Origin of the sequence: Psychrobacter cibarius (assembly GCF_016107535.1) — a bacterium.
Taxonomy (GTDB): domain Bacteria; phylum Pseudomonadota; class Gammaproteobacteria; order Pseudomonadales; family Moraxellaceae; genus Psychrobacter; species Psychrobacter cibarius.
This window is the reverse complement of the sequence record NZ_JABASQ010000001.1, coordinates 403700-448331: the sequence shown is the minus strand read 5'-3', so window position 1 is coordinate 448331 and position 44632 is coordinate 403700. Positions and strand designations below refer to the sequence as shown.

Sequence of the window (44632 nt, the reverse complement as noted above, 5' to 3'; positions counted from 1 at the left end):
GATTAATACGCTTAGTTTACCAAGTTTACCTCTACGGTTTCTTCAGCATAGCTCATACGTCAGTAGAGTGCCTATCAGTGATCGTACTATTCGAATGCCTACTGGGTTATCAGACATCGTTAGCGTTTCTCGTAAGCACAATCCAAAATCGCAAATTACGGGTATCATCTCTTACCGTGACGGTCAGTATCTGCAAGTGCTAGAAGGCCCTCATCTGGAAGTAGACAAGTTAATGAGTAAGATAGCTTCTGATCCTAGACATGAAGATCTTTGGGTGTTTTTGGATGTGCGCGTGATCAAACGCAGCTTTAATAATTGGGCTGTGAGCGTGTTTGATTTTGTGGATCAAGACAACTTTTTTAATGCGTTCATTGAGAATAATAGCGCTGTGTTAAACAGCTTTAATGAGTCTCAACAAAGACGTATTCAACCGTTTATTGATATAAAAAAATCTGATACGGTGCCTGAAAAGTATTATGAAGGTAAGGATTTAAGATTACTGGCATGGCCTGATCTCAACAATGAAAGCCAGCCGCAGATGATGATGAACCTGTGTATCAAATTGACTAAAAAGCCTTATTCGTTTAATGCACTAGCGGATAGTGGTGATTTTGGCAGCCATCATCAAGTCACACAGATTATCAGAGAGTTTGATCGTTTAGGTTTATTGAGTGTCACAGAGGCAGCACCGATACATAAGCAAACCGTAAATGAGAAAAAACCTAATAAATTTTATGGTGCGATCAAAAAATTCTTAGGAATGAGGTAAAAAATTGAATTATCAGAAGCTAGCAATCATTGGTGAAGTAGGTGCTGGAAAAACTCGGTTGGTCAAAACCCTAAGCGAGATAAGCCCCATCGAAACAGAAGCAAAATCTAGTATTGATATCGGTAAAGAGTACACGACAGTCGGCATCGATTATGGGCGTATCACTCTGTCTGACGATATGGCACTAGGTATTTACGGTGTGCCAGGTCAAGAGCGTTTTTCTTTTTTATGGGAGTTCGTCAATCAGTCGCTATGGGGATTGCTCATTTTGATTAGATATGGCGAGACACCCGATTATGCCAATTTAGATAAGCTGTTACACTTTTTTGCGCCAGAAAAAAATCAGACCACGTGTATCATTGGTATCACTCATTGCGAGGATGCTGACAAAGATAGCCTTTCAGCACTGGGACAAGAAATAAGAGTGATGTTGATGCAGCATAACGTGGTGGCACCTGTGCTCCATACAGATCCTAGAAACAGAGAGTCCGCCGTGTCTCTGTTGTCATTATTTAATACCCTTAATAATCAAGACTAATGCCAGATATGACTATGTTAAAAGAAAAATTAGACGAAAAATCACCAGCAAAAATAGCGTTATTAAGCCACATGAAAGCATTGTGTGACGCCAATAGAGAAGTCATATTGGTTAGCTTATGCACCACAGATGGCTTTCCCATTAGTTGTTTTTCGATCAGTGAATTGAGCAATCAAACGGACAAGTTTGCAGCGATGAGTAGCACACTATCAGCACTGAGTGATTCATCCGCGAGTCAAATGAAGCAGGGCAAGTGCGACATCACTATCGTCGAAGCCACTGCTGGAAATATGCTATTTGTCAAAACTGACTATATTGGTAAACCTTGTGTATTGACTGTGGTAGCGCAGAATAAGATGGCACTAGCAGAAGCAAGATATAAAACCAAAAAACTGATTGGTGTCATTTCTGCTATCACTGAGTAAGGCGCACAAGTAACCAAGATTGCTGGATTCGGTAGGGCTATAAGCGATAATTCGACTGTGATAGACATGTGATATTATTTGCGTGAGCAAATATCGACACTGTATTCAGATATCGACCTTGTATAAAGGTAATGCCCTGACCTTTGACGGCCATATCTACCAAAACTCAGCATTAGTGGCATTAATTTTGCCATGAATCCTGTGCTTAAGCTTTCTGCCTTCTTCGTCCGTCAGCTCTAGATTGCTTCTTTTGCCCAGACCATATTGTAAAAATTCATGATTTCTCAAATCTGCTAGCGTCTCAAGTAATCCCATTCTGCTCAGATAATCGGGACTGGTACAGAGCGAATAACGAGTCAGCGCCATCCGTTTTGCTTAGTCGCTGGAATCTTGCAGCTCTTAATACTCGACCAGCTCATACCCTTCTTCGATCAAGTCAATGTGTCGATCAGAAAAATCCAACTCAACGTTTAGGACGGGACAGCAGTGCTGTATCTATCGGTGATGGCGCGTAATGAAGAATTTCTATAGTACATTGCGTAGAGGCTAGAGGCTTGTCACGTATTAACTATCGGGTGAATAGGCTGAATTTATGCTGTTGGTTCTATTCTAAAATGAATGGTTCTATTTTGAAGTAAACGGTTCTGCTGTGGTTATTTGACGCTATATTTACAGTGTTATTGTTCTGAAATTTAGAGGAGTTAATTACAGTCAATAAATTTTTTTGATAGCTTATTTTTTATAACTTGTTCTTTGATAGCGTAATATACAAAGCACCACTTAACGGATTGTTGAGCGGTGCTTTTTTGAGTCAAAATATCAGTTTTTAGGTACTAATTCTAACGGTACTGAGCTTAAATATACTATCAAGGATAAATAGTTAGGCTTGGCTTTTTTTACGACCCATCAAGCTATTAGCTACCCATGCTGGACCAATTAATAAAAATTGTAAGTCTTCAAAAAATGAGGGTTTTTTGCCTTCAATTTTATGACCAATGAACTGTCCAATCCAAGCAACCACAAAAACAGCTGCCCAAACCTTAAAGCCCCATGGTAATAATGCCATTACTGACAAACAAATAAGAATAAACATTCCCATCGCCAAGAATAACGGCGTGGATAGACGCATATAAAATAACAATACCAACGCGCTAAGTACCAAGGTAAACCAAACTGATAGCGACATGCCCATGCCTAACAGGCTGACAAATATAGTAGGAACGCATAGCCAATGGATTTTTTTATTGACTAGGTTTTGATGACTGACAGAATATTCACTAAGCCATTGCTCAAGTGTGCGTTTAGACAGGCGCTTTTGCTGAGTACGAGACATACTAACCTCCATGTTAGTAGATGAATTGAAAAATCTCTCCTATCAGTTGTAGCACTAATTGAGCCAGTCCACCACATTATCTGATAGACGCCACAGTCAAAACCTATAACGTTATCAACATGTTTGCCAATATCTGCGAGCTCTTTGGTTTTATTCTTTTAAGATATCACCACTTATGACCATACAAGATAACCGTTAACCTTGTTCACTGCGCTGCCATTCATACAAACCAATAAAGGCGTTTATTTGATATATCATGGTTTGAATGGCAAAAATGTAATTGCCCGACATTAGATTGACAATAAGCCAGACAAAGTTAACGATAATCCATAACCACCAGTTAAATGAATAGCGCAAAATCATCGCGGCTTGTGCAGTAATGGAGAGGATAAAAGCAATGACGTTGATCCAAAAGAAGGAAATAAATCCTAGGAATTTACTATTATCATCTTCAACCACTGCATAGCCATAGCTGGCGAGTAAATTATTTACCGTGGGGAAAAGTGCGAGACCAATAATAATAAAGGCGGCGGTAATTAACCAAACTGCTTTGCTCGCCGCCTTTGGTATCATGTCGCCATCAGGATCGGTATGTTTTGACCAATAAAAAATACCGTAGACATGGGTGAAAAAGTTGAAAAGTGGCGCGAGCATCAAACCGACTGCACCAGACGTCGCCTGCACGACGACTTCTCCCGCAGTCGCTGCCATTCCCAGCCCGTTGCCCATGACATTTTTGCGAAATGATAGCGAAACCACGCAGACCAAACCAACGAAAGACACGCCCAAATAAAACATATCAAGTGTGGTGTGTTCTGTCGTGAGCCAAAAACCTGCGGATAATGCTATCACCCCGCAAATGAACCAAGTGACAATCCATTGCATCGCCCATTTTCCAGTAATATTATCTAATAGCTGAATACGCATAAAGCCTTTTTCCTTAAAGTATTAAAACTACAATGGGTGCTTATTTTATTTTTTAGTATCATATTATTTTTGTATTATCGCCATCGCTATTTTTACCCTGTCGTCTATTTGCCATAAACATACTGATCGATAAGCAGCAGCGCTTGCTGATAGCGCGCATCATAATCTGGCTGATCCACCATGTGCGGTTTGATATCATGACGAGCAAAAATATCGACAAGACGTCGCTCAAATCGTCCACGCGCCTCAGGCGTGCCCAATGAGCGCATGCCATCATCAATCCACGGCGTATTGTTATCCAGCATAATGGTATGATCTAAGCGAAACTCATCGATACAAGCCGCCACAAAAGGATGGCTGCGACCTTCATATTCTTTACAAAATGCTTGAGTGGTCACAAAATCGGTATCAACGATGGTGACAGGAGCGGTCGCATTAGCCGCCGCATCTCTTATAGCTTGAGCATGCTGAAGGGCAATCGGACCATAGTCATTGTATTGTAGACCGACTTCACTACCGCCCAAATCTGTACCGACATATAAGCGTCCCATCTCTAAAGCAAAGCTGGCGCCATAATAATTGGCCAGTTTATGCACCAATGTGGTCTTACCCGAACTTTCGCCGCCAACAATCGCCACCGTTTTGGTATAGTCGCCGCGCGCTTGCGGGTGAATAGCTGACCAATGCGCGACTGGATTACGAGCGATGGCATAAGAATCAAACTCAGGCTGTAACGGGGTCGTGACGACTGGTATCGATAATCGCTCATAGACATCACTCTGCGCCAATGGGTGGTTTTCTGCGACAAACAAGACTGTATCTGCTGGTAAGTCGAGCGCTGTCGTCAAACGTTGTAGTTTGGCATTGCTGGCGGGAATGTCGATTGTCACATCGACGAAGCTATCATGTAGCGGCAGCTCAATCTCATGAGTGGTATGAATCTGGATAAATGGCAAATCAGCACACGCCATCTGTAGCCAACGTGCTTTATCTTGCAAAGTAATGTCAAAGTCTGGATGAGGTGCTGGATGCGCCATAATGATAATATGCAAGGTTTTCGCTTGTCCTGCCGCAGCCAATATACTGCGCATTTGACCTAAGTGTAGTGGTTCAAAATGTCCAATCATCAATCCTGACTCGTACATAGCTTTCCTTAATTTTTATTCATGCTTCATCGCACTAATTTTATCGATAGACTGCTGGAATATCTGTTATTTACCAGCATGTTATAAAGGTTTAAGGCGATTTACAGGTAGGTTATTGTAAAGGGGTGTTTTTTTATATGACTTTTTTCTGATAAAAATATGACCAAGTTATTAATTTAACTGTGATCGTTTGACTATCTCACCATTTCTGAAGTTCCATCTACACAATATCTATGTGCTGAAAATGGCGAAATATTGGATTTGTAACAACATGTGTAATATGGCAGCAATAAAGCCAATCATGAAACATTTTGAAATAACTATTTAAAATCAGCAGTTTATGAGGTTTTATGACAGATTAGGGCAAGCTTGGTTAGCATAAACTCACAAAGTACGTCTATACGTTCAACAGATAAATATTAAATAGTTGCTATACTTATTCATAAGTTAAGAGGGCTAAGCAGCTTCCTTAATAGAATCAGAAAAAAGCATAACAACAGAAGAAAAAAAGCGAAATTTTAAATAACAATAGAAATGATAGAGAGGTATTTGATTTGGCTAAACTAGCAAAACTACATCGCTCACAGAACAATCGCATGATAGCAGGTGTAATGGGCGGCATTGCCGAATATGTTGGCTGGTCACCGACTTGGGTGAGAGTATTATTCGTGATTATCTCATCTTTGAGTGCAGCAGTACCTGGCATCTTAATTTATATAATTTTATGGATAATTATGCCAAAAGCGACTAATGCATCTTACCAATAAAGTTATTTCGTATTTGCTCGTATCTTTTTAATAGCTTAATAGTAGTACCATTTTAATAGTATCGTTTTGATAGCATTACTATCGAGATTAGTTCAGATAGATTTTTACCAAAAAAAGAGAACAGCAGTTCGACTAAAAAACAAAAAGCCTGACTCATCAGGATACCAAAGACATACCTTTCCTCCTGCCCAGATGCTCGCGCATTTGGGTATTTTTTTATCTGCTACTTTTGTGTCTCCTATATTGCAGCAGTTTGATTATAAATGAGCCTTATAACGACTCATTTAGGTTTGCAGCATAAATTTAATTGATGTAAATATAGATAAAATGGTCAATTTTTAGTAAGGTGAGCAGGCAAATAGAGTCGTTGCCGAATAGGCTATACGAGTGCTATCAAAACTTTATTTATAAATATCCATTCCACAGTGGCTTTACTATGAAAACCCAAACTATGACATCCCAAGCGACAACTCCGATGATAGAAAATACAGACCCTCAACCGATGACGTTTCAGGATTTAATTCTAACCCTACAGAATTATTGGGCAGATAAGGGCTGCGTTATTTTGCAGCCTTATGATATGGAAGTCGGCGCGGGTACTTTTCACACCGCGACATTTTTACGCTCGTTAGGTCCTGAGCGTTGGAATGCTGCTTATGTGCAGCCATCACGTCGTCCAACTGATGGTCGCTACGGTGACAACCCCAACCGTTTGCAGCATTACTATCAGTTTCAAGTGGTGCTAAAGCCAAATCCACCCAATATCCAAGAGCTATATTTGGACTCGCTAAGAGCCATTGGTATTGATCCATTGGTGCACGATGTGCGTTTTGTTGAAGACAACTGGGAGTCGCCAACGCTGGGTGCGTGGGGACTAGGCTGGGAGATTTGGCTCAACGGTATGGAAGTGACGCAATTTACGTACTTCCAGCAAGTAGGCGGTCTTGAGTGCTTCCCGGTGACTGGTGAAATCACTTATGGACTTGAGCGCTTAGCCATGTACGTGCAGGGTGTTGACAGCGTTTACGATTTGGTCTGGGCAGATGGTGAGTTTGGTCGCGTCACTTATGGCGATGTCTTTCATCAAAATGAAGTGGAGCAGTCTACCTATAACTTTGAGCACGCTGATGTGCCAATGATGGGCGAGATGTTTGACTTTTATGAGCAGCAAGCAGATAAGTTGGTTGCCGAAGGTTTGCCACTACCAGCCTACGAGATGGTACTAAAAGCCTCACATGCTTTTAATTTACTCGATGCTCGTGGTGCGATTTCAGTGACTGAACGTCAGCGTTTTATCCTACGTGTGCGTACGCTTGCCCGTAAGGTTGCCATTGGTTACGTTGAAGCACGCGCAAAATTGGGTTTTCCATTGACAGATGAGGCGCATCGTAAAGCGGCGCTTGATAAGTATTTGCCAAAAGAACAAGGTGAAGATAAGTAGTTTTCGTTCTAAATATTAATTTTAGGCACTCGATCATGTTCAGATACCATTGCATTGAGTGCTTTAAGTTTAGTAATAGAGATTTGGAACTGACCGTTACTAGGTCGTTTTTTATTTTTAAATTGCTCCCATACAAGCGAACCTGAGCCATTATATATTTCTTCAAATGTACCATTTGGCATTATTTTAATAATAATTGCATGTTCAGGTTCACTTCGAAAGGCAACAGATTTAGATTGAGTGGCTTTTATCTCAACTTTCAAACCGTCTTTCGTTATAGCGTCGTAGCCTTTGTTACTTGCAGCTAATAGTTCTAGCTCGTAAGCATCTGCTACCAAGCATTCACCTAAGCTACCTACTAAATGACCGTCTGGAGTAAAGTGTCGACCGGGAAACATGTTTTCCAATTCGTTGACGGTGTTGTAAAGCTGTTTGACTAGAGTTTGCAGCTTTTCATGATCTATCATAAATGGTTCCGAAACATAAAAAATAGTGTTCCACAATAATATGATCAACTGTTGATTACCATGATTTTGTTATAATCTACTCAATTTTTAAATATATAAAAAATTCTTAATAAACCGAGATTCCCATGAGTACTATTCTATTTGAACTGGGGTGTGAAGAGCTACCTCCAAAAAGCCTAAAACCGCTACGTGATGCGCTACAAGCGAGTGTCACTGAACAATTAAATGAAGCAGAAATCAGCTTCGATAGTATTAAAGCCTTTGCCGCACCGCGTCGTTTGGCGCTTCAGATTCAGGGCATTAGCGATAAGCAGCCGGATCGCAGTGAGCAAAAACGCGGCCCTGCGATTAAAGCCGCGTTTGATGCGGAAGGTAATCCAACACGTGCAGCGATGGGTTTTGCGAAAGGCTTAGGTATTGAAGCCAGTGAGCTGATAACGATTAACACCGATAAAGGTGATTATGTCGGTTATGAGCAAGTCATTCATGGTCAAGCAACTACTGAACTGTTAGCTGCCATTTTCCAGACAGCACTAGACAATTTACCGATTGCTAAGCGTATGCGTTCAGGTGCCAGCCGCAATGAATTTGTGCGTCCAGTACAATGGGTGGTATTGATGCAAGATAGTACTGTCATTGACGCTACTATCCAAGGCCATCAGACGGGAACACAAACTCGTGGTCATCGCTTCCATAGTCCTAATTATCATGAGATTGCGCACGCCAATGACTACGAAGAATTACTAGGCGGTCTAAAAGTCGTGGCTGATTTTGATAAGCGTCAAATGCTGATCAAAAACCAAGTCAAAGCATTGGCTGATGAAGTTAATTCAGATGCTATCGTGCCACAAGATTTGTTGGATGAAGTCACCGCATTGGTTGATTTTCCCATTGCGCTACGAGCAAGCTTTGAGCCGCGTTTTTTACAGGTGCCGCAAGAAGCGCTTATCTCGACCATGCAAGCGGATCAGAAGTATTTTTGCTTAACTGATAAAGCAGGCAAGTTGCAGCCTTACTTTATTTTTATTACCAATATTGAGTCAAAAGATCCCAATCAAATTATCGAAGGTAATGAGAAAGTCGTGCGTCCGCGTTTGGCCGATGCCGAGTTTTTCTTCTTACAAGACCAGAAGCAGCCATTATTTGCGTTGACAGAAAGCCTCAAAACTCGTGTCTTCCAAGACAAGCTGGGTACGATTTGGGAAAAATCTGAGCGTATTGCCAAGCTTGCCGCCTTTATTGCCGCCTTGATGCAACAGCAGGGTCAGCAGATTGATATCGATGAAACGGTGCGTGCGGGTATTTTGTCAAAAGCAGATTTGGCAAGCTCATTGGTCGGTGAATATCCTGAATTACAAGGTATTGCAGGCACTTATTATGCGCGTTTGAATAATGAGCCTGAAGCAGTGGCTGCCAGTTTAGAAGAGCAGTATTTGCCAAAGTTCAGCGGTGACGTATTACCACAAACACCAATTGGCATTTGCTTAGCATTAGCCGACCGTTTAGATACGCTTGTTGGTATTTTTGCCATTGACCAAGCACCGACGGGTTCAAAAGATCCGTTCAGTCTACGTCGTTCAGCCATCGGTATCTTGCGTATTTTGATCGAAAAGCAATTGCCAATTAATTTGGTAGCGCTCGTTGAGCAAGCGATTAAAGGCTATAGTGACGCTGAAGGCAGCAAGATTGAAAAAATGGGTGATACGTTTACTCAGGTCATGGCATTCTTAAACTCGCGCTATCGTGCGATGTATACCGAACAGGGCGTGAGCGTCGATACCATTCAGGCAGTGCAAGCGATTAACCCGCATATGCCGCTTGATTTTGATCAGCGTATTCGCGCGGTACAAGCCTTTAGCGAATTGTCACAAGCTTCAATGCTTGCTGATTCAAACAAGCGTGTTGCCAATATATTGGCCAAGTCAGAAGTGAGTGTCGCTGATACTGTCGATGAAGCGCTATTGTCTGAATCTGCCGAGCAAAGTTTATATGCAAGTGTGCTGCAAGCGCAGACGGCGGTTAAACCGCTGCTAGAACAAGCTGATTACACACAAGTGTTGCAAACGCTTGCCAGCTTAGATAAGCCGCTGACGCAATTCTTTGATAATGTGATGGTCAACAGTGAAGACGCCGCCCTTAAAAACAACCGCTTAGCGCTGCTTAAGCAAGTACGCGCATTGTTTTTAACCGTCGCTGATATCAGTGAGTTGCAGCTATAGTTTCACTAATATAGATCGCTCACTTTATTTTCTGTTTAATACAAAAACTGGCCCGCTATGGCCAGTTTTTTACACAGTATCATGGCATTTATTGATAAATTACCATGATAAATGGATGGACAATTAACTCGCTAAAGCATAGCACTATAGTCAAGGAATTTTAGAATCGCTACAAGGCGACCGACCGCAGATAGTACACTAAGTACATCTAGGGCGGGTAACACCGTAGCGGTTTAAAAATGCTCTGACTATATCGTCAGTATTGCTGGTTAAGTTATACTGTTCAGACGTATTGAATAATCCGCCAAGCGGCTTTTATCATTCATAGCGCTTACTCATATTCAAAGGAGCACTGCCGTGTTTGCTGTTATCATTATCATCATTGTTATTTGGATAGTAATGTGGGGGTTTTATAAATTTATGTACCCGCGTGCGCCCAAAAGCATGATGCCAAAAAAAGGCGATGTGATCACACCGCGTCAGTGCAATTTTTGTGGCAACAGCTTGGCTGAATACCGCGGCGTCCTTGAAACCAAGCCCAACTTGGCTGCAAATAGTGAGAGTGCTATTGGCGAAAACCAAGCATTGTTTTTTTGTAATTATGAGCATCAAGCAGACTTTCATGCAGGTAAGGTTTATAACCCTGAGGTATAAATAATTGGGTTATGACTTAAGCATAAAAAAGCGCTTGGCTCATCAGAGCGAAGCGCTTATTGTTTCGTCGCTTAATACAGGCTTATAAAACAGACTGTGCGTCTTTCATAATTTTATTTAATAGCGCTTCAGATTGTTTGTCTTGCTGTAGTCGATCTTCATCGCTTCTTTGATTGGTGTGTATTTTTTCATACAAATTCAAGCAGCACAGTACTAAGATACTTTCTTGACTGAGGCTTGGCGCATCTCGTTTGAGATCTAGTGCATGGTTATTGATATACGAGACAGCTGAGAGCAGCTCTTCTTGTTCGTGTACTGGGCAATAAATAGGATAAGTGACACCCGCAATTGCAATATCAACCTTTTTGATTTGTGGTTCAGGGATAGTGGTTTTCACAGTAGCACTCGACGTATTTGAACCAGTTGCAGCGACTGGTTGTGGTTTAGAAGAAATATTCTGCTGTTGGCCATTTTGTGGCTGTTTCTCTATAGAGTTTTTGTGGTCATCGGTCATGATAAATCCTACAATGTTTGGTCAGTAAAATGAGTAATATAAGATATTACCGTTTTGATTTTGTCGGTTTCATTAGCAAGCAGTGATGATCGGTCATCGCTCATTGCCATCACTGATCAGCCTTCTACTTGATCGATGTGGGTTAAGCGTTTTAATACAACTTGTGTACGCTCCGCTGCCAATTGATTCTTTTTCTGCAGCTTACTGTTTTGCTGTTTAATATCGCTATATTGCTGCTTTAATTCATTATTTTGTTGCTGTAACTGGCTGTTTTGTTGTTGCAATTGACTGACCTGTTTTTGCAGTTTGTCTTGCTCTTCGCCTATCATATGATGCGCTTCAGCCAAGCTTTGGTAGCGCTTGTCGAGATCGTTCAATTGTTTTTTGGCACCGTCGCGTTCGCTATGACTAGTGTTGAGCTTGGTCGTTAATGCTGCAAGCTCTTGAGGGTCGCTAACAGGATGCTGTTTGAGGCTGCTAAGTTCAGCACTGACAAGCTGATACTGTTTTTTTATGTCGAGTATCATTTTTTCTAATATTCTAAGTTGATCATACATAGTCAGTTTTTATCCTTAACAAGTAAGCGTGAATGAATTTAGTTCTCTGCGTTTAATAATGCCATAGGTGACCGCATAATATCTATATCAACAAAGTAATTACCTATATTAGGTGTTGTTTGTTTATTTTTATTAGCCATGGTTTGATTGATAATATCAAGCGATGTCTCACACCTATTTTATTCGTCTATTTTTATTTTTTAAGCAATATTTTTTAAGCAATAATCAATCACTAGGATCTTTATTATGAATGACAATATATCTGGCTGGAATACATGGCTGACTGCTTTTGATGACTGGACTGACGTGTCTATCAGCGAAGTGCACGGCTTGATGACAGGGCTTATGACTGCCTGTAATGCGCCTGATGAGCAAGTATGGGCTAAGGTATTTGAGGAGCTCAGTTTTGCGCCTTTACCTGATGAGGCATTGACACTGTTAACAGAAGAAGCGGAAGACACGGTTTTTCAGCTTAAAGACAAAGACGATGCTTATTCTTACACGCCATTAATACCAGATGATGAACATGATTTGTACGAGCGCGTGATGGCATTGAAACAGTGGGCAAATGGTTTTATGACGGGTTTTGGGATTACCGACTGTGGTCTAAGTGGTGACGAAAATGAGATGTTGTCTGATTTGGCTAAAATCGGTGGTATTCGCTTAGAAGATGACGAAAACTTTGAAGGTGGCGAAGAGTCTTATCTGCATATTTATGAGTTTGCGCGCATGGTGCCAGTGAGCTTTGCCACCCGCACGCGTAAACCTGTCAAAGATATTGCCCTGATTGCTGGACTGGCTATCGATGCAAAAACCACCAAAGAGCTGCAGGCAGAAGGCAAGTTACCAAAGCCAATGCCACCAGTCGTTGATGCGATGAATCAAAACCGTCCTTCATAATAAAGACGCTATCGTAAATGCTTTGATATGAGTTGATATTCAACACGTCCTAGTATGAAGTGATAAAAGGAGATGGAGATGATAACTGACAATGATATGATTCATTTACGCCGCTCTATTGAGCTTGCTACTGAAGCTTTCGAGGCGGGCGATGAGCCATTTGGTAGCGTATTAGTCGACGGCGACGGTCATGTGCTGCATGAAGATCGCAATCGTGCCAATTCTGTCGATGCTACTTATCATCCTGAGATTGCCGTTGCTAAATGGGCCGCAGAGAATATGACTACTGACGCGCGTACAAAAGCGGTGGTTTATACCTCAGGCGAACATTGTGCCATGTGCTCCGCTGCTCATGCGTGGGCAGGGCTTGGTCGTATCGTTTATGTCAGCTCATCAAAACAGTTGGATGAATGGATGGAGGAGATGGGCGTAAAATCCTCATCACCAATTAACTCATTAAGTATTCAAGAAGTAGCACCAAATGTACCAGTACAAGGTCCGATTGCAGGCTTGGATGAAGAGGTAAAAGATTTACAAAGGCGTTCATTGCAAAAAAGCTAACGCTTTCTATTTTTACCATTCCAGAAATTACAGTAGCGAAAAATGAGTGCGAGTACTACATCTAATAGGCTTGGAAAATTTAACATCGCTAACCGTATTTCTAAAATCGGTATTATATCGTGATAAGGATATTTCATGACTTCGAACAATAATAATCAGCTCAAAAATACGTCTTACCCTGCGCATAGTATCGATTGGCTAACGCGTTTGATTGGCTTTGATACGGTCAGTCGCCATTCAAATTTAGCCTTGATTAAAGATGTGCAAGCCTACTGTGAACAATTGGGTTTGATAGTAGACTTGACTTTTAATGAAGCCAAAAACAAAGCCAATCTATTCGTTACTGTGCCAGCAGGGGCAAACGCTGACGAAGTCAATCATGGTCTCGTGCTGTCTGGTCATACTGACGTCGTGCCAGTCGACGGGCAAGCATGGACATCAGAGCCTTTTACCGCGACGATACGTGGCAATAAGCTATACGGACGCGGTGCGTGTGATATGAAAGGCTTTATCGCTTGTGCATTGACGTTATTACCACGCGCTGTGCAGTTATCAAATAGCGGTCAGTTACGTCGTCCACTGCATTTAGCATTGTCATTCGATGAAGAAGTGGGCTGTTTGGGTGCGCCATTGATACTGGCAGATTTGAAAGCGCGTGGTATCACACCTGATTATTGTATCGTCGGTGAGCCAACCAATATGACGATGGTTGTGGCACATAAAGGCATTGCCGTTTATCGTTGCCGCGTCCATGGTAAGTCTGCGCATTCGTCATTGACCGCCCAAGGTGTCAATGCTATCAGCTATGCCAGTCGTTTGATTGGTTATGTCGATGAGTTGGCAGAAGAGATTAGTCATCGCAGTGATAATGATGCACTGTTCGATGTGCCTTATTCCACATTGTCTGTAGGCACGATTCGAGGTGGGACGGCAACCAATATTGTCCCCAATCTGTGCGAGTTTACCTTTGACTATCGTAATCTGCCGCATATGACGCAAGAGGATATTCTTGCACCGATTCAAGCGAAAGTGGCAGAATTAAATGCCCAGATGCAGGCACGTGCTGCCGATACTGGCATTGAGCTGATGCAAGAAGAAAGCGTACCGGCAATGACTGATAACGACAGTGCTGAATTGCAATCGTTAATAGCCGCACTGACTGGAGATAACGAGCGTCATAAAGTGGCTTATGCAACTGAGGGCGGGCAATTTACCAATGCTGGTATCCCAACGATTATCTGCGGTCCCGGTAGTATTGAGCAAGCACATAAAGCCGATGAATATGTCGAGCTGAGTGAAATTGAGCGCTGTGATAGTTTTTTACAGAAGTTATTAGACAGCTGTACGATCAATTGATGGATTGAATCAGCAAGTGTTCCTTTCTGTTATCAGCAAGTGACGAGTTAGCAGAAGAGACACCGTCGTTATGGCGGTGTTTATTTTTTAGCAGTTTGGCATTATTACGATAAATTTTTATAAATAACAAAGTAGGGGTTGGTCGATGTCTTGGCATCTGTTTGCAGTATTCTTTGCAAGTACGTTTTTTATTTCAGCGACCCCAGGTCCCAATATGCTGCTCGCGTTTCAGTATGGCATGAACTATGGCGTAAAGCGCACATTGTGGACGCTGGCAGGACTGAGCCTTGGGCTATTTATATTACTGCTTTCGACCCTACTTGGACTCGATGTGATTAGTCGCCAGTCGCCTTGGTTGTTGACAATCATTAAAGCAGTGGGTGCGGCTTATTTAATCTATCTGGGTATTAGCTCTTGGCGCGATGTAGGCGATGGCAGCTTGATGAGTGATGCTCGTGAAATGAGCGAAGAAGTCGCGGCTGAATATTCTATTTCTGACAGTGAAGATACAGCTGGTACACCGCAGCCACGTTCGCTCTCAAGCGAAGCGGTGAGAATCTTGCCAAGCAATGTGACCTTGTTTCGTACAGGTGTATGGGTATCGCTATCCAACCCCAAAGCCATCTTATTTTTTGCCGCTTTCTTCCCCAAATTTATCAATTTTAGTGCGCCGTTATGGCCGCAATATTTTTTATTAACGATAGGGTTGTTCTTAAGTGAAACAATTTGGCAAATCGTTTATACCTTGGGTGGTACAAAGCTGGCAAGTTGGCTCGATGTTGGCAATCGTTTAGCGTGGCTCAATCGTGGTTGCGGCGTCATATTTATCATCATTGCAGCCGCTTTATTGGCTGAAGTCATAAATAGCTTTATGGTTTAAAGGTTTTTTAGTTCTATATTTAAAATAACACTCTCAAAGTAACACTTTTTAAATAACATGATTAATGAAATGTATTTTTTTATTTAATTAAAATTAATTATTGACTTTATTTTTTAAATCGTTATTATTACAACATTGATTTGTTAGCTTGTATCTAGGCGATAAGTCATTCCAATAATTCTGCTACTATTGTTTACAATAATTAGCCACAACCTACGGAGGAATCATCGTGTCCTATTTAACTATCAAGACGTTTTTAAAGATTGAATGTGTAAACTACCTGACAGCAATGACGACTTCGAACAGGTTTGGCTGAATTTATATATAAGCTACTGAGTGATATCCTATTGAATGATATCAACGCATAGTCTTCTGTATCTACTTGCGCTATTCCTCTTCTAAGTCTACCGTGCCAAAATCGCTCTGCGATCGTGCTAAGCCATATTGCGCTTACTGCTGTCTGTTTATCTAACATTTTACTTTACCGCTATTACCAATTAGGTTACTTACGCCATCGTTTAACGTATGCCCTTCTGTATGCATAATTTTTATGCTTTCAATTTTGGTACGGTAAAATCTTCCTTTAAAACGTCCATAATAAACTAACCATGCATTTCTATTAATTTTTCATTTAATAGAAATACGGTATTTTATTGCCTAAATTTTATAGATTATTAAATAACATTATTATTAAACGTTTTGTTTAATTGAGATGGATAAGTAATGTCTAAAAATTGTAAAAATAGATAAATGAAAAATACGTTACATGGTTCCAAAATAATAAAATAGAAAATATAAATTATGAGCATTCAATTAGTATTAAACGAAAATCGTAAACACGGCGTACCAGTCAAAATTTATACCTCGGATGTTGAGCAAGGAGCGATACAGCAACTACGCAATTTAGCCCAGTTGGAGTTTGTACACTCACACATTGCAGTTATGCCTGACGTGCATGTTGGTAAAGGTGCTACAGTCGGTAGTGTGATTCCGACTAAATCAGCCATCATTCCTGCCGCCGTTGGTGTGGATATCGGCTGCGGTATGAATGCGGTGCGTTTGTCACTGACAGCGAGTCATCTGCCTGACAGTTTAAAGTCATTGCGGTCGATCATTGAGCAGCAAGTACCTGTTGGCTTCAACATGCACAAACAAATCCAAGCCAAGAACTCAACGCTTGATCCACTAGGCAAGCGCTTAAAGCCGATTACTGATAAGCATCCAGGTTTGCTCAAAATGCTCAAAGGTTTTGAGCGCACTTGGGCAAAGCAGCTCGGTACACTGGGTGGTGGCAATCATTTCATTGAGCTTTGCTTGGATGAAAACAAAGACGTCTGGGTAATGCTGCACTCTGGAAGTCGCGGTATTGGTAATTGTATTGGCCAGTACTTTATTAACCTTGCCAAAAAAGAGCGTCAATCGCGCTTTGGTCATGTGCCAGATCATGATTTGTCGTACTTTGCTGAAGGGTCTGATAGCTTTGCTGATTATGTTGAAGCGGTGGGCTGGGCGCAGGATTACGCGCTAGAAAATCGCCGTGAGATGATGCGCTTGGTCATCAAGTCATTGCAGTCGCCACAAGCGGGGTTACCGCGATTTCAGTTGACCAAAGAAGCCATCAATTGCCATCATAATTATGTCAATGAAGAGGTGCATTTCGGTGAGCAAGTCTATGTCACTCGTAAAGGTGCGATCAGTGCTTATGCAGGTGAGCTCGGCATTATCCCAGGCTCTATGGGCGCAAAGTCTTTTATTGTGCGCGGTCTAGGCGCAGAGGAATCGTTTTGCTCTTGCTCGCACGGGGCAGGACGACAGATGAGCCGTGGTAAAGCCATGCGAGCGTTCACTATTGATGAGTTAAAAGCGCAGACAGATGGTGTCGAATGTCGCAAAGATAAAGGCGTCATCGATGAAATACCTGGCGCTTATAAAGACATTAATGAAGTAATGGCGAATCAATCTGACTTAGTAGAAGTGGTGCATACGCTGAAGCAGGTGATGTGTATTAAAGGCTAACGAGTTAAACCATAGCGAGCCACGACGATGTCAACCGAGCTAAATGTACTAAGTGTACTATTTGCGCTCGATTTCCTAGTCGTGGCCTCACTATGCCGTCACTCGAACAGACAAAACAGATTGATATATATTAAAAGTATAGGTAACAATATGAGCTTAAAACAAACCTTAAAAAAGGCCAAACAGATTGAGCGGCAGTTAGAACAGCAAGCTGAAACAGGTGCTCAACACTCGCTAGGTACAGTCAAGCCGCGCAACTATTTGGCATTGGATCCACTGTTAAGAAAAGGTGGTATTCACGAAAAGAAAGATATCGATATCGTCCGAAAAAAACGTCGCCGTGAGACCAAGCAGCAATTGCGTCAAACGGACTGGTTTTCGGAGTAGCAGTCGTTCATCTTAATTTTAAATTTAAACAAAAAAAGCCGTTCGCTATGATAGGGAACGGCTTTTTTATTTTTGCTCAAACTTATAATTTAACAGTTACGCCAATACTTCGATTAGCTCACCTTTTACCATATGTGGACTGACGAAATCAGTAATACGTACGCTCACGAGTTTACCTAACATCTCATCCATTCTCTCAACATCATGAGGGAACATAACCGTACGGGTGTTATCTGCCGTACCGATTAAGCAATCAGGATGACGGTTGGCAACTTGCTCCACCAAAACGCGAGTGGTGGTTCCAACCATCTCATGCGTTTTCGCTAGTGTTGAATCAATGATAACTTTTTGGAATTCTGCCAAGCGCTCTTTTTTAGTTTTGAAGCTCACATCATCTGGCAACTCAGCGGCTGGCGTGCCTGGGCGCTTCGAGTAGATAAAGCTGTAAGAATGATCGAAGTTCAATTCTTTGGCTAGATTTAAAGTATCTTGGAAATCTTGATCCGTCTCGCCAGGGAAGCCAATGATAAAGTCACTCGACAAGTGAATATCAGGGCGAATGGCTTTTAGCTTATTAATTTGATTGATATAGACATCAATCGTGTGATTGCGCTTCATCGCTGCCAAGATAGCGTTTGAGCCGCTTTGAACAGGCAAGTGCAAGTGTGATACCAGCTCTGGCAATTGTGCATAGGCATCAATGATGTCATCAGTGAACTCTAGCGGATGGCTGGTCGTATAGCGAATACGCTCAACGCCATCGACATGCGAGACATAGTGCAACAGCTCAGCGAAACGGCAAATGCTGCCATCGTCTTTTTCACCGCGATAGCCGTTGACGTTTTGACCCAATAGGTTGATTTCACGAATACCTTGAGCGGCAAGACTGTCAATTTCAGCCAATACGTCATCAAGTGGGCGTGACAATTCTTCACCGCGGGTATAAGGCACCACGCAAAATGAGCAATACTTCGAGCAGCCTTCCATAATAGAAACAAAAGCTTTAAATCCCTCTACTTTTGGCTCAGGCAAAAAGTCGAATTTTTCAATACTCGGGAAGGATACATCAATCGTACCAATACGATTTTTTGGTGCAATCTCACGCTGTTCATGTGATTGGTCATACAGCTCTGGCAGGCGATGCAAGGTTTGCGGGCCAAACACCATGTCGACATAAGGCGCACGTTTTTGAATGTTGTCGCCTTCTTGCGAAGCTACGCAACCACCGACGCCAATGACGAGGTCAGGACGTTTTTCTTTTAGTTTGCGCCAGCGACCCAATTCTGAAAATACTTTCTCTTGCGCTTTTTCGCGGATAGAGCAGGTATTCATCAGTAGTACGTCGGCCTCATCGATATCATGAGTGACTTCCATACCATGTGAGTCGCCTAGTACGTCAAGCATTTTGCCAGAGTCATAGACATTCATCTGACAGCCCTGCGTGGTGACAAAGACTTTTTTGGTTGCTGATTTTTCGACTGGCGCTTGGGCTGAACTTGATTCTTTGAGTGCAGTGACAGCAGGCGCAGTAGCGGTTGTTTCAGCGACAGCAGTGTCATCGATGCGGGGATTAAATACAGTAACACTCATAAGGATAAGTCCATGATTGACTAAAAATATAGCGTGATAGGTGATTAACAGGTGGCGTATTTTATCACAACCCTATGACAATGTGAAAAATTAGCAGGGTCAATTGTTGGTCGTCATGATAAATTATTTATAACAGTATCAATTGTTTACTGCTACTAATAACGCGTTTGGAAAAATTATGGCTTGCTATCACTTCTATGTTACACCGTGCTATCGTATTTATTAACAAAAGGTAAAGGTGATGGTTGAAAGTGCAACGAGTATAGTATGATGAATGCGACCATATTAGCGCGATTGATTAAATCGCGATTTACGCCGTTTTGGCATTGTTATGCTAAATATATTATTTAGCCAAATCATTTGGACACATTACAAAGAGAGTCAGTATGACAAAGCCGCAGGTTGCTCATAGCATCAAGGATAGAGAATCTATTAAGCAAAATGAAGATGCAAAACGAATGAAAGCAAGGACGCTACGAGTCAGTGCGTTAAGTTTGGCGACAGCAATGAGTGCGCTAGGATTGTCACAGGTGGCTTGTGCTGAGCTGACGTGGGGCGAAGAGGACAGTTATCAGCAAGAAGGCAGCTATCAACAAAACAGTGGCTATCAGTCAGACAATGGTGTGAGCTCATTTACAGCAGCGGCAATTGCGGCAGAACGCGGTGATGTCAGTGCCTTATACAATTATGAGCAAGCCATGAGCGGCGGTTTGTTTGCCATGTATCCCACTTATTGGCGGATGAATTTAGATCTTAATTCGCAAAGTTCGGCGGCAGTGTCACAGTTTGTGCGTCAATATCCAAATACGGTGATGGCAGAAAAGCTGGTGGCGGATTTTGCTGAGACCAAAGCAGGCTCCAATGATTATGCCTCAGTACGCCAAGTTGCGAATTTGATTACCAATGCGGATGCCAGTGAGCGCTGTGCGGTTGCGCTTGGGTTCAATAATGGTGGCGATACTATGCGGGCTATGGCAGCCAAGTCTGAAGTTTGGTTGACGACCAAAAAGCAGCCAGCCTTGTGTGACCAGCTCGCGATGGAGATGAATAATAACGCGCTGATTAGCAATCAGGATCGCGCGGCGCGGCTCAAGCGTATGCTACGCAAAGGCAAAACGGGTGACATTATGGCATTGTCATCACGTTTAGGAACGCCTATTGCTTATTCAGCATTGAGTGAGATTCAACTGAATCCGTCTGCTTTTTTTAGCCGTTTTAGTCGAGAGCCTGCCAGTCAAAACAATCAATACCTATACCTATATGCCATAGGACGCGTTGCTGACAAGTCTTACCGTGAAGCTGCATTACAGTTAGATTTTGATGTTAAGCAAGACAATCAGCGTTCAGTTAAATTGTTGAATGCGGAGACTCGTCGCTATGCGTATCGTATCCTTGGGGTGCAACGTATGAATCATAATACGGATGATGGTTTTAATGCTGAGGCGGTTGACTGGTTCCGCAATAGCCTAGACGAAGATTTTAATTTTGAAGAAGCCGAAGATTATGCCATGGCAGCGATTCGTTTTAGCCGTTGGGATGATGTGGTCGAAGCCATCTCAAAAATGGAGGCTGAAACCCAAAAAAGTGACCAGTGGCAATATTGGCTGGCTCGCGCTTACGAGCAATCGAGCGATGCTAACAAGCGTAATACTGCTAAAAAAATGTATCAAAACTTGGCAAAAAATAATGACTATTATGGCTTAATGGCAAAGGATAAAGTGGGTCAGCGTTTTGATGCCAGTCGTTTGGGTGGTAATAACTTACCAAATGTCAGTACCGCTGATCGCGCACGTGTCATGCAAGATGCCAACTTTGCGCGGGCTTTTGCTCTATATAATGCTGACGCCAGCCGTGCCTATGCCAATCGTGAATGGAACTGGGCGGTAAAGCAGGCGCGCGACAAGCGTGATGATAACTTGATTATTGCCGCTGCTCGTCAAGCCTATGATATGGGCTGGCTCGACCGAGCAATTTATGCCGTTGATAATACTGATAGAGTAGACAGCTTAGCGTTATCACATCCGATGCCGCATCAAGATGCAGTCGTACGTTATAGTCAGTCTGCTGGTATCGATCCTGCTTGGGCTTATGGCATCATGCGTCAAGAAAGTCGCTTTGTTGCATCAGCACGCTCAAATGTTGGTGCCAGTGGTTTGATGCAGGTGATGCCTGACACGGCAAAATACATTGCTCGTAACTTAGGTGAGACCTATAGCGCCAGCCGTGCCAATAGTGGCGATACCAATATTCGTTACGGCACATGGTATATGGGTGATATTTTCGGTAAGCTAAACCGTCAACCTGTGTTGGCAACGGCTGGCTATAATGCGGGTCCGAACAATGCCAAGCGTTGGCAACCAGTATATGGTTCGCTCGCAGCCGACCAGTACGTCGAGTCGATTGCCTTTCCTGAAACCCGTAATTACGTTAAGCACGTGATGGAAAATGCCACCATTTATAGCAGTCTATTAGGTCGTAGTCAGCCTATTAGCCAGCGCATGGGCACGATACCTGCCGCGCTCTAAAGTACTAATGTATAAACCAAAAAAACCATTCGTGAGCAATCATTAATGGTTTTTTCATGTCACTTTATGTCACTTTTGATCGTGCAATCAAAGCTAGCTTTGTCTTGACGCGATGCCGAATTCGACGCCCAACCTCGCTGATGATGACATGCTAACATTGCAATATTTTTGTACTATTGATGCTATCATTAGCTTATGTTTACGTTTCTGCTATAGATTAAAAAAAACGTTTTGCTACCATTGCATCAATTAGTGTCTTTTATACGTGCTTATAATAAGTGCTTATTAATCAACGCACACATTTTTGTTAGCTCTATTCTTAGTTTTATCAGTGTTTATACGTCGAACACTATGAGCTAAACGATAGCCCATGTTTTTATCATTGCTAGATGCCTTCAGCCCCTATGATCAAAAAATATTTTAATCTGCCCCTGTTATTAAAAGTTAGGCATCAGTCATCTATTCAGCAGATGCTCTCGCTATCTACTCTGACGCCAGATTTAAACCAATCAAGCTCGATAACTAATACATCTATGGATAAACTAAATACGACGCTAAGTATCGGTGCATTAGTGATATTGCAAGGCATTATGATGATGCCGGTACATGCCGCGAGCGCTGTTAAGAGTGGACAGCGTGTGTTGATGATTGAGATGACGCCAGCATTGTGTAGCATACAGCCGACGCGTGCCCGTATGCGTCAATGCTTGGAGGGTTATTCGTTGACAGTATCAGGTCTAGATATGGGATATGGTGAGCGCTGCGGACGTGGTAGTGAGCCACGTCTGACACCGTTACAGTTAAAAGTCGTCAACCGTATCATGCCTGATACGACAGTACGTAGCCAAGCTTGGCAGCGTTATGGGGCGTGTAGTCCACTCAGTGCCAGTAGTTATTTTCGCCAGATTACCAATTACGCTGGCGCATTAAAGCTGCCTAATGAGCTTAATACAGGTAATAGCTATACGGTTTCTAAATCTCGATTTATCAGTCAAATGACCCAGCTTAACAGCGGTATGTCCTCAAACAGTATTGATCTGATTTGCCAAGCGGGCAGTCGTCGTCAATCAACATTGACAGATATCCATATTTGTTATGAAGGGAGCGAATTTGGCACATGTCATAATGTTGTGAATAATTGTGGCAGTAAGTTCGTCATTTCGGGTGGGAAATAGTTTTTTTAGCCCATTTAAATGCTTATTGTTTGAATTGAGGACACGCCCTAATAATACTCGCTTATTTTAAGTGTTGTATCCACTGTATACAACGCTTCTCAATGCTGTTATCAGCTGCCTTTTATTGCTTTCTAGCACTTTATCCGTATAGGTTTACAGTAGGTATAAAAATCCTCCCGTATAAAATGTAACAATATAATCGGTGGTCGGCGTCTTATTGTCTCTAGACGATTTGCTGAACGAAGTGCTACACTAGCTCTCGGTTTATGACTGCTATATTCAGTAGGCAAGTCGCTATTTACAACGATAGTCATCCATTAGAACCATCAATCAGAATCATGAATTATCTAATCTATAATTAGGGAGTATTCAATGTCAATGAAACAGCCTTTACGTGTTGCCGTCACTGGTGCCGCTGGTAATATCAGCTATGCTATGTTATTTCGTATTGCATCTGGCGAGATGCTAGGTAAAGATCAGCCAGTTATTTTGCAATTGCTTGAAATCGCTCCAGCACTTGACGCCCTAAAGGGTGTGGTCATGGAATTGGAAGATTGTGCATTCCCTTTATTAGCAGGTATTGTGCAGACTGATGATGCGACCGTTGCATTCAAAGATGTTGACTATGCTCTGCTTGTAGGTTCACGTCCGCGTGGTCCAGGTATGGAACGTAAAGATTTGCTAGAAGCCAACGCTGCGATTTTCTCAGCACAAGGTAAAGCATTGAATGACGTTGCAAGCCGTGACGTAAAAGTATTGGTTGTCGGTAACCCTGCCAACACCAACGCCCTTATCGCTCAGCGCAATGCACCAGATCTTGATCCACGTAACTTCACTGCGATGACTCGTTTAGACCACAACCGTGCCATGGCACAGTTGGCTGGCAAAACTGACAGTACAGTAAATGACGTGAAAAAAATGATCATCTGGGGCAACCATTCATCAACGCAGTATCCTGATCTGACTGCTGCTACTGTCAACGGTAAGCCTGCATTAGATTTGGTTGATCGCGAATGGTACGAAGCGACTTATATCCCAGAAGTACAACAACGCGGTGCTGCAATCATTAAAGCACGCGGTGCATCATCTGCCGCTTCTGCTGCCAACGCGGCCATTGCACATATGCGCACTTGGGCATTGGGTACTGATGAGAACGATTGGGTATCAATGGGCGTTTATTCAAACGGCGAATACGGTATCGCAAAAGGCTTAATCTACTCATTCCCATGCACATGTACTAACGGTGATTGGTCTATCGTAGATGGCGTTGATGTGTCATCAAATTTCTCTAAAGAGAAAATGGCAGCGACTGAGCAAGAGCTTAGCGAAGAACGTGATGCAGTAGCACACCTGCTTCCATAAGCCGCCAATGTCATTATGTCATAAAACTGTTTTATAGAAATTGATCTAAAAAAGCCCTCTACATTAGAGGGCTTTTTTGTGTCTTGTCTGCCTATCAAAATACAATTGATAACGTTAGATACACGTTGATTAACAGCTATTAAAATAAAGCTTGCTACAATAAATGTGTCAATTTAGATAATAAACACAAAGACACTCGTACCATTTAAGGAGAAAATTATGTTGGGTGAACCAGAATACAATATGAATGAATTATTTGCACAGTTGGGACTTGATAGCTCAGATGCAGCGATTGATAGTTTTATTGAAAATAATCAGTTGGATAAAGAAGAGAAGTTGATAGAAGCGAGTATTTGGACAGATAATCAGCGTGCTTTTCTACAAGAAGAATGGGAAAAAGATGCGGAATGGGTAGAGGTCATCGATGACTTAAACGTACGTATGCATCCAGATGCTTAGAAAAACTCCCATTAGATAAAACCCACAAACGTTATAAACGCTGTGGGTTTTTTATAAATTATAAATATCGACGCCCGCATTTAAGCTTACTAGCAATTTAACTGGGCTGCTGCTCTCGCCACTCAATTAATGCTTTTACATCATTATGGATGCCTGTTTTTAATGCTTCTAAGCCATCATAATGTCGTTCACCATGTAAATAATGCAAAAATCGAACCTGTAAAGTTAATCCATATAAATCGGCATTTAATTCTGGGAAATGCACTTCCAAACGCCAATCATGTTGTTTATCGACAGAGGGTCTAGTGCCGATATTGGCTGTCCCAAAGAGGCTATTGGAACGTAATCCTGAGATACCTGATTTGCCATCTATAGCAAATGCCGATAAGCCATCAGCAATCACTTGCCCATCCTCGTCGAGGCTGACGACATCAACAGCAAAGATACCATGCAGGGCAGGTTTTAAACGCTGTAGGTCAATATTTGCAGTAGGAAAGTCCATGGTGCGACCTATTTTATCGCCACCAACGACCATTCCTGTAATCGCATAATCGCGACCAAGTAGCGCATTAGCAGCGTCAATATCACCAGCCAATAGTAAGTCTCGAACGCGAGTAGAGCTGATACGTGCCGCTTTACCACTATCATCGATGACGGTATGTAGATTGGTCACATCTAAGCCATAATTCCGCAAAAACTGACTGTCGCCAGTACGGTCATGACCAAATTTAAAGTCATCACCCAACACCAACGCCTTGACATTTAAGCGCAGGGCTAAAAGATCCGCAAATGCTTGGGCGGATAGCGAGCGAAACTCTGCATCAAATCCTGCCACAATCAAGGTCTCAACGCCATATTTTGCTAACAAAGCTTGTTTTTCAGCGAGATTGGTGAGGCGAGCAGGCGCGGTGGCTGGCGCAAAAAATTCACGAGGCTGTGGCTCAAATATCATGACAGCAGAACCAAGATTTTGTGCATGCGCAATATCACGGACTTGTTCAAGCATCGCTTGATGACCAAGATGGACACCATCGAAGTTACCGATAGTGAGCACACAGGGCGCTAAATCTACTGGGCTAGTATTTGCAGTCAAATTACTGGGCGAGGCAATCAGTTGCTCAAGAAAATAGGTGTTCATAAATTTTCAGCTATGATAGATAAAACCAGATAAAAAACACACCTGTACCAAAATCAATGTGTTTAAAATCAGCCATTATAAAGTAAAATGACCACACTAACATCCTATAGTCTACTGACAATAAAAGTATGGCGCTATCCGCTCTGTCATCTTAAAATACCGTGATATTTGTCCACATACTTCTGTAATGACCCTCTGTATAGATGGATCATCTTGCAACAATTATCACTCATAGACTATTAATTAATAATTACGGAGACCTTATGCCCGTTGCTGCCTTGAATGCTGTACCAACTGTTTTGTTAGAACACTATCTCACTGATGAGTTTGTCGTGCAGCGTGCAAGTAGAGACGACTTGTCAGAGATTTTGGCGATTTACAATCAGACTATTGCAGGTAAGCAAGCCACTGCCAATCTCACCCCAGTGACTTGTGAAGAGCGTGCAGATTGGTTTGATGAGCATATAAACAGTCCGACGCGTCCTATTTATGTCGTAAAAGCGATGCATAAGACCACTCAAAATTCAGCAGAAGCAGAGACAGCAACAATCGTTGCATGGGGTAGCTTTAGCGATTTATATGCACGACCGGCTTATCATATCAGCACTGAGATTAGTGTCTACTTGCATCAGGATTATCACGGTCAAGGATTGGGCAGTTTATTGACCTGCTGGATGTTGACACAAGCGCCAAGCCTAGGCATTCATAATGTGATCGCGCTTATTTTTGCGCACAATCAGCCAAGCTTAGGATTGTTCCGTAAGCTTGGTTTTGAGCAATGGGGATATATGCCAAAAGTGTGTGATATGCAAGGCTTTATCGCTGATGTTGTGATGCTTGGCAAGCCAGTGTCGTCAGATTAATATTAAATTTTGATTGGTATCAAATAAAATCATTGAAGATAAGATAGTTCAAGTTCAAGTGAATTAAGCTAAAATAACTTAAGCTAAAGTGATTTTAAATGAGGATAGCAAAGCGTCTTATCCTAGGATTTTCCATTGACCTTCAATTTTTTGCAGCTGATAGGTCAACGGTGCAGGCGCACTTTGTCCTTTTAACATCAGCTCCCCAATGATGGTGGCACGGGTTTTATCATCGTTATATTGAGTATCGGTAATAGTGACGCCATCGACGGTTTGCTGAAAGGCATACTGGGTTTTAGCCAGCTCTTCTTCGAAGTTTGCCATATCTACTTTATAATATTTAACAGCTTCCTTTACCTCGCCATAATACAAGCTATCTAGTGCTTGCTTTACAGTATCTTCCGGCGTACCAGCTTGGGTGGGATTGGTTACGAGGCTTTTTTGCTTGGTCGCAGAAGTGACTGGGTTGATATTATCACTATCAATCGCCGTTTCAGCTTTACCACTGTCAGCCATCTGCTTGCTGTCAACTGCTGACGTTTGATTAGCAGCGCTATTTTCAGCATCAATGCTTTCATCAGAACTGCCTTCAGCGATGGCTGCCGTATCTTCGGCACTATTAGCTGTCTTATCGTTATCGCTACAAGCACTTAAAAGCAGTCCAGTGCTAAGGACACCAGCGGTCAGGATAGTTGGTAAGCGTAGTAAGGTTGATCGTTTGGTTGTCATTATTAGCCCTCAGATTTCATTTATTCGTTAATGGTTAATTATGGCAACTATCCGCATCATTCACTATCCATTCTCTTACTAAGCTTGTTTTGGTTTCGTAAGTGAAGCTGCTTAACCATGCTTTAGCTGGTGTGGACGGAAACCAGTGGCTAGTAATACCACGCCATAAACCAGTGCCCCCACGGCACACATGATGAGCAAAGCGGCGATACGTCGCCACTGCGCATCATCGCTAGGGAAATAAGGCAGCATGATATAAAGCACGCCAATCATAGCGCTGGTCGCAATCGCAAACTGGGTGAATAATTTTTTCCAATGACTGCCAAAGCGGAAAATATCACGTTTATGTAAGAAGTAATATAATAAGCCTGCGTTCACAAAGGCCGCGCCCGTGGTTGCTAAGGCCAAGCCGCCATGTAGCGGAATCTCTAAGAAATAAAATATACCGATGAAAATGACACTAAAAATCATGTTGGCAAAGACAGAAATGATACCGATTTTTACGGGTGTTCTGGTATCTTGACGGGCAAAAAAAGCAGGGGCAAAGATTTTAATAAGCATAAAGCCTAAAATACCACCAGCCATACTACGTAATGCGAGCGAACTCATCTGCGCATCACGTAAGGTAAATTCACCGCGCAAAAACAGTGCTTGCATCAGTACATCGGCAAGTATAAACAACGCTGCTGATGCCGGAACACCGACTAAAATGATTAAGCGTGCCGCCCAATCGATGGTTTTTTTAAAACTAACATCGTCTTTTTGCGCCTCACTTTTTGATAAACTGGGCAAAATGACTGTACCGATTGCCACGCCAATCAAGCCTAACGGCAGCTCACTCATACGCTCTGCGGCATACAGCCAAGAGACCGAGCCGCCAATCATCAATGAGGCAAAAATGGTATTGAGCAGCAGATTAATCTGAGTGACAGAGACGCCAAAGATAGCAGGCAGCATGAGTTTTAAAATACGGCGAACGCCTTCATGCTGAAAGTCGACCTTGGGTGCGACCAGCAGCTTTTGTTGCCATAGCTGAGGCAGCTGTAGTAAGAATTGCAACAATCCTGCGATAGCGACCGCGTAGCCTAGCGCCATGATAGGAACATCGAACATAGGAGCAAAAATTAATGCGCCACCAATCATGCACAAGTTTAGCAACACTGGTGCAAAGGCAGGCGCAGCAAAGCGTCCGTAGCTTTGTAAAATGCCACTGGCAAAGGCGGTCATAGAAATAAATAGCAAATAAGGAAAGGTCAAACGCAGTAATTCAGCGGTAATAGCAAACTTACCTGGTTGATCCGCAAAACCGGGCGCGAATAAAGTTACGACCCACGGTGCCATTAAAATAACAACCACAGTAAGCATCGACAAAATTAACAACAGAGCGCCTGAAGTACGACTGACTAAGATTTGTACCTGCTGCAAACTATATTTTTCTTTGTATTCGGACAGTACAGGGACGAATGCTTGGCTAAAAGCACCTTCTGCAAACAGACGCCGCAAAAAGTTTGGGATTTTGAAGGCGACTAAAAAGGCATCCATCAGACCACCAGCGCCAAAGACGCCTAACAATACGACATCGCGTACCAGACCTAAAATACGAGACAGCATGGTCATACTACTGACCACCATGGTTGAACGAAATAACCGACTTTTTGCCATGAGAACCTATTGTGCTAATTTGTTTAATGAAGGTTGTTTACTGATGGTTGTTTACTAAGTTGCTGCTATCAAAAAGCTGACGGATTATAGCATTTTCATAATCGAGATAAATGGATTGGATGTGGAATATAAAATGATAAAAAATCGTTGATAAGTAGCGATAATTTTTTAATTGCGACAATCAGATTAAGAATTAAATAGTTTTATAGATGTCATTTAAGAGAATAAATAGCTCGGAGCGTTTATCAATCATAGATTTTCTATAGTTGGTCGTATCATTTGGGTCGAAAGGGATATGTACGCATTCTACTCTTTTTTTGAAAGATATAACTGTCTCGCCATATTCTCTAAGCTTAATTTGAGCGTTGCTATAGCCAAATAGTAGTAATAAAGATTCCGCTTTCGTTAGCTCACTAAAGCTGTCGAATAATTTATTTTGAGCATCTAATAATCCATTAGATTTAGGAAGCGAAGAATCTAAAACTAACCTGCGCCGCCAGTCAGTGGCGAATGCCCAGTAATTCAAAGTGATACTATTAAAGTTCTCTACTTTTTCTGCAACTTCTTTTAACATCTCAAACTCGCATTCTATTTTAGCTTTTTTAAGCTCATTACGATGTTGTGTTGAAGATAATAGAAAAGCAATAACGCCTGCTATCAATGCGCCCAAACCTATTTTCACTGCTGAATCGACCACTTCAATCCAAGTCATAATATTTCCAGTCGATGGTTAATAATTATTAAAGTTAAGTGAGTCTTTTTATTTTAATAGAGCGGCGACCATCTCACGTAATTTTGCCCATTCAAAATAATCACCAGGATCTGTTTTGCGACCAGGGGCAATATCGCTATGACCTGTTAGATGACGACGAGTTTTGGGGTAGGCGGCATAAATGGCACAGACCACTTTTGCAAGTACCTCATATTGTGCGGCGGTGAAGGACACAAAATCAGACCCTTCAAGCTCAATACCGATGCTATAATCATTACATTCAGGGCGACCCAAGTAGCTAGAGCGTCCAGCATGCCACGCGCGCTCATTAAAATTGACAAACTGAGTCATCGTGCCATCACGCTCGATGAATAAGTGAGCCGAAACCTCCGCGCCTTTAATCGTTTGAAAATAGGGATGCGCCGCCCAGTCTAGCTGATTGGTAAATAATGCTTTAACGTAATGGATGCCGTCAGTATCAGACGCTCCGAACTCGTTCGGAGGTAGGCTGATATTATGAATAACAATAGTATCAATAGTCATATCTGTTGGTCGCAGATTGCAGTTTGGTGATGCAAGGTATGTGGCTGCAGATAATCTGCCATCGTTAATCGTTATTGGTGTTATGGACATAATATTCTCTTTTATCATGATATTAATAAGTGGGCATTGACCGCTGGTTGCTAGCCATTTTTCATCAATTAATAGCCAGTCTGATAATAGCTACCTTGATAACAGTAGCTTTGATAGTAACAACTTTGATAACAGCCACTTTAACTAAGATATTTCAATGATCTGGCTCGTATATGGCTTTTGAGGTTATTTTAGTGAACGATTCAATCGGCATTATCAACCAGCCATCAATCACGCTATCGGCGTATGAATAACAACGTGCGAGGTTTTACCCCATGATTCTAAAGTCTAGTTTTTTATCTGTAGATTGTACCCTAACTATTATGAGTCAACGAGCACGTTTACCACTTGCTATTGTAGGATTGCTACTCTCTGCACAAACGCAGGCTATTCTTCCAACGCCAGAATCGTTAGTTACGACAGAGGCATTAGCGCCTACACTGCAAGCTGCCGCAATCGCTAATAATACGCCAGATAATGCCACTCAAGAAGATACTCAAGTACTAAAAAAAAGCAACGCTGAGCAGTTGTTAGCCAAGTGGCGTGAGCAAGCAGCAATACAAAATTTAGCCCAACATACGACATGGCGACGTTTATTGTATTTTTTTGATGATCAAAGGAACTTGATTGGTAAGAAAAAAGACACCAGCATGGTTGATGAGGCTGACTTTTTTTTGAGTGAGCATGGTCGGCAAGACTCGAATGCCGAGCTTGATGCGTTACTCGTCGTCCTCGCTAATGAGGTAGCGACAACGAATAATCGTACTGTCAAAAAAAATACTGCCAACAATTCGGTATTATGTCGTTTTCCAGCGCGTGTACAATGGTTGACCGATACATTGAACATTGATAAAACGGCGCTAAAAGTTGACTGTCCCGAATTGAATGAATGGATGCGGAAGATCGCTCCCGAGCAGTTATCTATCATGTTTGCCCAAGAATATTTAGACAACCCTTTATCGGCCTTTGCTCATACGTTATTGCGTATCGACTCAAAAGCGAGTGTGGCAGATCCGAGCCAGATTCATCACGCGGTTGCGCTGAATTATACGGTTGGTGGTAATCCAAAAGACAATTTTGTGGTGTATGCCATCAAGTCAATGACTGGCGGTTATGACAATCTCATTGAAATTGATCCTTATCCCGCAAGGCTGGCCAAGTATCTGCAAGAAGATGAGCGGGACGCATGGACATATCAATTGGATTTGACACCAGCGGAAGTACAGCAGATTATTTTACACGTTTGGGAAACCAAAGATTTAAAATTGCCGTATTACTTCACCACAGATAACTGTGCGTCTGAGATTTTACGCTTAATTGATGTGGTGCGTCCGCAGCAGCATTTATTGAGTCAGCTGCCTTATGCGGTTATTCCCTCAGATGTCGTGCAGTTGCTTGATGATGAAGGCTTACTTGCCAGCACCAACTATACCCCTGCTGATAGCACTTTACGCCAAGCGCAGTTAAACAAGGTTAAAGAGCAGCGCGAGCAATTCGGCTATCACAACAGCGCAAAACAGACGATCAATGAGATTAAATCTGCCCAACTCAATACGGTTTCGAGCATGTCAGCTGATGGACAGACGTTATTGCAGCCTAATATAGAAGTATCAGATAACAATCCAATAGACAGACATCCGCTGCAACTGGCTCATATGGGACTAGGGCAGCGCGGTGATAATAACTATATCGATTTGGGCTTACGAGCGGGCTATCATGATATTCTCGATCGTCCCTCAGGATTCCCACAGTTTTTTGACTTAGAAGGCGCATCTGCGACTTTGCGCCTGTACGACACCGATAATGACAAAGCCAATCAGCCAAACAGTGTGGTTTTGCAAAATGTGACATTGATTCGTGGGCGCTCATTTAATCCAGTCAATTCTGCCAAAAAAGGCAAAACGTGGGGCGCTAGCATCGAGGCGACGCGTGTGAATGATGGCTCCCAGCAAGACGGTCGCGATCATTTAGTTGGGAGCTTGGGCTATGAATCAGGTTGGTCATGGGCATTTGGTACGCCTCGCACAGGTACAGGCGAGATGCCGCCGCAGCTATGCTATACCTTTTTGTCCGGCACAGCGCAAGCAGGACGCGGTATCAATAAAGGCTTTCGCGTTGGTGCTGGCGTGAATGCAGGCTGTCATTATCAGATTAACAATCAGTTACGCGCGCAGGCTGAATTGCAACTGCCATATTGGTATCATGGCAGCAGCGATGAGTCTAATGCCCGTGGTCATTATTGGCAGCCGATATCGACATTAGGGCTGCAGTATGATATCGATAAAAAACAAGCATTACGCATTAATGCTAACTACGAATGGCAAGATCGTGTTGATGCCAATGAAGACGTACAGCTGTCGTACAGACGCTATTTTTAACACTTATTACTAAAAAGATGTATAGGTTATTAAAAAAATGTATGGGCAGTCATTAGAAATGGCGTTCGAATAAAGGATAAATGATGAGTACGCAAAATTTATTGATTATCGGTCAAGGTGATATTGGTTTGCCAGTCAGCAACCAGCTGGCACAGGACGGCTTGAATGTCACAGGTTTGGCTCGTGGTGAGCGCCATCATTACTCTTTGGATGATCACGCTGAATTTATGCAAGCCGATGCATTGACTCTGACGGCTGAGCAGCTGCAAGATTTTACAGCGATAGCAATTATCGTTACCCCCGATGATTATTCGGCCAGTGGCTATCATAATAGCTACTTAGCAATTAGCCAGCATTTGGCAACGCTTGCGGACAAACTCACCAACCTTTCACGCATTGTTTTTATTTCATCAACGGGTGTTTATGGGCAAGATAATGGCGAATGGATTGATGACAATACCGCGCCTGTGACGCCAGAGCGTGAAGCCTCGCAAGTGATATTGCAAGCAGAACAAGTCCTGCAACAAGGTTTTGGGGATAAAGCCATTATCATTCGTCCAAGCGGTATTTATGGACGCGCGCGTCTCATGCGTTTGCGTAAAGCCCGCGAGCCACAAAAGGAAGCAGTGGCAGCCGCGCATTGGAGCAATCGGATTATGGATCGCGATTTGGTCGCTATCATCGCTAACGTACTGACTATCGATGCGCCCAAGCCCCTTTATATTGCTACTGATTATGCGCCAGTCACGACTTTTGAGCTGGGCGTTTGGTTAAGTCAGCAGATAAATGAAACGCCTCCTGCTCTTGACGATAAAAAAGTAGCGGTTACGGGAAAACGCTTGCACAGTAATATTCCATTAGCTTGGTTGGCATATCCTGATTGGCAAGTCGGTTACCGTGATATTTTGCGTCATCAAGAACAACATCAAGAGTAATATACCAGTTTGATTTAATTAAAATTGTTTTTATATTTTATAGCTTATGGAGATTTCATGACCCAGCCTTCCACTTCTGACACTCATTTACCCAGTACTGATATTACAGCAGTAGGCGGTACAATTTCAGAAGGCAATGCTGAGCAGTCGTCTATCTTGCCAGATAGTACTCAACCTGCGATTGTACATCCTAATTTTGACCCGAGTCGCTTGGCACTTGATCCTGCTAGACCCTTGAGCGATATTCCAGAGCCTGCTAGGCGTCTAAATGGTCAATTGCAACGACTCTATGGACGCTCTGCGCGTTTTTATCAGCCTAAAGAACACAGCTTGTCAAAATGGTCGCTGATTGCTTCAGAAGTATTGGGCGAGCATCTGTCATTATTGCGGGCAGCAGAGCTTGTCGAGTTTCCAGACAGCTTTTATCACAATCACAGCGCGCAACCATTATTATCATCATTAAATGGTATGACTTTGCTCGACATGGCTGATATTCAGCAGGCGCTTCGTGCTTATCCAAAACTGCATCGTTACGGTTTTATACTGAATAGCTCTTCTGTAAGTACCGATACGAGCGTTAGTAGTAATGCTAAAAACACACAGGCTTCTTTCCGTGCATTGACCAAACGGTATAACCCAGATGAGTTGCTCAACAGTGTTTATGCCGAAGATTGGCAGGTGGTGTTGCAGCCGCAGCAATTTGAGACAGGCGAGGGCAGTTTGGCTACTGACATTATGGCGTGTAGCGTTGCTGTCCATGCATTGAGGCAGTGCGAGACACGCAAAAGTATCAATCACCGCTACAGCGCCGCGCAAATCTGTCAGCACATACGCAGTTATCTGCTGAGTCAAATCATTTGTGAGCCATCGCAGCGTCATGCATACCGTCAAATACGCATTTTCACAGGACATGTTATTGTTGCCGCGTATCATTTAGGTTGGGAGATACAAGTGAGCGATGACGGTCAGTGTTATTTTAATCTCTCATCGCGCAGTGGCCTATTGACTCGTTATCCTAACATGCAGGATTACGACATCAATGGTTGGTCAAGCTGATCAATAATGCGTACAATAACGCCAAATTTTTGCTCTTCTTTTTGTCAATAGGAACGCTTCCATGCTTAATGCCTCAATGCCTAATGCGCAACACCCTTCTTTTTCCTCACATCAATTTATCCAACTGGCTTTAGACAATCAAGTTCTCAAATTTGGCGAGTTTGTCCTCAAGTCTGGTCGCATCAGTCCGTATTTTTTTAATGCAGGCTTGCTGGCATCGGGTGAGATGTTGTCGTTGCTCGCGTGTGGTTATGCTGATGCCTTGGCTGAGCAAGTGGCTGCTAGTCATAACGGTACAGATGAGCAGGAGCTGGTGATCTTTGGGGCAGCGTATAAAGGTATTCCTTTTGTGGCAGCAACCGCGCAAGCCTTATGGATTCATCATGGTATCAATGCCAAGTGGGGCTATAACCGTAAAGAAGCCAAAACCCATGGCGAAGGTGGCAACTTAGTAGGCGCTGACGTTAGTGGTAAAGCAGTCTGGGTACTCGATGATGTCATTACCGCTGGTACGGCGATGCGCGAAGTGGTTGAGATTTTAGAGCAAGCGGGCGCTAGCGTTGCTGGTATTATCGTTGCCCTTGACCGTAAAGAAAAAGGTCAGGCTGAGCATTCTGCTATTCAAGAGTTGGCGTCGACATTAGAGGTACCAGTGCGTGCGCTCGTCGATATCGATGATTTAATCAGTTATTTGGCAGATGACCATGGCGTACAAAGCGGTCAGCATAAAGACGCGACCCAACTTGCCAAGATGCAACATTATCGCGCGCAGTACGGCGTATAGTTGGGCACTGAGTTCGAAGCTTTTCTATATTAATAATATAACGTAAGTGAGCCTTATTATGAGCCAAGAAAATCAAAAAAAATCGTTAAACATACTCGTTATTATGGATCCTATCGAGCAGGTTAATTATAAAAAAGACACGACCCTTGCGATGATGTGGTCGGCACAAGACCGTGGGCACAGCCTTGGCTATTGTCAGATTCATGATTTGTGGTTGGATCGTGGGCAACTGATGGTTGATACGCAGCCAGTGACCGTCAAGCGTGATCCTGAAGATTTTTATACACTAGGGGATAAAGCGACAGCGCCAATCAGCGACTATGACGTGGTGTTGATGCGTAAAGATCCGCCGTTTGACATGCGTTTTATTTATGCCACTTATATGCTGGATCATGCCAAAGCTGCAGGCGTGCTAGTGGTCAATGATCCACAAGCGATACGTGATTGTAATGAAAAGCTATTTGCCACGTGGTTTAGCGATTATATGAGCCCAACGATTGTGACCAGTAAACAGGCGCATATTCGCAAGTTTATCGCTGAGCAGCAAGACGTCATTGTTAAGCCATTAGATGGTATGGGCGGCACGGGGATTTTCCGCTTGACTGCTGATAGTCCAAATATCGGCGTCACGCTTGAGATTTTGACTGAGCTTGAAACCTTGCCGATTATGGCGCAGCGTTATTTGCCAGAGATCAAAGAAGGCGATAAGCGCGTGTTGATCGTTGATGGTGAAGTGGTCGATTATAGCTTGGCGCGTATTCCTACCAAAGGCGAGACCCGTGGTAATCTTGCGGCGGGTGGTAGCGGTGTTGCGATGCCGCTCACCGATGTCGAACGTCAAGTGGCAGAAGTCGTGGCACCTATCGTTAAAGAAAAAGGTCTGATGTTCGTTGGGCTCGATTTAATCGGCGGTCGTATTACCGAGATTAATGTCACCAGCCCAACGTGTGTACGTGAGATTGATGATCAATGCGGTACAGATATTGCGACCGATTTTATCATCGCCATTGAGAATAAATTAGCAGTTTGCGCAACACTGTAAGGATAGAGTGATTTATCACTAAGCTATGCGCACAATACTTAAAAAACACTGTGCTAAGATAGATTGATAAACAGCATCTTTTCATAGCACATAAAAAGGCGATAAAACGTCATTTATAAACGATGCTTTTATGATTTTTCGATAGTATTTATAAAAGCCAAGTCGTGATTGCTTGCGGCTTGGATTTTTGTTATTGACAGTGCATAAAGTGCTATATATCAGCCAACGATTTACACTATACTATGCGAGATTTTATAGGGTCATTATTGGCTGGTGACTAAGATGATCATAGGATAATAAGTCCTTCATATAAATAAAGAAAAGATAGGCAGGCGTTCATGAAAGCACCGCATATATTAATGATGGCCGCGGGTACTGGCGGGCATGTGTTCCCAGCGCTGGCAGTGGCTGAGGAATTGACTCAGCGTGGTGCGGTTATTCATTGGCTAGGAACGCCAAATGGTATGGAAAATGGCTTGGTTGCACCGACTGGTTATCCTTTTCATGCGATTGAGATGCAGGGTTTACGCGGTAAAGGAATCGGGCGTTTATTGAAATTGCCAGTGACTTTATTGTCAGCGACGATGGCAGTTATAAAGGTGATTCGTAGTAATCAAATTGACATAGTTGTCGGTTTCGGTGGTTATGTGACAGCACCTGGGGGTATCGCCGCACGTCTGACCAATACGCCTCTGATTATCCATGAACAAAATGCCATTGCAGGCATGAGTAATCGCTATCTATCCAAGATTGCAACCAAGGTGTTGCAAGCATTTGAGGATACCTTTGCCAATAGTGCACAGGATACTAAGCTTGAAACGGTTGGTAACCCAGTACGCAATGCCATCACTGGTGTCTCTGAACCGACGGTGCGTTATGATGTTAATGACAACTCACCGCTCAAATTGTTGGTCGTGGGTGGCTCACTTGGTGCACAAGCCTTAAACGACACTGTACCAAAAGCGCTGGCATTGCTCAATCAGCCTTTTGAAGTGCGTCATCAATGCGGGCGTAACAATGAGGCTGCCACACAAGCGGCTTACGATGAGCAAGACTTGAGTATGCACAAGTTTGTGGTACAGCCTTTTATCGACGATATGGCCGCCGCTTATAATTGGGCAGATGTTATTGTTTGCCGAGCAGGCGCATTGACGGTTACGGAAATCCAGAACGTTGGTATTGCCGCAATTTTTGTACCGCTGCCGCACGCGGTAGATGACCATCAGACTGCTAATGCCCGCACTTTAACCTCACACGATGCGGCGATTTTGTTACCGCAGTCTGAGTTGACAGCGCAGCGTTTGAGCAATGAGCTTGCTGCCCTTAATCGAGAGAAGTGCCTAGCGATGGCCAAAAAAGGCCATGCCCTTGCCAATCGAAGTGCGAGCAAGCAAGTTGCTGATATTATTTGGCAAACGCTGTAGCCTATATTCTTATAACTGACTGTTTTTATTATCAATTATTTTGATACACTAAATTGTATTAGCCTTTAATAAAGAGAAGCCCTATGTCTAACCCTGCGAAAGCTCTACCTAAGCGTTTGATTGAAATACCAGAAATGCGTCGTATTCAGCATTTGCATTTTGTCGGTATTGGTGGCTCGGGGATGTGCGGTATCGCGGAGGTGATGAACAATCAAGGATATCAAGTAAGTGGTTCTGATATTGCTGAGAGCTTAGTGACCAAACGTTTGGCACAGATTGGTATTGATATTGCGATCGGTCATGACTCCAAAAATATTGCCAATGCTGATGTCATCGTTGTATCGTCAGCAATTGATCGCAGCAATCCTGAAGTAAGGGCGGCATTAGAAGCGCGTTTGCCAGTGGTACGCCGTGCCGATATGCTGGGCGAGTTGATGCGTTATCGTCACGGTATCGCTGTTGCTGGCGCTCATGGCAAAACCACGACGACCAGTTTGTTGACTACCATGATGGCAGAAGGGCAACTCGATCCTACCTACGTGATCGGCGGTAAGCTGAATGCATCTGGTAAAAATGCAGCACTTGGTAGCAGTCGTTTCTTGGTGGCAGAAGCCGATGAGTCTGATGCATCGTTTTTATCGTTACATCCGATGGCCGCGATTGTCACCAATATCGATCAAGACCATATGGAAACGTATGAGAATAGTTTTGATAAATTAAAAGCCGCTTATATTCAGTTTTTACAAAACATGCCATTCTACGGTTTGGCGGTGGTCTGCGGTGATGATCCTGAGCTATATGCAATGATCGATGATATCGGTCGTCCAGTATTGACCTTTGGTCTTGAGCCTTTTAACGACGTTCAAGCCATCGACTTGGTGACGGAAGGTACTAAAACTCACTTCACGGTACTGCGCCGTGACCGTGAACCTTTACGTTTGACTCTCAATATTCCTGGTACTCACAACGTTTACAATGCACTTGCTGCTATTACCATGGCGACTGATGAAGGGGTGGATGACGAAGCGATCAAACGCGCTCTGCAAAAATTTGAAGGCGTTGGTCGCCGTTTTGAGCAGCATGCCTCTGTCAGTCTTGATGATGGTAATGTTTTATTGATTGACGATTATGGTCATCACCCAAAAGAAGTCGATGCCACCATTAAAGCGGCGCGTCAAAGTTTTCCTGAACGTCGTTTGGTAATGATGTTTCAGCCGCACCGTTATAGTCGTACCCGAGATTGCTTTGATGATTTCGTTGAAGTACTCTCTAGCGTTGATGAATTATTATTATTAGACGTATATTCAGCAGGTGAAAGCCCAATTACTGGCGCTGATACCAAGTCATTGGCACGTAGTATTCGGTTGCGCGGTGAAGTTGAACCGACGATTATTGACAAGGACAATTTAGCTCCTGTCATGCAGCGTTTATTAAAAGCCAATGACATGCTCATTACTCAAGGTGCAGGTAATGTAGGGCAGATCGCTGTCGACTTGGCTGCCAATAACCTTTACATTAAGTAAGCTAAAAAATTCTAGGAACGATCTTCATGACGACTGATACTAAAGAAAATACCAGCACTCAAAATTCAGATAATTTAGAGAGCAATGATGCCACTCTAAACACGACGACCAGTGATTCAAAAGATGCCAGACAGTTTGGTAAAGTGGCGGTTGTCTACGGCGGCAGTAGCAATGAACGCAGCGTGTCATTAGACAGTGGTGCTGCCGTATTGCAGGCGCTACAAAACCAAGGCGTTGATGCCACTCATTTCGATCCTAAGCATCAAGACATCACAGAGCTACGCGAGTATGACCGCGTGTTTAACGTGTTGCATGGTCGCGGCGGCGAGGATGGTTTGTTGCAAGGTGTGCTGCAATGGTTTGATATTCCGCAGACGGGTTCAGGGATTCTGGCATCAGCGCTGGGTATGGATAAGGTTCGTACCAAGCAATTATGGCAAGGTTGTGGGTTAGCAACCGCGCCATTTTCATTGTTAACAGCTGAGACTGACTGGCAGCAAGTGGTCAACATGCTAGGTTTACCACTTATTATCAAGCCCGTTCATGAAGGCTCCAGTATTGGTATGACCAAGGTCAACAATCTTGACGAGTTGCCAGCGGCTTATGCAACGGCGGTACAGTGCGGTGATGCGGTTATGGCTGAGCGCTGGATTACCGGTCGCGAGTTCACAATCGTCATTATCGACGATGAAGCTTATCCAGTCATTCGTCTTGAACCTGCTGATATTACCAACTTCTACGATTTTGAAGCCAAGTACAATCGTAATGATACCAGCTACTACATTCCCTGTGGTCTGAGTGCTGCTGACGAAAAGCATTTACAAGATCTGAGCCTTGCAGCGTTCCGTGCCGTTGATGCCAAAGGCTGGGGACGCATCGATGCTATGCAAGATGAAGCAGGCAACTTCTGGTTGCTTGAAATCAATACAGTGCCAGGCATGACCAGCCATAGCTTGGTTCCGATGGCAGCCAAGGCTCGAGGCATGGACTTTGATGCATTGTGCTGGCATATTTTAGCGCAGACATTAGAGTGACTGGTATAGCAGTTATTGCTTAAACAGTGATTTAGCAATAGCATTATGAACATTGCTCATTTTTTAGCATTGTTCATAATGCTATTGCTATTTATTGAGACAGTTGTCATTGGTAGGCTGTCTTAATAAACCAGTGACAAAACTTATGAATCATTAGAGTTAAATTTTTCTTATAGCCTGATAATACTACTAGACTAGAACGGGTTAATGTATCACTAGAGCTGCTATACCACAGCGTCATGTAAACTTGTGTAAATTCGTTGTCACTAGTAGGGGTTAAGCTATTGTTTAACCATAAAATACGTTAATATTGTAATTATAGGTCTGTTTTAGTGATATTTCTGTTTTCTATGAATTTAGCTCATAAGTTATTCATAAATTAAGAAAAATGTTACGTTTAAATGAGCATAATGTCATCCTATAAATCGTTTTAGTAAAATATTTTGATAATATGTCAACTTAATAGGCTTCTGCAAAAATATGCAGAGTTACATTTATAAATAGCATGATCAGTTTTATGCAAATATAGGGACAAAGGTCGTTATGGCTCAAACTGTCAACGAGGTAACTGACTTGATGAGTGATAAACCCCGTCGCCCAAACTCTAAGTTCCAAGTACCGACTTCGCTCAAATATTTTTTTATGGTATTGGTACTAGGGTTGCTCGTACTGATATTGATAATGGGTGGAAAAGCGTTGCGTGATGCACCGCCAGCTTCTATCCATGTGAATAATCAGGGTTTGACAGTTACCCAGTATCGCGCATTGCAACAGGTTATGAATCAACAAAAGGTAAGCAGCTTTTTTACCTCTGATTTGCAAGCATTAAGAGATATTACGACGGGTCTGGCTTGGGTTGATCAGGTCAGTATTTCTCGTGATTGGCAACGGGGCATAGTCGTTACCGCATTACCTAAGCAGGCGGTTGCTAATTTTGGTACAGAGCGTTTAGTGGATGCAAAAGGTGCGGTTTTTGTCCCTGCTGATAGTAAAGATCTGACGCAAGAACGCTTCGCCACCTTACAAGGTGAGATAACGCAAGCCCCAGTTATCATGCAGCAGATGCAGCAAGTTAACGACTGGTATGCGCCACTTGGTATGCAAGTCGAAGATATTATCCTGTCACCAAGAATGACTTGGCTGATTCGTTTTGACAATGGACTGCGTGTGATTGTTGATAACGAGAATACTGCGCAAAAGCTGCTGAGTTTAAGTCAGCTGCTCGGCAATCAGTTAAGTGAGCGTCGAGGCGAAATACAGTCTGTAGATTTGCGCTATAAAAATGGTTTTACCATTGCTTGGGATATGGCACAGCCAAAAATTGATGAAGCAAAATAACAATAGATAGCATAAGCAAAAACTGGTTAGCATTTTAGTTTGAGCTATTTTGATAGTTTGTAGCACAGAATATACAACATCATAGCGTGTTGATAACGCTTTTTTTAATGATCTAATGGAGACGTCATTTGGTCTCCTGTTTAGCGATAATTTGTCTGGTACCATGAAAAATACTGAAAATCTGGTTGTTGTCCATCTAAGTGCCACGGCAGTCTATGTCGTCATTGGTAACGTTGTCTCTGCAAAAGACATCCGTATTCTGGGCGTGGGACAAGTCAAAAATAGCGATTTTTACCAAGGTCAAATAAAACACCGTGAACGTCTACAAGGTGCTATTAAACAAGCCATTCAAGAAGCAGAAGATACTGCCAATTGCCGCGTGCACAGTGTGTGGTTGACCTTAGCGACACCGGAATTATCGAGCAAAAATAGTGCAGGCGAGGTACGTGTAGAAGATGAGGCGGTACGTGCCAAAGATATGGTGCAGGCGTTGTCTAATGCCAAGTCACGCGATCTATCATCAGACTACTATCTAATGCATTGCTGTCAGCAGGGTATCTATGTTGATGATCAAGATTTCATGGTGGATGATGCGATCGAAATGATGGCGCATAATATTACTGTGATGTATCACATGATGATGATGCCCGTTGCTAGTCGTCAGAATATCCAAAAATTACTGCAAAGCTGTGATGTTGGTATTGACCACATTGTATTTGATGCAGTGACGAGTGCTGAATATAGTTTGATGAGTGACGAGCGCCAGCAAGGGGTCTGTTTGGTAGATATTGGTGCTAGTACGACCAGTATTTGCGTTTATAAAGAAAACAAGCTCATATTTACCCATTGTATCGCGACAGGCAGCCACGAAGTGACGATGGATATCTCAGCTGATTTTGGTATCTCCATGATTGAAGCTGAAAAGCTGAAAAAAACCCATGGTACTGTCGATGTCAATAGTGTCGATCCCAGCTCGTTCTTTATCTTTAAACCACAAGGAACAGGTGATGAGATTAATATTGGTATCTATAATCTAGCCCGCATTATTGAAGCGCGCTATGTGCAGATATTTACGGAAGTTGCTCGTCAATTGCATGAGGCTGATCTCATCGGCTATATCGACAAAGGTATCGTACTCACAGGTGGCGGTACGGCGATTAAAGGTATGATACCCTTTACCAAAAAATTGCTCAAAATGCCCGTAGTATTAACCAACACTCATCCTGCTATTAGTGCTCATAATCATTTTGATAATGATGAGTCATTTAAGCAGCTAAACAGTCAAGTGAATGATCGTGCTTATCAAACGGCATTTGGTACACTATTATATAGTCAAAGCGAGCAGTTTCGCCGTAGTGAAAAAAGCGAGCCTGAAGCGATTCAAAAAAATCGAGTCACTGGTGTTTTTCAAAGTGCAGGGCAGCGTTTTGCTAGTGTACTCAAAAAGATATTATAATCTGTTAGCAAAACATACTTATATTAAGCAGCATAAGAGTATGCAGCTATATAATAGGCAAGAATACGAAAAGTAACACCCTGTACTATACTGGCATATTTTGGCTAGCACAATTATCTAAGCCATTGCCCTGTTTTATTTAAATACAATTATATATAGTAAGTCGATAGCGCGCCATATAAGTGTGTTACCAAGTATCGACCATCACGCTATCTGCAACTGGAGAAACCTTTTTATGTCAAAATACACCATGCCAGATGATAACCAGCCTCAAAATAACGGCCAAGCAAGCTTCACTGTATTCGGTGTTGGTGGTGGTGGCGGTAATGCGGTTGAACATATGGTACAACAAGGGATTAGAGGTGTAACGTTCGTCTGTGCTAATACGGATAAACAAGCGCTTGATCGTTTAACTGCACCGCATAAATTACAACTTGGCGCAAAAACGAATCGCGGTTTGGGCGCAGGGGCGAACCCAGAAGTTGGGCGTGAAGCAGCAGAGAGCGAAGAAGAAGCCATCCGTGCATTACTCGAACATTCAGACATGGTGTTCATTACTGCTGGTATGGGCGGTGGTACGGGTACGGGTGCAGCGCCTGTGGTTGCTCGTATTGCTAAAGAAATGGAAGTGTTGACAGTTGCCGTCGTGACTACGCCATTTAAGTTTGAAGGTGGCAAACGTATCAAGGCTGCTAAAGCTGGTATTGAGCAATTGACTAATTTCGTTGATTCTATCATTACGATTCCGAATGATAAGTTGATGAGTGTCTATGGCAATATCTCTATGCAGGATGCCTTTAAGAAAGCGGACGATGTGTTATTACATGCAGTTCAAGGTATTGCTGAAACTATCGCTAGTGAAGGTATGATCAATATCGACTTTAACGATATCCGCACTGCTATGACTGCCAAAGGTCATGCGATGATGGGTATTGGTCGTGCTAGCGGCGATGATCGT

At 42.9% G+C, this 44632-nt stretch carries 42 protein-coding genes (1 of these 42 only partly in view); 29 read left to right on the top strand and 13 right to left on the bottom strand.

The annotated features are described in order from the left end of the window. From JFC08_RS01990 to JFC08_RS01980, 3 genes are all read left to right on the top strand, one after another. The coding region (locus JFC08_RS01990; protein ID WP_227697582.1) for a BLUF domain-containing protein at nt 1-769 on the top strand (769 nt) is incomplete at its 5' end. Between the two features lie 4 nt (nt 770-773). Further along, nucleotides 774-1307: a GTP-binding protein gene (locus JFC08_RS01985; RefSeq protein WP_060491787.1), complete on the top strand. Its 534-nt coding sequence runs from the start codon at nt 774-776 to the stop codon at nt 1305-1307. Nucleotides 1308-1315: 8 nt separating this feature from the next. Then, nucleotides 1316-1732, top strand: a complete 417-nt coding sequence (locus tag JFC08_RS01980) for a roadblock/LC7 domain-containing protein (protein ID WP_140412966.1) — start codon at nt 1316-1318, stop codon at nt 1730-1732. 156 nt (nt 1733-1888) lie between these two features. Here JFC08_RS01980 and JFC08_RS01975 read toward each other — a convergent pair whose 3' ends face one another. The 4 genes from JFC08_RS01975 to nadR all read right to left on the bottom strand — a co-directional run bounded on the left by JFC08_RS01975 (nt 1889) and on the right by nadR (nt 5137). After that, nucleotides 1889-2098 (bottom strand): type 2 periplasmic-binding domain-containing protein, encoded by a 210-nt coding sequence (locus tag JFC08_RS01975; RefSeq protein ID WP_198329500.1) that lies wholly within the window; start codon nt 2096-2098, stop codon nt 1889-1891. A 514-nt stretch (nt 2099-2612) separates the two neighbouring features. Next, nucleotides 2613-3065, bottom strand: coding sequence for an Mpo1 family 2-hydroxy fatty acid dioxygenase (locus tag JFC08_RS01970; protein WP_198329499.1), 453 nt, complete (start codon nt 3063-3065; stop codon nt 2613-2615). 195 nt (nt 3066-3260) lie between these two features. Further along, the gene (pnuC, locus tag JFC08_RS01965; protein ID WP_198329498.1) at nt 3261-3992 is read right to left on the bottom strand and encodes a nicotinamide riboside transporter PnuC; all 732 of its coding nucleotides are present in this window, start codon (nt 3990-3992) and stop codon (nt 3261-3263) included. Nucleotides 3993-4096: 104 nt separating this feature from the next. Beyond that, the gene (gene nadR, locus JFC08_RS01960; RefSeq protein WP_198329497.1) at nt 4097-5137 is read right to left on the bottom strand and encodes a multifunctional transcriptional regulator/nicotinamide-nucleotide adenylyltransferase/ribosylnicotinamide kinase NadR; all 1041 of its coding nucleotides are present in this window, start codon (nt 5135-5137) and stop codon (nt 4097-4099) included. Between the two features lie 554 nt (nt 5138-5691). Between nadR and JFC08_RS01955 the strand changes: the two genes are divergently transcribed. Continuing rightward, the gene (locus JFC08_RS01955; protein WP_045444125.1) at nt 5692-5904 is read left to right on the top strand and encodes a PspC domain-containing protein; all 213 of its coding nucleotides are present in this window, start codon (nt 5692-5694) and stop codon (nt 5902-5904) included. A 451-nt stretch (nt 5905-6355) separates the two neighbouring features. Next, nucleotides 6356-7345: a glycine--tRNA ligase subunit alpha gene (gene glyQ, locus JFC08_RS01950; protein WP_420825203.1), complete on the top strand. Its 990-nt coding sequence runs from the start codon at nt 6356-6358 to the stop codon at nt 7343-7345. 8 nt (nt 7346-7353) lie between these two features. On the opposite strand, the gene JFC08_RS01945 is transcribed toward glyQ, so the two are convergent. Then, nucleotides 7354-7812: a DUF6998 domain-containing protein gene (locus JFC08_RS01945; RefSeq protein ID WP_109591761.1), complete on the bottom strand. Its 459-nt coding sequence runs from the start codon at nt 7810-7812 to the stop codon at nt 7354-7356. A 125-nt stretch (nt 7813-7937) separates the two neighbouring features. Between JFC08_RS01945 and glyS the strand changes: the two genes are divergently transcribed. Together glyS and JFC08_RS01935 are read left to right on the top strand one after the other, a co-directional pair. After that, complete coding sequence (glyS, locus tag JFC08_RS01940) at nt 7938-10031, top strand: glycine--tRNA ligase subunit beta (RefSeq protein ID WP_198329496.1); 2094 nt, start codon at nt 7938-7940, stop codon at nt 10029-10031. A 357-nt stretch (nt 10032-10388) separates the two neighbouring features. Continuing rightward, nucleotides 10389-10685, top strand: coding sequence for a hypothetical protein (locus JFC08_RS01935; RefSeq protein ID WP_228139026.1), 297 nt, complete (start codon nt 10389-10391; stop codon nt 10683-10685). A gap of 82 nt (nt 10686-10767) precedes the next feature. On the opposite strand, the gene JFC08_RS01930 is transcribed toward JFC08_RS01935, so the two are convergent. Beyond that, nucleotides 10768-11199, bottom strand: a complete 432-nt coding sequence (locus JFC08_RS01930; protein ID WP_198329495.1) for a cell division protein ZapA — start codon at nt 11197-11199, stop codon at nt 10768-10770. Between the two features lie 116 nt (nt 11200-11315). Further along, nucleotides 11316-11756 carry a hypothetical protein gene (locus JFC08_RS01925; RefSeq protein ID WP_198329494.1) on the bottom strand — a complete coding sequence of 147 codons (441 nt, stop codon included), beginning with the start codon at nt 11754-11756 and terminating at the stop codon, nt 11316-11318. Between the two features lie 246 nt (nt 11757-12002). Between JFC08_RS01925 and JFC08_RS01920 the strand changes: the two genes are divergently transcribed. From JFC08_RS01920 to JFC08_RS01895, 6 genes are all read left to right on the top strand, one after another. Further along, on the top strand, nt 12003-12656 hold the full coding sequence (locus tag JFC08_RS01920; RefSeq protein ID WP_198329493.1) for a UPF0149 family protein: 654 nt from the start codon (nt 12003-12005) through the stop codon (nt 12654-12656). Nucleotides 12657-12734: 78 nt separating this feature from the next. Beyond that, nucleotides 12735-13217, top strand: coding sequence for a nucleoside deaminase (locus tag JFC08_RS01915; RefSeq protein WP_198329492.1), 483 nt, complete (start codon nt 12735-12737; stop codon nt 13215-13217). Between the two features lie 135 nt (nt 13218-13352). Beyond that, nucleotides 13353-14573: an acetylornithine deacetylase gene (gene argE / locus JFC08_RS01910; protein ID WP_198329491.1), complete on the top strand. Its 1221-nt coding sequence runs from the start codon at nt 13353-13355 to the stop codon at nt 14571-14573. Nucleotides 14574-14718: 145 nt separating this feature from the next. Next, nucleotides 14719-15453: a LysE family translocator gene (locus tag JFC08_RS01905; protein ID WP_198329490.1), complete on the top strand. Its 735-nt coding sequence runs from the start codon at nt 14719-14721 to the stop codon at nt 15451-15453. A gap of 801 nt (nt 15454-16254) precedes the next feature. Continuing rightward, the gene (locus tag JFC08_RS01900; RefSeq protein WP_198329489.1) at nt 16255-17469 is read left to right on the top strand and encodes an RtcB family protein; all 1215 of its coding nucleotides are present in this window, start codon (nt 16255-16257) and stop codon (nt 17467-17469) included. A gap of 150 nt (nt 17470-17619) precedes the next feature. Further along, complete coding sequence (locus tag JFC08_RS01895; RefSeq protein ID WP_227697581.1) at nt 17620-17856, top strand: hypothetical protein; 237 nt, start codon at nt 17620-17622, stop codon at nt 17854-17856. Between the two features lie 96 nt (nt 17857-17952). Here the strand turns inward: JFC08_RS01895 and miaB are convergent, their stop codons facing one another. Then, a complete protein-coding gene (gene miaB / locus JFC08_RS01890; RefSeq protein WP_198329488.1) occupies nt 17953-19446 on the bottom strand; it encodes a tRNA (N6-isopentenyl adenosine(37)-C2)-methylthiotransferase MiaB in 1494 nt (497 codons plus the stop codon). Between the two features lie 386 nt (nt 19447-19832). Between miaB and JFC08_RS01885 the strand changes: the two genes are divergently transcribed. From JFC08_RS01885 to JFC08_RS01870, 4 genes are all read left to right on the top strand, one after another. Further along, complete coding sequence (locus JFC08_RS01885) at nt 19833-21971, top strand: lytic transglycosylase domain-containing protein (protein WP_198329487.1); 2139 nt, start codon at nt 19833-19835, stop codon at nt 21969-21971. Nucleotides 21972-22504: 533 nt separating this feature from the next. Next, nucleotides 22505-23146 carry a T2 family ribonuclease gene (locus tag JFC08_RS01880; RefSeq protein WP_198329486.1) on the top strand — a complete coding sequence of 214 codons (642 nt, stop codon included), beginning with the start codon at nt 22505-22507 and terminating at the stop codon, nt 23144-23146. Between the two features lie 372 nt (nt 23147-23518). Then, nucleotides 23519-24508, top strand: coding sequence for a malate dehydrogenase (locus JFC08_RS01875; RefSeq protein WP_198329485.1), 990 nt, complete (start codon nt 23519-23521; stop codon nt 24506-24508). Between the two features lie 219 nt (nt 24509-24727). Further along, on the top strand, nt 24728-24967 hold the full coding sequence (locus JFC08_RS01870) for a DUF2789 domain-containing protein (protein ID WP_045444148.1): 240 nt from the start codon (nt 24728-24730) through the stop codon (nt 24965-24967). 97 nt (nt 24968-25064) lie between these two features. On the opposite strand, the gene ribF is transcribed toward JFC08_RS01870, so the two are convergent. Beyond that, a complete protein-coding gene (ribF, locus tag JFC08_RS01865; RefSeq protein WP_198329484.1) occupies nt 25065-26105 on the bottom strand; it encodes a riboflavin biosynthesis protein RibF in 1041 nt (346 codons plus the stop codon). A gap of 263 nt (nt 26106-26368) precedes the next feature. Between ribF and JFC08_RS01860 the strand changes: the two genes are divergently transcribed. After that, the gene (locus JFC08_RS01860; RefSeq protein ID WP_198329483.1) at nt 26369-26968 is read left to right on the top strand and encodes a GNAT family N-acetyltransferase; all 600 of its coding nucleotides are present in this window, start codon (nt 26369-26371) and stop codon (nt 26966-26968) included. 117 nt (nt 26969-27085) lie between these two features. Here the strand turns inward: JFC08_RS01860 and JFC08_RS01855 are convergent, their stop codons facing one another. From JFC08_RS01855 to ampD, 4 genes are all read right to left on the bottom strand, one after another. Then, nucleotides 27086-27697 (bottom strand): hypothetical protein, encoded by a 612-nt coding sequence (locus JFC08_RS01855; protein ID WP_198329482.1) that lies wholly within the window; start codon nt 27695-27697, stop codon nt 27086-27088. Between the two features lie 111 nt (nt 27698-27808). Continuing rightward, on the bottom strand, nt 27809-29359 hold the full coding sequence (murJ, locus tag JFC08_RS01850) for a murein biosynthesis integral membrane protein MurJ (RefSeq protein WP_198329481.1): 1551 nt from the start codon (nt 29357-29359) through the stop codon (nt 27809-27811). A gap of 193 nt (nt 29360-29552) precedes the next feature. Continuing rightward, nucleotides 29553-30071, bottom strand: coding sequence for a hypothetical protein (locus tag JFC08_RS01845; protein ID WP_198329480.1), 519 nt, complete (start codon nt 30069-30071; stop codon nt 29553-29555). Between the two features lie 48 nt (nt 30072-30119). After that, entirely contained in the window at nt 30120-30704 is a 585-nt protein-coding gene (ampD, locus tag JFC08_RS01840) for a 1,6-anhydro-N-acetylmuramyl-L-alanine amidase AmpD (RefSeq protein ID WP_198329479.1), read from the bottom strand. Nucleotides 30705-30979: 275 nt separating this feature from the next. On the opposite strand from ampD, the gene JFC08_RS01835 reads away from it, so the two are divergent. The 11 genes from JFC08_RS01835 to ftsZ all read left to right on the top strand — a co-directional run. Next, complete coding sequence (locus tag JFC08_RS01835) at nt 30980-33082, top strand: Lnb N-terminal periplasmic domain-containing protein (RefSeq protein ID WP_198329478.1); 2103 nt, start codon at nt 30980-30982, stop codon at nt 33080-33082. A gap of 83 nt (nt 33083-33165) precedes the next feature. Continuing rightward, on the top strand, nt 33166-34017 hold the full coding sequence (locus tag JFC08_RS01830; RefSeq protein WP_198329477.1) for an SDR family oxidoreductase: 852 nt from the start codon (nt 33166-33168) through the stop codon (nt 34015-34017). Between the two features lie 57 nt (nt 34018-34074). Then, nucleotides 34075-35073: a hypothetical protein gene (locus JFC08_RS01825; protein ID WP_198329476.1), complete on the top strand. Its 999-nt coding sequence runs from the start codon at nt 34075-34077 to the stop codon at nt 35071-35073. Nucleotides 35074-35134: 61 nt separating this feature from the next. Continuing rightward, nucleotides 35135-35857, top strand: a complete 723-nt coding sequence (pyrE, locus tag JFC08_RS01820; RefSeq protein ID WP_420825197.1) for an orotate phosphoribosyltransferase — start codon at nt 35135-35137, stop codon at nt 35855-35857. A 58-nt stretch (nt 35858-35915) separates the two neighbouring features. Then, nucleotides 35916-36899, top strand: a complete 984-nt coding sequence (gshB, locus tag JFC08_RS01815; RefSeq protein ID WP_198329475.1) for a glutathione synthase — start codon at nt 35916-35918, stop codon at nt 36897-36899. A 338-nt stretch (nt 36900-37237) separates the two neighbouring features. Beyond that, nucleotides 37238-38323 carry an undecaprenyldiphospho-muramoylpentapeptide beta-N-acetylglucosaminyltransferase gene (murG, locus tag JFC08_RS01810; protein WP_198329474.1) on the top strand — a complete coding sequence of 362 codons (1086 nt, stop codon included), beginning with the start codon at nt 37238-37240 and terminating at the stop codon, nt 38321-38323. 83 nt (nt 38324-38406) lie between these two features. Beyond that, a complete protein-coding gene (gene murC / locus JFC08_RS01805; RefSeq protein ID WP_198329473.1) occupies nt 38407-39846 on the top strand; it encodes a UDP-N-acetylmuramate--L-alanine ligase in 1440 nt (479 codons plus the stop codon). Between the two features lie 26 nt (nt 39847-39872). Further along, the gene (locus JFC08_RS01800) at nt 39873-40880 is read left to right on the top strand and encodes a D-alanine--D-alanine ligase (RefSeq protein WP_198329472.1); all 1008 of its coding nucleotides are present in this window, start codon (nt 39873-39875) and stop codon (nt 40878-40880) included. A 543-nt stretch (nt 40881-41423) separates the two neighbouring features. Then, complete coding sequence (locus JFC08_RS01795; protein WP_198329471.1) at nt 41424-42218, top strand: cell division protein FtsQ/DivIB; 795 nt, start codon at nt 41424-41426, stop codon at nt 42216-42218. 163 nt (nt 42219-42381) lie between these two features. Further along, the gene (gene ftsA / locus JFC08_RS01790) at nt 42382-43674 is read left to right on the top strand and encodes a cell division protein FtsA (protein WP_198329470.1); all 1293 of its coding nucleotides are present in this window, start codon (nt 42382-42384) and stop codon (nt 43672-43674) included. A 235-nt stretch (nt 43675-43909) separates the two neighbouring features. Beyond that, a protein-coding gene (ftsZ, locus tag JFC08_RS01785) for a cell division protein FtsZ (RefSeq protein WP_045454113.1) crosses the window boundary here: on the top strand, nt 43910-44632 show its 5' portion. Its footprint extends 483 nt past the window's final position; only the first 723 of its 1206 coding nucleotides appear in the window; the start codon lies at nt 43910-43912; the stop codon falls past the right edge of the window.

What these genes read in the sequence shown, in the direction of transcription:
- JFC08_RS01980 (WP_140412966.1), top strand. Translation starts at nt 1,316, where the DNA reads ATGACTATGTTAAAAGAAAAATTAGACGAAAAATCACCAGCAAAAATA.
- murC (WP_198329473.1), top strand. Translation starts at nt 38,407, where the DNA reads ATGTCTAACCCTGCGAAAGCTCTACCTAAGCGTTTGATTGAAATACCA.
- JFC08_RS01835 (WP_198329478.1), top strand. Translation starts at nt 30,980, where the DNA reads ATGATTCTAAAGTCTAGTTTTTTATCTGTAGATTGTACCCTAACTATT.
- JFC08_RS01905 (WP_198329490.1), top strand. Translation starts at nt 14,719, where the DNA reads ATGTCTTGGCATCTGTTTGCAGTATTCTTTGCAAGTACGTTTTTTATT.
- JFC08_RS01860 (WP_198329483.1), top strand. Translation starts at nt 26,369, where the DNA reads ATGCCCGTTGCTGCCTTGAATGCTGTACCAACTGTTTTGTTAGAACAC.
- ftsA (WP_198329470.1), top strand. Translation starts at nt 42,382, where the DNA reads ATGAAAAATACTGAAAATCTGGTTGTTGTCCATCTAAGTGCCACGGCA.
- JFC08_RS01970 (WP_198329499.1), bottom strand. Translation starts at nt 3,065, where the DNA reads ATGTCTCGTACTCAGCAAAAGCGCCTGTCTAAACGCACACTTGAGCAA.
- miaB (WP_198329488.1), bottom strand. Translation starts at nt 19,446, where the DNA reads ATGAGTGTTACTGTATTTAATCCCCGCATCGATGACACTGCTGTCGCT.
- argE (WP_198329491.1), top strand. Translation starts at nt 13,353, where the DNA reads ATGACTTCGAACAATAATAATCAGCTCAAAAATACGTCTTACCCTGCG.
- nadR (WP_198329497.1), bottom strand. Translation starts at nt 5,137, where the DNA reads ATGTACGAGTCAGGATTGATGATTGGACATTTTGAACCACTACACTTA.
- JFC08_RS01800 (WP_198329472.1), top strand. Translation starts at nt 39,873, where the DNA reads ATGACGACTGATACTAAAGAAAATACCAGCACTCAAAATTCAGATAAT.
- JFC08_RS01795 (WP_198329471.1), top strand. Translation starts at nt 41,424, where the DNA reads ATGGCTCAAACTGTCAACGAGGTAACTGACTTGATGAGTGATAAACCC.
- JFC08_RS01925 (WP_198329494.1), bottom strand. Translation starts at nt 11,756, where the DNA reads ATGTATGATCAACTTAGAATATTAGAAAAAATGATACTCGACATAAAA.
- murG (WP_198329474.1), top strand. Translation starts at nt 37,238, where the DNA reads ATGAAAGCACCGCATATATTAATGATGGCCGCGGGTACTGGCGGGCAT.
- JFC08_RS01945 (WP_109591761.1), bottom strand. Translation starts at nt 7,812, where the DNA reads ATGATAGATCATGAAAAGCTGCAAACTCTAGTCAAACAGCTTTACAAC.
- JFC08_RS01880 (WP_198329486.1), top strand. Translation starts at nt 22,505, where the DNA reads ATGGATAAACTAAATACGACGCTAAGTATCGGTGCATTAGTGATATTG.
- JFC08_RS01895 (WP_227697581.1), top strand. Translation starts at nt 17,620, where the DNA reads ATGAGCTTAAAACAAACCTTAAAAAAGGCCAAACAGATTGAGCGGCAG.
- JFC08_RS01915 (WP_198329492.1), top strand. Translation starts at nt 12,735, where the DNA reads ATGATAACTGACAATGATATGATTCATTTACGCCGCTCTATTGAGCTT.
- glyQ (WP_420825203.1), top strand. Translation starts at nt 6,356, where the DNA reads ATGACATCCCAAGCGACAACTCCGATGATAGAAAATACAGACCCTCAA.
- JFC08_RS01975 (WP_198329500.1), bottom strand. Translation starts at nt 2,098, where the DNA reads ATGGCGCTGACTCGTTATTCGCTCTGTACCAGTCCCGATTATCTGAGC.
- JFC08_RS01875 (WP_198329485.1), top strand. Translation starts at nt 23,519, where the DNA reads ATGTCAATGAAACAGCCTTTACGTGTTGCCGTCACTGGTGCCGCTGGT.
- murJ (WP_198329481.1), bottom strand. Translation starts at nt 29,359, where the DNA reads ATGGCAAAAAGTCGGTTATTTCGTTCAACCATGGTGGTCAGTAGTATG.
- JFC08_RS01900 (WP_198329489.1), top strand. Translation starts at nt 16,255, where the DNA reads ATGAGCATTCAATTAGTATTAAACGAAAATCGTAAACACGGCGTACCA.
- ampD (WP_198329479.1), bottom strand. Translation starts at nt 30,704, where the DNA reads ATGTCCATAACACCAATAACGATTAACGATGGCAGATTATCTGCAGCC.
- JFC08_RS01930 (WP_198329495.1), bottom strand. Translation starts at nt 11,199, where the DNA reads ATGACCGATGACCACAAAAACTCTATAGAGAAACAGCCACAAAATGGC.
- JFC08_RS01855 (WP_198329482.1), bottom strand. Translation starts at nt 27,697, where the DNA reads ATGACAACCAAACGATCAACCTTACTACGCTTACCAACTATCCTGACC.
- ribF (WP_198329484.1), bottom strand. Translation starts at nt 26,105, where the DNA reads ATGAACACCTATTTTCTTGAGCAACTGATTGCCTCGCCCAGTAATTTG.
- JFC08_RS01825 (WP_198329476.1), top strand. Translation starts at nt 34,075, where the DNA reads ATGACCCAGCCTTCCACTTCTGACACTCATTTACCCAGTACTGATATT.
- pnuC (WP_198329498.1), bottom strand. Translation starts at nt 3,992, where the DNA reads ATGCGTATTCAGCTATTAGATAATATTACTGGAAAATGGGCGATGCAA.
- JFC08_RS01920 (WP_198329493.1), top strand. Translation starts at nt 12,003, where the DNA reads ATGAATGACAATATATCTGGCTGGAATACATGGCTGACTGCTTTTGAT.
- glyS (WP_198329496.1), top strand. Translation starts at nt 7,938, where the DNA reads ATGAGTACTATTCTATTTGAACTGGGGTGTGAAGAGCTACCTCCAAAA.
- JFC08_RS01830 (WP_198329477.1), top strand. Translation starts at nt 33,166, where the DNA reads ATGAGTACGCAAAATTTATTGATTATCGGTCAAGGTGATATTGGTTTG.
- JFC08_RS01870 (WP_045444148.1), top strand. Translation starts at nt 24,728, where the DNA reads ATGTTGGGTGAACCAGAATACAATATGAATGAATTATTTGCACAGTTG.
- pyrE (WP_420825197.1), top strand. Translation starts at nt 35,135, where the DNA reads ATGCTTAATGCCTCAATGCCTAATGCGCAACACCCTTCTTTTTCCTCA.
- JFC08_RS01885 (WP_198329487.1), top strand. Translation starts at nt 19,833, where the DNA reads ATGACAAAGCCGCAGGTTGCTCATAGCATCAAGGATAGAGAATCTATT.
- JFC08_RS01845 (WP_198329480.1), bottom strand. Translation starts at nt 30,071, where the DNA reads ATGACTTGGATTGAAGTGGTCGATTCAGCAGTGAAAATAGGTTTGGGC.
- gshB (WP_198329475.1), top strand. Translation starts at nt 35,916, where the DNA reads ATGAGCCAAGAAAATCAAAAAAAATCGTTAAACATACTCGTTATTATG.